The organism is Pseudomonas oryzihabitans (assembly GCF_032027545.1).
In the GTDB taxonomy this organism is placed as follows: domain Bacteria; phylum Pseudomonadota; class Gammaproteobacteria; order Pseudomonadales; family Pseudomonadaceae; genus Chryseomonas; species Chryseomonas oryzihabitans_F.
Genome location: NZ_JAVSJB010000003.1, coordinates 284,599 through 341,237, shown reverse-complemented (window position 1 = coordinate 341,237; position 56,639 = coordinate 284,599). Strand labels below are relative to the sequence as shown.

The 56,639-nt window shown below is 66.7% G+C and carries 52 protein-coding genes (1 of these 52 running past the window's edge); 27 read left to right on the top strand and 25 right to left on the bottom strand.

Annotated elements, in window-relative coordinates; all coding sequences use genetic code 11:
• Nucleotides 1-61: 61 nt before the first annotated feature.
• Nucleotides 62-763, bottom strand: coding sequence for a monofunctional biosynthetic peptidoglycan transglycosylase (mtgA, locus tag RND78_RS06505; RefSeq protein WP_312726951.1), 702 nt, complete (start codon nt 761-763; stop codon nt 62-64).
• Nucleotides 764-831: 68 nt separating this feature from the next.
• On the opposite strand from mtgA, the gene RND78_RS06500 reads away from it, so the two are divergent.
• The 5 genes from RND78_RS06500 (at nt 832) to RND78_RS06480 (ending at nt 4,959) form a co-directional block, all read left to right on the top strand.
• Entirely contained in the window at nt 832-1,209 is a 378-nt protein-coding gene (locus RND78_RS06500; protein ID WP_312726949.1) for a DUF423 domain-containing protein, read from the top strand.
• Between the two features lie 84 nt (nt 1,210-1,293).
• On the top strand, nt 1,294-1,494 hold the full coding sequence (thiS, locus tag RND78_RS06495) for a sulfur carrier protein ThiS (protein WP_312726948.1): 201 nt from the start codon (nt 1,294-1,296) through the stop codon (nt 1,492-1,494).
• 19 nt (nt 1,495-1,513) lie between these two features.
• On the top strand, nt 1,514-2,296 hold the full coding sequence (locus tag RND78_RS06490; protein ID WP_312726946.1) for a thiazole synthase: 783 nt from the start codon (nt 1,514-1,516) through the stop codon (nt 2,294-2,296).
• 107 nt (nt 2,297-2,403) lie between these two features.
• Nucleotides 2,404-3,075, top strand: a complete 672-nt coding sequence (gene trmB, locus RND78_RS06485; RefSeq protein ID WP_312727283.1) for a tRNA (guanosine(46)-N7)-methyltransferase TrmB — start codon at nt 2,404-2,406, stop codon at nt 3,073-3,075.
• A 159-nt stretch (nt 3,076-3,234) separates the two neighbouring features.
• Complete coding sequence (locus RND78_RS06480; RefSeq protein ID WP_312726945.1) at nt 3,235-4,959, top strand: EAL domain-containing protein; 1,725 nt, start codon at nt 3,235-3,237, stop codon at nt 4,957-4,959.
• Nucleotides 4,960-5,108: 149 nt separating this feature from the next.
• Here the strand turns inward: RND78_RS06480 and RND78_RS06475 are convergent, their stop codons facing one another.
• The 9 genes from RND78_RS06475 to RND78_RS06435 all read right to left on the bottom strand — a co-directional run bounded on the left by RND78_RS06475 (nt 5,109) and on the right by RND78_RS06435 (nt 13,367).
• Nucleotides 5,109-5,435, bottom strand: coding sequence for a DUF3392 family protein (locus tag RND78_RS06475; RefSeq protein ID WP_059229783.1), 327 nt, complete (start codon nt 5,433-5,435; stop codon nt 5,109-5,111).
• A 14-nt stretch (nt 5,436-5,449) separates the two neighbouring features.
• Entirely contained in the window at nt 5,450-6,601 is a 1,152-nt protein-coding gene (gene hemW / locus RND78_RS06470) for a radical SAM family heme chaperone HemW (protein ID WP_312726944.1), read from the bottom strand.
• A complete protein-coding gene (gene rdgB, locus RND78_RS06465; protein ID WP_312726943.1) occupies nt 6,598-7,191 on the bottom strand; it encodes an RdgB/HAM1 family non-canonical purine NTP pyrophosphatase in 594 nt (197 codons plus the stop codon). The genes hemW and rdgB overlap by 4 nt, the downstream gene beginning before the upstream one ends.
• Before the next feature lie 82 nt (nt 7,192-7,273).
• Nucleotides 7,274-7,894: a methionine biosynthesis protein MetW gene (metW, locus tag RND78_RS06460; RefSeq protein WP_312726942.1), complete on the bottom strand. Its 621-nt coding sequence runs from the start codon at nt 7,892-7,894 to the stop codon at nt 7,274-7,276.
• Nucleotides 7,895-7,898: 4 nt separating this feature from the next.
• Nucleotides 7,899-9,038 carry a homoserine O-acetyltransferase gene (locus tag RND78_RS06455; RefSeq protein ID WP_312726941.1) on the bottom strand — a complete coding sequence of 380 codons (1,140 nt, stop codon included), beginning with the start codon at nt 9,036-9,038 and terminating at the stop codon, nt 7,899-7,901.
• Between the two features lie 111 nt (nt 9,039-9,149).
• Complete coding sequence (locus tag RND78_RS06450) at nt 9,150-11,108, bottom strand: dynamin family protein (protein WP_312726940.1); 1,959 nt, start codon at nt 11,106-11,108, stop codon at nt 9,150-9,152.
• A 129-nt stretch (nt 11,109-11,237) separates the two neighbouring features.
• Nucleotides 11,238-11,831, bottom strand: a complete 594-nt coding sequence (locus RND78_RS06445; protein ID WP_059229789.1) for a YggT family protein — start codon at nt 11,829-11,831, stop codon at nt 11,238-11,240.
• Between the two features lie 9 nt (nt 11,832-11,840).
• Nucleotides 11,841-12,659: a pyrroline-5-carboxylate reductase gene (proC, locus tag RND78_RS06440; RefSeq protein WP_312726938.1), complete on the bottom strand. Its 819-nt coding sequence runs from the start codon at nt 12,657-12,659 to the stop codon at nt 11,841-11,843.
• 9 nt (nt 12,660-12,668) lie between these two features.
• Nucleotides 12,669-13,367, bottom strand: coding sequence for a YggS family pyridoxal phosphate-dependent enzyme (locus RND78_RS06435; protein ID WP_312726937.1), 699 nt, complete (start codon nt 13,365-13,367; stop codon nt 12,669-12,671).
• A 126-nt stretch (nt 13,368-13,493) separates the two neighbouring features.
• Between RND78_RS06435 and RND78_RS06430 the strand changes: the two genes are divergently transcribed.
• Together RND78_RS06430 and RND78_RS06425 are read left to right on the top strand one after the other, a co-directional pair.
• On the top strand, nt 13,494-14,528 hold the full coding sequence (locus RND78_RS06430) for a type IV pilus twitching motility protein PilT (protein WP_312726936.1): 1,035 nt from the start codon (nt 13,494-13,496) through the stop codon (nt 14,526-14,528).
• A complete protein-coding gene (locus RND78_RS06425) occupies nt 14,528-15,670 on the top strand; it encodes a PilT/PilU family type 4a pilus ATPase (protein ID WP_312726935.1) in 1,143 nt (380 codons plus the stop codon). Before RND78_RS06430 ends, RND78_RS06425 begins: the two co-directional genes overlap by 1 nt.
• Here the strand turns inward: RND78_RS06425 and RND78_RS06420 are convergent.
• From RND78_RS06420 to RND78_RS06410, 3 genes are all read right to left on the bottom strand, one after another.
• Nucleotides 15,667-17,106, bottom strand: a complete 1,440-nt coding sequence (locus RND78_RS06420) for a UdgX family uracil-DNA binding protein (RefSeq protein WP_312726934.1) — start codon at nt 17,104-17,106, stop codon at nt 15,667-15,669. The two genes, RND78_RS06425 and RND78_RS06420, sit on opposite strands and share 4 nt — an antisense overlap.
• On the bottom strand, nt 17,107-18,318 hold the full coding sequence (locus RND78_RS06415) for a putative DNA modification/repair radical SAM protein (RefSeq protein WP_312726932.1): 1,212 nt from the start codon (nt 18,316-18,318) through the stop codon (nt 17,107-17,109).
• Nucleotides 18,319-18,450: 132 nt separating this feature from the next.
• Entirely contained in the window at nt 18,451-19,179 is a 729-nt protein-coding gene (locus RND78_RS06410; protein ID WP_312726931.1) for a C40 family peptidase, read from the bottom strand.
• A 227-nt stretch (nt 19,180-19,406) separates the two neighbouring features.
• Here RND78_RS06410 and RND78_RS06405 point away from each other — a divergent pair, with 227 nt between their 5' ends.
• Nucleotides 19,407-19,811: a TM2 domain-containing protein gene (locus RND78_RS06405; protein ID WP_312726930.1), complete on the top strand. Its 405-nt coding sequence runs from the start codon at nt 19,407-19,409 to the stop codon at nt 19,809-19,811.
• A gap of 49 nt (nt 19,812-19,860) precedes the next feature.
• Here RND78_RS06405 and RND78_RS06400 read toward each other — a convergent pair whose 3' ends face one another.
• The 7 genes from RND78_RS06400 to gshB all read right to left on the bottom strand — a co-directional run bounded on the left by RND78_RS06400 (nt 19,861) and on the right by gshB (nt 25,667).
• On the bottom strand, nt 19,861-21,138 hold the full coding sequence (locus tag RND78_RS06400; RefSeq protein ID WP_312726929.1) for a dihydroorotase: 1,278 nt from the start codon (nt 21,136-21,138) through the stop codon (nt 19,861-19,863).
• The gene (locus tag RND78_RS06395) at nt 21,135-22,133 is read right to left on the bottom strand and encodes an aspartate carbamoyltransferase catalytic subunit (RefSeq protein WP_312726928.1); all 999 of its coding nucleotides are present in this window, start codon (nt 22,131-22,133) and stop codon (nt 21,135-21,137) included. The genes RND78_RS06400 and RND78_RS06395 overlap by 4 nt, the downstream gene beginning before the upstream one ends.
• A gap of 15 nt (nt 22,134-22,148) precedes the next feature.
• A complete protein-coding gene (pyrR, locus tag RND78_RS06390) occupies nt 22,149-22,658 on the bottom strand; it encodes a bifunctional pyr operon transcriptional regulator/uracil phosphoribosyltransferase PyrR (RefSeq protein ID WP_312726927.1) in 510 nt (169 codons plus the stop codon).
• Between the two features lie 2 nt (nt 22,659-22,660).
• Nucleotides 22,661-23,113: a Holliday junction resolvase RuvX gene (ruvX, locus tag RND78_RS06385; RefSeq protein WP_312726925.1), complete on the bottom strand. Its 453-nt coding sequence runs from the start codon at nt 23,111-23,113 to the stop codon at nt 22,661-22,663.
• Complete coding sequence (locus tag RND78_RS06380) at nt 23,110-23,679, bottom strand: YqgE/AlgH family protein (RefSeq protein WP_312726924.1); 570 nt, start codon at nt 23,677-23,679, stop codon at nt 23,110-23,112. Before RND78_RS06380 ends, ruvX begins: the two co-directional genes overlap by 4 nt.
• A 55-nt stretch (nt 23,680-23,734) precedes the next feature.
• A complete protein-coding gene (locus tag RND78_RS06375) occupies nt 23,735-24,613 on the bottom strand; it encodes a TonB family protein (protein WP_312726923.1) in 879 nt (292 codons plus the stop codon).
• A gap of 103 nt (nt 24,614-24,716) precedes the next feature.
• Nucleotides 24,717-25,667, bottom strand: a complete 951-nt coding sequence (gshB, locus tag RND78_RS06370; RefSeq protein ID WP_312726922.1) for a glutathione synthase — start codon at nt 25,665-25,667, stop codon at nt 24,717-24,719.
• Nucleotides 25,668-25,887: 220 nt separating this feature from the next.
• On the opposite strand from gshB, the gene pilG reads away from it, so the two are divergent.
• The 8 genes from pilG (at nt 25,888) to RND78_RS06330 (ending at nt 39,237) form a co-directional block, all read left to right on the top strand.
• Nucleotides 25,888-26,295, top strand: coding sequence for a twitching motility response regulator PilG (gene pilG / locus RND78_RS06365; protein WP_007161679.1), 408 nt, complete (start codon nt 25,888-25,890; stop codon nt 26,293-26,295).
• A 40-nt stretch (nt 26,296-26,335) separates the two neighbouring features.
• Entirely contained in the window at nt 26,336-26,701 is a 366-nt protein-coding gene (gene pilH / locus RND78_RS06360; protein ID WP_007161680.1) for a twitching motility response regulator PilH, read from the top strand.
• 49 nt (nt 26,702-26,750) lie between these two features.
• Entirely contained in the window at nt 26,751-27,287 is a 537-nt protein-coding gene (locus RND78_RS06355) for a chemotaxis protein CheW (RefSeq protein WP_295467553.1), read from the top strand.
• A 154-nt stretch (nt 27,288-27,441) separates the two neighbouring features.
• Nucleotides 27,442-29,472: a methyl-accepting chemotaxis protein gene (locus RND78_RS06350; protein ID WP_312726921.1), complete on the top strand. Its 2,031-nt coding sequence runs from the start codon at nt 27,442-27,444 to the stop codon at nt 29,470-29,472.
• Between the two features lie 61 nt (nt 29,473-29,533).
• On the top strand, nt 29,534-30,382 hold the full coding sequence (locus RND78_RS06345; protein ID WP_312726920.1) for a protein-glutamate O-methyltransferase CheR: 849 nt from the start codon (nt 29,534-29,536) through the stop codon (nt 30,380-30,382).
• Nucleotides 30,383-30,393: 11 nt separating this feature from the next.
• The gene (locus RND78_RS06340) at nt 30,394-37,740 is read left to right on the top strand and encodes an Hpt domain-containing protein (protein ID WP_312726919.1); all 7,347 of its coding nucleotides are present in this window, start codon (nt 30,394-30,396) and stop codon (nt 37,738-37,740) included.
• Entirely contained in the window at nt 37,733-38,752 is a 1,020-nt protein-coding gene (locus tag RND78_RS06335) for a chemotaxis protein CheB (protein ID WP_312726917.1), read from the top strand. Before RND78_RS06340 ends, RND78_RS06335 begins: the two co-directional genes overlap by 8 nt.
• Nucleotides 38,753-38,766: 14 nt before the next feature.
• A complete protein-coding gene (locus tag RND78_RS06330; RefSeq protein ID WP_312726916.1) occupies nt 38,767-39,237 on the top strand; it encodes a chemotaxis protein CheW in 471 nt (156 codons plus the stop codon).
• Here the strand turns inward: RND78_RS06330 and RND78_RS06325 are convergent.
• The 3 genes from RND78_RS06325 to RND78_RS06315 form a co-directional block, all read right to left on the bottom strand.
• Nucleotides 39,234-39,887: an HAD-IA family hydrolase gene (locus RND78_RS06325; RefSeq protein ID WP_312726915.1), complete on the bottom strand. Its 654-nt coding sequence runs from the start codon at nt 39,885-39,887 to the stop codon at nt 39,234-39,236. The two genes, RND78_RS06330 and RND78_RS06325, sit on opposite strands and share 4 nt — an antisense overlap.
• Nucleotides 39,888-39,954: 67 nt before the next feature.
• Nucleotides 39,955-40,683 carry a 16S rRNA (uracil(1498)-N(3))-methyltransferase gene (locus RND78_RS06320; RefSeq protein ID WP_312726914.1) on the bottom strand — a complete coding sequence of 243 codons (729 nt, stop codon included), beginning with the start codon at nt 40,681-40,683 and terminating at the stop codon, nt 39,955-39,957.
• 13 nt (nt 40,684-40,696) lie between these two features.
• Entirely contained in the window at nt 40,697-42,097 is a 1,401-nt protein-coding gene (locus tag RND78_RS06315; RefSeq protein ID WP_312726913.1) for an adenosylmethionine--8-amino-7-oxononanoate transaminase, read from the bottom strand.
• Nucleotides 42,098-42,268: 171 nt separating this feature from the next.
• Between RND78_RS06315 and RND78_RS06310 the strand changes: the two genes are divergently transcribed.
• The 7 genes from RND78_RS06310 (at nt 42,269) to RND78_RS06280 (ending at nt 52,101) form a co-directional block, all read left to right on the top strand.
• A complete protein-coding gene (locus RND78_RS06310; RefSeq protein WP_312726912.1) occupies nt 42,269-43,858 on the top strand; it encodes a flavin monoamine oxidase family protein in 1,590 nt (529 codons plus the stop codon).
• 173 nt (nt 43,859-44,031) lie between these two features.
• The gene (locus RND78_RS06305; RefSeq protein WP_312726911.1) at nt 44,032-44,586 is read left to right on the top strand and encodes a cytochrome b; all 555 of its coding nucleotides are present in this window, start codon (nt 44,032-44,034) and stop codon (nt 44,584-44,586) included.
• Nucleotides 44,587-44,622: 36 nt separating this feature from the next.
• Entirely contained in the window at nt 44,623-45,201 is a 579-nt protein-coding gene (locus tag RND78_RS06300) for a YceI family protein (RefSeq protein ID WP_059229815.1), read from the top strand.
• Nucleotides 45,202-45,550: 349 nt separating this feature from the next.
• Nucleotides 45,551-46,744 (top strand): efflux RND transporter periplasmic adaptor subunit, encoded by a 1,194-nt coding sequence (locus RND78_RS06295; RefSeq protein ID WP_312726910.1) that lies wholly within the window; start codon nt 45,551-45,553, stop codon nt 46,742-46,744.
• Nucleotides 46,745-46,756: 12 nt separating this feature from the next.
• The gene (locus RND78_RS06290) at nt 46,757-49,894 is read left to right on the top strand and encodes an efflux RND transporter permease subunit (RefSeq protein WP_312726909.1); all 3,138 of its coding nucleotides are present in this window, start codon (nt 46,757-46,759) and stop codon (nt 49,892-49,894) included.
• Nucleotide 49,895: 1 nt separating this feature from the next.
• Nucleotides 49,896-51,395 carry an AdeC/AdeK/OprM family multidrug efflux complex outer membrane factor gene (gene adeC, locus RND78_RS06285; protein ID WP_312726908.1) on the top strand — a complete coding sequence of 500 codons (1,500 nt, stop codon included), beginning with the start codon at nt 49,896-49,898 and terminating at the stop codon, nt 51,393-51,395.
• A gap of 118 nt (nt 51,396-51,513) precedes the next feature.
• Nucleotides 51,514-52,101 carry a YajG family lipoprotein gene (locus RND78_RS06280; RefSeq protein WP_312726907.1) on the top strand — a complete coding sequence of 196 codons (588 nt, stop codon included), beginning with the start codon at nt 51,514-51,516 and terminating at the stop codon, nt 52,099-52,101.
• Nucleotides 52,102-52,160: 59 nt separating this feature from the next.
• Here the strand turns inward: RND78_RS06280 and RND78_RS06275 are convergent, their stop codons facing one another.
• Entirely contained in the window at nt 52,161-53,321 is a 1,161-nt protein-coding gene (locus RND78_RS06275; RefSeq protein WP_312726906.1) for a 1-acyl-sn-glycerol-3-phosphate acyltransferase, read from the bottom strand.
• 107 nt (nt 53,322-53,428) lie between these two features.
• Here RND78_RS06275 and RND78_RS06270 point away from each other — a divergent pair, with 107 nt between their 5' ends.
• The 4 genes from RND78_RS06270 to RND78_RS06255 all read left to right on the top strand — a co-directional run bounded on the left by RND78_RS06270 (nt 53,429) and on the right by RND78_RS06255 (nt 55,559).
• On the top strand, nt 53,429-53,611 hold the full coding sequence (locus RND78_RS06270; protein WP_312726905.1) for a CPXCG motif-containing cysteine-rich protein: 183 nt from the start codon (nt 53,429-53,431) through the stop codon (nt 53,609-53,611).
• Nucleotides 53,611-53,871 carry a putative signal transducing protein gene (locus RND78_RS06265; RefSeq protein ID WP_312726904.1) on the top strand — a complete coding sequence of 87 codons (261 nt, stop codon included), beginning with the start codon at nt 53,611-53,613 and terminating at the stop codon, nt 53,869-53,871. The genes RND78_RS06270 and RND78_RS06265 overlap by 1 nt, the downstream gene beginning before the upstream one ends.
• A gap of 170 nt (nt 53,872-54,041) precedes the next feature.
• Nucleotides 54,042-54,659, top strand: a complete 618-nt coding sequence (locus tag RND78_RS06260; protein WP_312726903.1) for an SOS response-associated peptidase — start codon at nt 54,042-54,044, stop codon at nt 54,657-54,659.
• A 78-nt stretch (nt 54,660-54,737) separates the two neighbouring features.
• Nucleotides 54,738-55,559, top strand: a complete 822-nt coding sequence (locus tag RND78_RS06255) for a M48 family metallopeptidase (protein WP_312726902.1) — start codon at nt 54,738-54,740, stop codon at nt 55,557-55,559.
• A gap of 80 nt (nt 55,560-55,639) precedes the next feature.
• On the opposite strand, the gene ureC is transcribed toward RND78_RS06255, so the two are convergent.
• On the bottom strand, nt 55,640-56,639 hold the 3' portion of the coding sequence (ureC, locus tag RND78_RS06250; protein ID WP_312726901.1) for an urease subunit alpha. The gene runs 701 nt beyond the window's last position; 1,000 of the gene's 1,701 nt are visible here — the last part of the coding sequence; its start codon lies off the right edge, out of view; the stop codon is at nt 55,640-55,642.

Sequence of the window (56,639 nt, the reverse complement as noted above, 5' to 3'; positions counted from 1 at the left end):
CGCATTGATCGGTAGGGTGGAAAACCGCGCAGCGTTTTCCACGCGAAGTTGCCTGGCTACTCTACTGCCCGGTCATCCGCCGCAGATAGTCGCTACCGCCCAGTTGGCGTTCCTGCTGGCGGATCCAGGCGGCGCGTTCGGCGACGTAGGCGCTGGGACGGCTCGGGCTCCACTCGCGGGGGTTGGGCAGTACGGCGGCCAGCAGGCTGGCCTGGCGGTCGGACAGGTAGGGGGCGCCTATGCCGAAATGATGACGGGCCGCGGCTTCGGCGCCGAATACCCCGTCGTCCCATTCCACGCTGTTGAGATAGACCTCGAGGATGCGCTGCTTGGACCAGAAGGTCTCGAGCAACAGGGTGAACCAGGTTTCGAAGCCCTTGCGCACCCAGCTACGGCTGCTCCAAAGAAAGAGATTCTTGGCGGTCTGCTGGCTGATGGTACTGGCGCCGCGCAGGGAGCCGCCGGCTTCGTTGTGGTTGAAAGCCTGGCGGATCGCCGTCATGTCGAAGCCCCAATGCTCGGCGAAGTGCTGGTCCTCGCCGGCGATCACCGCCATCTTGAGATCGTCCGGCAGTTCCTTCCAGGGGCGCCAGTCGCGCTGCAGGTCGATGGGCTTGCCATCGATCCAGGATTCGATCTTGCGTTCCACCATCAGCATGCTGCCCGGCGGCGGCACCCAGCGCAGGACCAGCACCACGGCGGCGCTGAGGGCGGCGAACCAGAGGGCTGCACGCAGGAGACGACGGAGGAGGGTACGCAGCATCGGCTTGGTCTTTGGCGGTTAGCGGGCCATTATAACCAACGCTCACCTTTCATCGCCCGGGAAAACCCATGTTGCGTCTCTTCCTGCTGTTCGCGGCCCTGGCCGGTTTCACCGGCGTCGGCCTGGGCGCCTTCGCCGCCCATGGTCTCAAGGGTCGCCTGTCCGCCGACTACCTGGCCGTGTTCCAGACCGGGGTGCTCTATCAGCTCATCCATGCCCTGGCGCTGTTCGGCGTGGCGCTGCTGTCGCTGCATTTCCAGGGCCGCCTGGTGGCCTGGGCCGGCGGTTTCTTCATCGCCGGTATCCTGCTGTTTTCCGGCAGTCTCTATCTGCTGACGCTGACCGGCATCTCGCGGCTGGGCATCATCACCCCCTTCGGCGGCTTGTGCTTTCTCGCCGGCTGGGTCTGCCTGGCCGTGTTGGCCTGGCGCCTGAGCAGCCTTTGAGCGCGCGGTTCCGGATCGGGCGTCGCTGCAATGAGCGCCCGACCGGCGTAGAATGCCAACTCACCCCGCGACGATGCTTTTTCCATGCAGATCCTGTTGAACGGCGAAGCCCTTGAGTTGCCGGACGGTACCACCGTCGCCGACCTGCTCGTGCGTCTCGAATTGACCGGACGACGGGTTGCGGTGGAACGCAACCTCGACATCGTGCCGCGCAGCCAGCATGCCACCACCGCCCTGGTGGAGGGTGACCAGCTGGAAGTGGTCCACGCCATCGGCGGCGGCTAGCCGCGAAAGAGGAATCCAGATGAAAGACACTCCCTTGACCCTGGCCGGGCGCACCTATGCCTCGCGCCTGTTGGTCGGTACCGGCAAGTACCGCGATCTCGAAGAGACCCGCCTGGCCATCGAGGCCTCCGGCGCCGAGATCGTCACCGTAGCGGTGCGTCGCACCAACATCGGCCAGAATCCCGGCGAGCCCAATCTGCTCGACGTGATCTCGCCCGAGCGCTACACCATCCTGCCCAACACCGCCGGCTGCTACGACGCGGTGGAAGCGGTACGCACCTGCCGCCTGGCCCGTGAGCTGCTCGATGGCCACAACCTGGTCAAGCTGGAAGTGCTGGCCGACCAGAAGACCCTGTTCCCCAACGTCATCGAGACCCTCAAGGCCGCCGAGACGCTGGTAGCGGATGGCTTCGACGTCATGGTCTACACCAGCGACGACCCCATCGTCGCCCGCCAGTTGGAGGCCATTGGCTGCATCGCCGTCATGCCCCTGGCCGGCCTGATCGGCTCGGGTCTGGGCATCTGCAATCCCTACAACCTGCGCATCATCCTCGAAGAGGCCAAGGTGCCGGTGCTGGTCGACGCCGGGGTGGGCACCGCCTCCGACGCCACCATCGCCATGGAGCTGGGCTGCGAGGCAGTGCTGATGAACAGCGCCATTGCCCATGCCCGCGAGCCGGTGCTGATGGCCGAGGCCATGAAGCACGCTATCGTCGCCGGTCGCCTGGCCTACCTGGCCGGGCGTATGCCGCGCAAGCTCTACGCCACGGCGTCTTCGCCGCTGGACGGTCTGGTCGGCTGATCCGCGAGCGAACCTTCATGCGCCCGGCTCCGTGCCGGGCGTCTCTTTTTCCCACTATCGATAACGCCATGACCGATCATCAAGACGAGCAGACCCCCGACCGTCCCCTGCGTACCATCAAGAGCTTCGTGATGCGTGCCGGCCGCATGACCGAAGGCCAGCAGCGTGGTCTCGACCAGGGCTGGCCGCGCTTCGGCCTGGAGCTGGCCGACGGCCCGCAGGATTTCGACCGGGTGTTCGGCCGCCAGGCACCACGCACCTTCGAGATCGGCTTCGGCATGGGCCATTCCACCCTGGAAATGGCCGCCGCGGCCCCGGAACAGGACTTCATCGGCGTCGAGGTGCATCGTCCCGGCGTTGGCGCCCTGCTCAATGGTGCCATGACCCAGGGGCTGACCAACCTGCGGGTCTACAGTTGCGATGCCCTGGAGGTGCTGCGCCAATGCGTGGCCGATGCCAGCCTGGACCGGGTCCTGCTGTTCTTTCCCGACCCCTGGCACAAGAGTCGCCATCACAAGCGCCGTATCGTCCAGCCGGCCTTCGCCGAACTGGTGCGGCAGAAGCTCAAGGTCGGCGGCGTACTGCACATGGCCACCGATTGGCAGGCCTACGCTGAGCACATGCTCGAGGTCATGAACGCCGCTCCCGGCTACCGCAACCTGGGCGATGACTCGGGTTACGTGCCGCGGCCCGAGGAGCGCCCCATCACCAAGTTCGAACGTCGTGGCGAGCGCCTGGGCCATGGGGTCTGGGATCTGAAGTTCGTACGACTGGACTGACCGTACGTCGCGGATGAGGAGGGGTTGAGCCAGCTGCCGCCTGTTTGGCATGATGGCGTTTTGCCGCGATGGGGCCTAACCATCGGGAAACCTTGGAATCTGCGAGATGCCTGCCGACCAAAACCGTGAGCCGGGGCGCTGTTTGCCCGGGATGCAACGGTGATCCTGGGACCTGACGGCGCGCTCGATGCCTTGCGGCAGCTGGAGGTCGAGCGTAGTGCCCGCCAACGCACCGAGCGTTCGCTGCATCTGATGGCCTCGGCCTTCGCCCTCTGCCGGGACGCCATGGCCGTGCTCAGCGAGAGCGGCCAGATCATCGAAGCCAACGAGGCGCTGTGCAAGCTGATGCTCAGCGCCGGCAAGAGCGTGGCTGGCCAGTACCTGTCCCATTACATCAAGTTGCCCGAGGCGGCCATCCAGGCCTTCGAGCGGCATGGCTATGCCCTGTCCGAGGCGAGCTTCCACGTCTCGGCCAAGCGCGTGACCCCGATGGAGATCAGTCTCAGCCGCTTCGCCGGCGAAGGCGGCGCCGAGGGCTACGTCATCGCCAGCCTGCGCGACATCACCGACCGCAAGCGTGCCGAGCAGGCGCTGGAGCGCCTGGCGTTGAGCGATGGCCTGACCCAACTGCCCAATCGCGGCGGCTTCTATCGCCGCTTCGATGACTGCCTGCGCGCCCTTGCGCCAGGACGCAGCCTGGCCGTGCTGTTCATCGACGTGGATGGGTTCAAGGAGGTCAACGACTCCTTGGGCCATGAGGCGGGCGACGAATTGCTGCGTGTCCTCGCCGCCGGTCTGCAGGACAGCCTCGGCCACGACGAGTTGCTGGCCCGCTGGGGGGGCGATGAATTCGTCGCCGCCATCGCGGTGGACGGCCGCAGCCAGGCGCGCCAGATCGCCGAGCGCCTGCTGCAGGTGGTCGGTCGGCCACAGCGCATCGCCGAGCACGACATCCGGGTGTCCGCCAGCATCGGCCTGAGTATGACCCCCGACGACGGCCAGAGCGCCGAGGCACTGCTCAGCAATGCCGACGCCGCCATGTACGCGGCCAAGAGCGCCGGCAAGAGCCGGGCGCGCTTCTACGATCCGGAATTCACCGCCGAGGCGCTGCGCAAGGTCACCCTGCTGGCCCATCTACACGCCGCCATCGAGGCGGAAGAGATCAGCTTCGTCCTGCAACCCAAGTTCGATGCCCAGCGTCGGCTGGTCAGCGCCGAGCTGTTGGCGCGCTGGGATTGCCCCGGGGTGGGCTCGGTACTGCCCTGTGTCTTCGTCGCCCTGGCCGAGCAGAATGGCATGGCCTCGTCCTTGGGGCGGCTGGCGATCCGGCGGGCGGCGGCCTATGCCCGCGACTTGCAGCAGGCCGGCGTCTGTATTCCGGTGGCGGTGAACATCTCGGCCCGCCAGGTGGCGGACGATGAACTGGGCCTGGTCTTGGAACGTGCCTGCGCCGAGTTCGGCGTGCGGCCATGGGCCCTGGAGCTGGAGGTGACCGAGTCGGTGTTCCTGCAGCGCGGTGCCCCGGAGCGGCGACTCGGTCTGCTGCGTGACCAGGGCTTCCGGGTGGCCATGGACGACTTCGGCACGGGCTATTCGTCCCTGAGCTATCTGCATCGGCTGTCCTTCGACACCATCAAGATCGACCGTAGCTTCCTGCTGTCGGTGGATCGCGACGCTCGCTCGCGGCAATTGCTGGCGGGCATCGTCAGCCTGTGCCGGGCGCTGAACATGCAGATCGTTGCCGAGGGGGTGGAGACCCAGGCGCAATTCGACCTGCTCAAGAGCCTGGGCGTGGACTGCTTCCAGGGCTTCCTGCTCGGCCGGCCGCAGTCGCTGGATAGCCTGCTGCTGCTGGCCGGCGTCCCGGACTGCACCTCGCTCTAGCAGGGCAATTCAGGCGTTCGCACGAGTGGGCGAGTGACTTCCGTGCGGTTCGGCGTTCCGCTTGGGCCAGGCGCCATGGCGAGTCAGGGCAACGCCGTCCAGGAGCGAGAAGCGCCGCCAGGATGGTAGATCAGGTCTGAACCACCACCCTAGCTGCGGCGTTCGGCCAGCACGCCCAGCAGGCAGACGCCGATCAGCAGCACCGGGGCCAGGGCGTAGTTGTTGAACTGTGCCAGGCCCTTGACCACCCAGGGTGTAAGGAAGGTCATGGCGGCGCCGTAGATGGCCAGGCAGGCCAGGGCGAAGGCCGGTACGCGGATGGCGGTCGGCAAACTGCCCAGGCGCGCCTGGATGAAGGCGTTGACCTGGCTACCGAACAGCACCAGCAGGGTGGCGGTGACCGCCAGGGCCACCTCGTCCAGATGGCTGCGGCTCCAGCGGGAGAGGTCGGCGATGTGGTTGAGCACGAAGTCCAAGGCAAAGCTCCTCGTCAGTCAGGCAGAAAGGATTGCAAGAGGTCGTTCAGGAACAGCTGGCCGCGCGTGGTCGGTTGCAACCGCTCCAGGTCGTCTACCAGCAGGCCGTCGCGGCGCGCCGCGGCCAGCGCGGGGGCCAGGCTGTCCAGGGCCTGGCCGGTGCGCTGCGGATACCAGGAAGCCGGTACGCCGTCCACCAGGCGCAGGGCGTTCATCATGAATTCGAAGGGCAGGTCGGCCGGCTCCAGGCGCTTCTCGCCGGCCTGGAAGGGCTTGGCCGGATCGAGATAATCCTTGGGCAGGCGGGTCTTCCAGCTGCGCAACAGGGTGCCGTCCGGCGCGCTCAGCTTGGCGTGGGCGCCAGCGCCGATGCCGAGGAAGTCGCCGAAGCCCCAATAGTTGAGATTATGCCGCGCCTGGCGCCCGGGCTGGGCATAGGCGGAGGTCTCGTACTGCCGGTAGCCGGCGACGGCCAGGCGGGCCTGGCCGGCTTCCTGGATATCCCAAAGGGTATCGTCCTCGGGCAGCTCCGGCGGCTGGCTCCAGAACACCGTATTGGGCTCCATGGTCAGCTGGTACCAGGACAGGTGCGTGGGCGCCAGAGCGATGGCCTGCTCCAGGTCACCGAGGGCGTCGGCCAGGCTCTGGCCGGGCAGGCCGTGCATGAGGTCCAGGTTGAAGTTGTCGAAGCCGGCGGCGCGGGCTCGGTCGGCGGCGCGGATGGCTTCGTCGCGCCCGTGGATGCGACCCAGGGCTTTGAGCTTTTCGTCCTGGAAACTCTGGATGCCGATGGACAGCCGGTTGATGCCCAGCCCGCGATAGGCGACGAACTTGGCCTGCTCGAAGGTGCCGGGGTTGGCTTCCAGGGTGATCTCGATGTCCGGCGCGAAGTCCAGGCGCTGGGCCACACCTACCAGCAGCCGGCCCAGGGCCGCGGCCGAGAACAGGCTCGGCGTGCCGCCGCCGAAGAAGATGGAGGTCAGTGGCCGGCCATGGACATGGCTCAGGTCGTTATCCAGATCCGCCAGCAGGGCGTCGACGTACTCCGCTTCCGGCAGCGTCGGGCCGGCGGCATGGGAGTTGAAGTCACAATAGGGGCACTTGCGTACGCACCAGGGGATATGGACGTAGAGCGCCAGCGGCGGCAGGGTGAAGGTCGGAGTCACAGGCCGAGCCGTTGCTTGAGCAGGACCATGGCGCGGGCGCGATGGCTGCGCTGGTTCTTTTCCACCGGGGCCAGTTCGGCGGCGGAAACGCTTTCGCCATCGGGCTGGAACAGCGGATCGTAGCCGAAGCCGTGCTCGCCCTGGGCGGCATGGAGGATGCGACCGGGCCAGAGGCCTTCGCAAAGGATCGGCAGCGGATCGTCGGCGTGACGTACCAGGGCCAGCACGCAGACGAACTGGCCGGTACGCGCGGCGTCGGGGACGTCTCTCAGGGCTTCGAGCAGCTTGGCGTTGTTGGCCGCATCGCCCTTGCCATCGGCGTAGCGGGCGGAATAGATGCCGGGGGCGCCGCCGAGGGCGTCCACCGCCAGGCCCGAGTCGTCGGCCAGGGCCGGCAGGCCGGACAGGCGCGCGGCGTTGCGGGCCTTGAGGATGGCGTTCTCGACGAAGGACAGACCGGTCTCTTCGGGCTCGATCTGGCTGAATTCGCCCACCGAGCGTATCCGTACCTGGCCGCCGAGCATGGCCTGGAGTTCCTTGAGCTTGCCGGCATTGTGGCTGGCGAGGACCAGTTCGGTTAGGTCGGACATGAGGACACCGCGTCTCGTGAAGGATGGCGGCGTATTGTACGCGAAGCCAGGCCCAGGCTGGCCGCGCTGCCCCTGCCTTACGTCATATCGCGACGCGATGTTCCTGTAGGCGCGGCGCGCTGACCCGGTAGATGCCGATCTCGCCGAGCAGGTTGGGCCACAGCCGACTGGCCCAGCCATGGCGGTGCTGGCGGTCCACGGCGAGGCGATCCAGCACCTGGGCGCGTTGCTCGCGGCAGAGGCGTTCGAAGTCCTCGAAGGTGCAGAAGTGGATGTTCGGCGTGTTGTACCAAGTGTAGGGCAGGAAGTCGGAGACCGGCATGCGGCCCTTGGTGCCCAGGTACAGGCGGCAGCGCCAGTGACCGAAGTTTGGGAAGGTGATGATGCACTGGCGACCGACCCTGAGCATCTCCTGGAGGATGCGGTCGGGGTATTGCAGGGCCTGCAGCGACTGGGTCATGACCACCACGTCGAAGCTGTCGCTGGCGAAGTTGGCCAGGCCGCCGTCGAGGTCCTGCTCGATGACGTTGACGTCCTTGAGCAGGCATTCGGCGATCTTGTCCGGATCGATCTCCAGGCCGTAGCCGGTGACCTGCTTGTGGTCGCGCAGCCAGGCGAGGAGCTCGCCGGTGCCACAACCGAGGTCGAGCACCCGGCTGCCGGCAGGGATCCATTCCTGAATGATGTCCAGATCGGCGCGCACGCAGCTATACCTCGATACGGGTCATGTAGTGGGAGAAGGCCTGCAGGTAGCGCGGGATGGGGATGAGGAAGGCGTCATGGCCCTGGGGGGCGTCCACCTCCAGGTAGCTGACATCCTTGCGCGCGGCCATCAGGGCGTTGACGATCTCCTTGGAGCGCGCCGGCGAGAAGCGCCAGTCGGTGGTGAAGGAGACGATCAGGAAGCGCGCCTGCACGCCGGCGAGGGTCTTGGCCAGGTCGCCGCCCTGGGCGTGGGCCGGATCGAAGTAGTCCAGCGCCTTGGTCATCAGCAGGTAGGTGTTGGCGTCGAAGCGGCCGGAGAATTCCTCGCCCTGGTAGCGCAGGTAGCTCTCCACCTGGAATTCGACGCTGTGGAAGTCGTAGTTGAGCTGGTCGGTCTTGAGTTCGCGGCCGAATTTCTCGCCCATGGCCTCGTCGGACAGGTAGGTGATGTGGCCGACCATGCGCGCCAGCATCAAGCCTCGCTTGGGGATCACGCCCTTTTCCTGGAAGTGGCCGGCGTGGAAATCCGGGTCCGAGAGAATGGCCTGGCGCGCCACCTCGTTGAAGGCGATGTTCTCCGCCGACAGCTTGGGCGCCGAGGCGATGGCCAGGCAGTGGCGGATGCGCTCCGGATAGCTGATGGTCCATTGCAGCGCCTGCATGCCGCCGAGGCTGCCGCCGATCACCGCCGCCCACTGCTGGATACCCAGGCGATCGGCCAGCCGCGCCTGGCTGTGGACCCAGTCTTCCACGGTCAGCACCGGGAAATCCGCGCCGTAGGGACGGCCGGTGTCCGGATTCGGGCTGCTCGGCCCGGTGGAGCCGTTGCAGCCGCCCAGGTTGTTCAGGGCGACGACGAAGAACTTGCGGGTGTCGATGGGCTTGCCGGGGCCGATGCAACTGTCCCACCAGCCAGGCTTGCGGTCGTCCAGGCTGTGGTAGCCGGCGGCGTGGTGATGGCCGGAGAGCGCGTGGCAGATCAGCACGGCATTGCTGGCCGTGGCGTTGAGCTCGCCGTAGGTCTCGACCATCAGGTCGTAGGCCGGCAGGGTGCGACCACCGGCGAGGGCCAGGGGCTCGCTGAAATGCAGCAGCTCGGGGGTGACCAGGCCGACGGAATCTTCGGGGATGACGCTGGGCATTGACGGCTCGTCCGGGGCGGGGCTCGCCAGTCTAAAGAGCACCGCGGGGAGCGGCAAGGGCAGGCGTGGCACCCTGACCGAACCCGCGTGAGGACGGCGCGGCCAGGGGCCCTAGACCACGCGGGCCAAGGGCAGCACGACCACGTTGTCGTGACGCTGGGAGGGCGCCGGGCGGGCGATCTGCTTGAGCATGTCGCTGACCTCGGTGAGCTGCTTGTGGAGCACGTCCTCGTGCACCTGCAGTCGGCGTACCTGCTCCTGGCCGTTGAGATTCTGCTGGGTGAGCTGCTTGAGGGCCAGCATGCTGGTCTCCAGCAGCTGCTTCTGCTCGCGGGTGTGCTGCACCAGCGGTGTCAGGGCGCCGTCGTTCCAACGCAGCACCTGGGCATGGGCGCCTTCCTGCAGGGCCTGGACTTCCTGGGCCACGGTGGCGAAGAAGCGGCGGGCCAGGGCGCTCTGTTCGGTGAGCAGGGTCTTCACCTGGCGCTGGATTTCCTCGGTCTTGAGCTGCAGCTGGCGCAGCTCGCGGACGTAGGGTCGGATGCGCAACCGCGGCGCTTCCAGGGGATGCAGGGGATTCTCCAGGTTGTGCCGCTGGTAGACCGCGCCGAGCACCTTGTTGGCGCGATCGGCTTCGTTGTCCAGCGCCAGCAGGTCGTGCTCGACCATGCGGAAGAACCGTTCGATGGATTGGTTGATCCCCACGGTGGTCAGGCTGCTGCGGAATTCCCGGCGAGCGGTCTCCAGGTGGGCGTCCAGGCGCTCAGGGACGACCAGGTCGAGGAGTAGCTTGCGCTGGCCAGCCAGCATGTTCTGGGTGGTGCGCAGGTCCAGCAGGCGGCGGTGGTACTGGTCGTACTCCTGGCGCGTGCGGGCGGTCTGCAATTCGAGCCCGGCACCTGGCAATTCTTCGTCGGCCAGCTGCGCGTACTGCGCCCGGATGGCCTCCAGGCGCTGTTCGATGAGCGTGCGACTGGCACCCAGCAGGCCACTGGCCTGGTGCACGATGCGTTGCTGCAGCAGCCGCTCGCGGGCACCGACGATGCGATCGGCGAGCAGTTGCTCGAGGCCGTCCAGTTGGCTGCGTGCGAGCAGTTCCAGGTCGCCGCGCACCTTGCCCAGCAGAGCCTGCTTGGCCGACAGCGGCAGGATGTGCTCGGCGGGCAGGGCCAGTTGCCGGGCGCTGGCCTGGCGGACGTTCTCCAGCGAATGGGCGACGTGGGCAGCACCGCCAAGGTCGTCCCAGAGACTGTCGATCTTGTTCATCACTGCGAACAGTCGCTCGGGACTGTCACCCAGCGCCGGCTTGACGCACTGTTCCCAGAGCGCCAGGTCCGAAGCGGTGACGCCGGTGTCGGCGCCGATCAGAAAGAGCACGGCCTGGGCGTGGGGCAGCAGCGAGAGGGTCAGCTCGGGCTCGGCACCCAGGGCGTTGAGGCCGGGGGTATCGAGAATGCGCAGGCCCTGGCGCAGCAGCGGATGATCGATGCTGATGAGCGCATGGCGCCAGGCCGGCACGCTGACCAGGCCGGCGTCACCGAGCTGTTCCAGCTGTTCGGGATCGAAGCCCAGCTGCGCTGCCGTTTCCGCCGTCACTTCGCGGGTCTCGGTGACCTTGGCCAACAGGGTGGCCATGGCATCCGGATGGCGATCATCCAGCGGGAAGCGCTGCCAGGCCTCGGGCGCCTTGCGCCAGGCGACCAGGCTGCGGTCGTCCAGCCGGCTGTCGATGGGCAGCAACTGCAGGTAGGGCCCGTCGGCGCCGGCATCGAAGAAGATCTCGGTGGGGCACATGGTGGTGCGCCCGGCTTGGGACGGCAGCATGCGCTGGCCGTAGTCGGCGAAGAAGAGGGCGTTGATCAGCTCGGTCTTGCCGCGGGAGAACTCGCCGGCGAAGGCCAGGGTGATGCCATCGGCCTGGAGTTCGCTCTGGCAACTGGCCAGGGCAGCGTCCAGGGCGGGGGAGGCGAGGCGATTACGCTGCAACCAGTCGCGGTAGCGCCCCAATTGGGTATCGAGTTCGGCTTTCCACGTGGCATAGGCATCGACGTGGCGGAACAGACGTTCCATGGGGACTTCCTTGGCCTGGACAGCTAAAGCCTGGACGGTGCCCCAGCCTCCAGGCCGCGTCAATGCCGGCTCCGTCACGACGCGGCGGGCGGTCGTGACGGAGGGGCGAGCGGTGGCGGACGTCGTACGTTAGAGGAAGGGCGCGAGGATCTGCGGCATGCCGGTGGCGGCGGCCAGTTGGCCGATGACGAAGCGATCCAGCAGGTTGATCACGATGAAGGCGAAGATCGGCGACAGATCCAGGCCGCCCAGGCTGGGCAGGATGCGGCGGAAGGGCGCCAGCAGCGGTTCGCAGATCTGGTTGACCAGTTCGGCGGCGGGGTTGTGGGTCTGGGGCGCGACCCAGGAGAGGATGACGCTGACGATCAGGGCGAAGAAGAACACCTTGAGGAACAGCGAAGCCACGCCGAGCAGGGCCCAGATCAGCAGCGCCGGGAACAGACCGCCGATGCTGGCGCCGAGCAGTACCACCACGACCATCATCAGGGCCAGCTGGACCAGGATCGCCAGCACCAGGGCCGCCAGATCGACGCCGCCGAAGCCGGGAATGACCCGGCGCAGGGGTTTGAGCAGCGGCTGGGTGGCGCGCACGGTGAATTGCGACAGCGGGTTGTAGAAGTCGGCCCGGACCAGCTGCAGGATGAAGCGCAGCAGGATGATCAGCAGGTAGAGACTGCCGAGGGTCTGGATGACGTAGACGAGAGCTTGCGCGAAAGCGGACATGGATACTCCTTATCGATCCGGCAACTGGGCCAGTTCCGCAGCCCGGTCGGCCGCGGCGGTGAGGGCTTCTTCCACCAGGTCCGCGAAGGCCCCGGCTTGGAAGGTTTCGATGGCGCGTTCGGTGGTGCCCTTGGGGGACATCACCGAGCGGCGCAGTTGTTCAGGGGTGCGGTCGCCCTGGCAGGCCATGGCTGCAGCGCCACGGGCGGTGTGCAGGGTCAGTTGCTCGGCCACCGCGGCTGGCAGGCCGAGCTTGGCGCCGGCCTCGGTCATGGCCTCCATCAGCAGGAAGAAGTAGGCCGGACCGCTACCGGACACCGCGGTGACCGCATCCAGCTGCTGCTCTTCCTCGACCCAGAGGGCCAGGCCGACCGCGGCGAGGATTTCCTGGGCGCGGGCGCGCTGGTCTGGGCTGACCTGCTCGTTGGCGAACAGGCCGCTGGCGCCGAGGCGCAGCTGCGCCGGCACGTTGGGCATGCAGCGCACCAGCGGCCGCTCGCCCAGCCAGCGCGTCAGACTGGCGCAGGTGATGCCGGCGGCGACCGAGACGATCAGTTGCTCCGGACGCAGGTGCGGTGCCAGTTCGGCGCAGACCTCGCCCATCACCTGGGGCTTCACGCCCAGCACCACCACGTCGGCGTCAGCCAGGACCGCGGTGTTGCTGGCTTCGACGCGGATGCCGTACGTCTGGGCCAGTGCCTCGCGCTTGGCCGGATTGCGATTGCTGGCACTGAGCTGGCGGGCCGGCACGCCCTGGGCGAGCAGCCCGCCGATGATGGCGCCTGCCATGTTGCCGGCGCCGATGAAGGCGATGCGGGTGTCGTTCATCGAGACTTCCTAGGTTGAAGAGGCGGTGGCGCCGTAGTCGCGGGCGCCGAACAGGGCGGTACCGATGCGGACCCAGGTGGCGCCCTCGGCGATGGCGGCTTCCAGGTCCTGGCTCATGCCCATGGACAGGGTGTCCAGGTCCAGGTTCAGCGCTTCGCTCAAGGCGCGCAGCCGGGCGAAGGCCGCGCGCTGGCTGGCCGGGTCCTCGGTAGGTTCGGGGATGGCCATCAGGCCGCGCAGGCACAGGTTGGGCAGTTGGCTCACGGCGGCCGCCAGGGCGGGCAGTTCGTCGGGGTGGCAGCCGGACTTGCTGGCTTCGCCGCTGACGTTGACCTGCAGACAGATGTTCAGCGGCCCTCGCTCGGGCGGTCGCTGCTCGGCCAGGCGCTGGGCGATCTTCAGTCGATCCACCGAGTGCACCCAGTCGAAATGGCTGGCGATGGCGCGGGTCTTGTTGGACTGGATGGGGCCGATGAAATGCCACGTCAGTGGCAGATCGGCGAGTGCGGCCTGCTTGTCCAGCGCCTCCTGCAGATAGTTCTCGCCGAAGTCGCGCAGGCCGGCGGCGCAGGCTTCGCGCAGGGCGGCGGCGGGTTTGGTCTTGCTCACCGCCAGCAGGCCGACGGTCGCGGGATCGCGGCCTGCCGTCTGGCTGGCCGCGGCGATGCGTTCGAGTACGGTTGCGCTATTCTCGGCTATCGTGGACATTCAGCCCCTGCTTGCGTCGGCGCATCCGGCAGGCCTCGGCGTACCGGATGAATGAGTGGCGGTGACCAGGTCAGACCGCCAGTGCTGCGCGGCATTCTACCTGCTTGCTCGACATCTGGGAGTCCCATGGATATCACCGAATTGCTGGCCTTTTCCGCGCGGCAAGGCGCCTCCGACCTGCACCTGTCCGCCGGCCTGCCGCCGATGATCCGCGTCGACGGCGACGTGCGCCGCATCAATCTGCCGGCTTTCGAGCACAAGCAGGTGCACGGGCTGATCTACGACATCATGAACGACAAGCAGCGCAAGGACTTCGAGGAGTTCCTGGAGACCGACTTCTCCTTCGAGGTGCCGGGCGTGGCGCGCTTCCGGGTCAACGCCTTCAACCAGAATCGCGGCGCCGGTGCGGTGTTCCGGACCATCCCCTCCAAGGTGCTGAGCATGGAGGAGTTGGGCATGGGCGAGGTGTTCAAGAAGATCACCGACGTACCACGTGGCCTGGTGCTGGTGACCGGGCCGACCGGTTCGGGTAAGTCCACCACCCTGGCGGCCATGCTCGACTACCTCAACAACCACAAGTACCACCACATCCTCACCATCGAGGACCCCATCGAGTTCGTCCACGAATCCAAGAAGTGCCTGGTCAACCAGCGCGAGGTGCACCGCGACACCCTGGGCTTCTCCGAGGCCCTTCGCTCGGCCCTGCGCGAGGACCCGGACGTCATCCTGGTGGGCGAGCTGCGCGACCTGGAGACCATCCGCCTGGCGCTGACCGCCGCCGAGACCGGCCACTTGGTGTTCGGTACCCTCCACACCACCTCGGCGGCCAAGACCATCGATCGGGTAGTGGATGTCTTTCCGGCGGAAGAGAAATCCATGGTGCGTTCGATGTTGTCCGAATCCCTGCAGGCGGTGGTCTCCCAGACCTTGCTCAAGAAGGTCGGTGGCGGCCGGGTGGCGGCCCACGAGATCATGATCGGCACCCCGGCCATTCGTAACCTGATCCGCGAGGACAAGGTGGCGCAGATGTATTCGGCGATCCAGACCGGTGGCGGGCTGGGCATGCAGACCCTGGACATGTGCCTCAAGGCATTGCTGTCCAAGGGCTTGATCAGCCGCGATGCGGCGCGCGAGAAGGCCAAGACGCCGGAGAATTTCTGATGGAATTCGACAGATTCCTGCAACTGATGGTGGACAAGGGCGCCTCCGACCTCTTCATCACCACCGGCGTCCCCCCGTCGATGAAGATCAACGGCCGCATGACGCCCATCACCAAGGACTCGCTCTCGCCGGATCAGTGCCGAGCCATCGTGCTGGGCGTGATGAACGAGGAGCAGCGCCAGGAATTCCAGCAAAAGCGCGAATCCAATTTCGCCATCAGTGCCCGGGGCATCGGCCGCTTCCGGGTCAGTGCCTTCTACCAGCGCAACCTGGTGGGCATGGTGCTGCGCCGCATCGAGGTGAATATCCCCACGGTGGAGCAACTGCGCCTGCCGGAGATCATCAAGAAGCTGGCCATGACCAAGCGTGGCCTGGTGATCTTCGTCGGCGCCACCGGCACCGGCAAGTCCACCTCGCTGGCGGCCATGATCGGCCACCGCAACAGGAACTCGGCGGGGCACATCATCTCCATCGAGGATCCCATCGAATACATCCACCAGCACCAGGGCTGCATCGTCACCCAGCGTGAGGTGGGCATCGACACCGAGTCCTTCGAGGTGGCGCTGAAGAACACCCTGCGCCAGGCGCCGGACGTCATCATGATCGGCGAGATCCGCAGCCGGGACACCATGGAACACGCCCTGGCCTTCGCCGAGACCGGCCACCTGTGCCTGGCCACGCTGCACGCCAACAACGCCAACCAGGCATTGGACCGTATCATCCACTTCTTCCCGGCCGACCGGCACAGTCAGACCTGGATGGACCTGTCGCTCAACCTCAAGGGCATCGTCGCCCAGCAACTGGTGCCCACCACCGACGGCCAGGGGCGCCGTGCGGTGATCGAGGTGCTGCTCAACACGCCCTTGGCTGCCGACCTGATCCGCAAGGGCGAGGTGCACGAACTCAAGGCATTGATGAAGAAGTCCGGTGAACTGGGCATGCAGACCTTCGACCAGTCGCTCTATGCCCTTTATCGCGATGGCGAGATCAGCTACGAGGCGGCCCTGGCCCATGCCGATTCCGCCAACGACCTGCGCTTGATGATCAAACTGGGGTCGGAGACCGATGCCGACCACCTCAATCAGGTGACCCGCAACCTCTCGGTGGACATGGGCGACGATCCGCCCAAGCGTTTTCGCTAGTCGCTGTCGGTCGCCAAGGTCCTGGCTTCGTGCAGTGCGGCTACCAGGGCCTGATGCGCCTGCTCCTGCTGTGTGGCGTCGGGTGCGCGCAGGATGTAGGACGGGTGATAGGTAGCGATGATCCAACGCTCGTCCAGCCGCAGCGGCCGGCCCATGAACTGGGCCAGGCCACGTGGCTTGCGCCTTAGCAGGGCTTCCAGTGCGGTCGAGCCGAGCGCCACCACCACTACCGGCTGGATGTCGCGCAGTTCCTGCTCAAGCCAGTAGCGGCAGGGCGCTATCTCCGGTCCCGGGGTCACGTGCTTGCGTCGCCGGCCCTGGGGAATCCATTTGAAGTGCTTGACCGCATTGGTCAGGAACACCTCGTCGCGGTCGAGTCCTGCCTCGGCCAGCGCCGCCATCAGCACCTGCCCGGCCGGACCGACGAAGGGACGGCCGGCCAGGTCCTCCTGGTCGCCGGGTTGCTCGCCGAGCAAGAGGATACGGGCCGTGCGCGGGCCTTCGCCGGCCACTGGCTGGGTGGCCTTTTCCCAGAGCTCGCAGCGGCGGCATTCGTCCAGAGTAGTGGGCAGCGGGCGTTCGGGCTGGGCACGCGAGGCCGCGATCAGCACCTCGCGCCCGCTCTGGCGGCCGACCGCCTCGACTTGGGCCAGGCGCTGGGCACCGGCGCGCGCTTCGCTGAGCAGTGCCGGGATCAGCGGGCCTTCCGGCAGGTCCTTCCAGAAGCGCGCCGGCATGTTGCCGCGCAACGTACGCGGATTGGCTCGCGCCGGATTGAAGGTGCTGCGGTAGTAGGCGCGCCAGAGTTCGTCGCCAGCGTTGCGGTCATCGTCTTCCGGGGTCTGGCGGGCCAACTGCTGCAGCTCGGCGGGGCAGGGCTCCAGCAATTGCAGTGCCTGGCCATCCCAGAGCGCCGCGGCCTCCGGGGTGGCGATCAGCCAGCTGCTGTTGCCCATTCGATCGCAGAAGTGCGGTGCCGCCAGCGCCAGGACGTCGTGGGCCGGCTGGTGCCAGGCCACCCAGGCCGGCGGACCGGCGCTTTCGGCGCGGGGCCGGAATCTGAGAAAGGCATGCACATGGTGGATCTCGCGGCGAATCGCCTTGACCCGGCGCTGTAACTCGCTGCCGTCCTCGTCGCCGGCCAGCATCGCCGCCCGGTCTCCCCGGGCGACCCGCCAGAGCACCTGGTAGAGCAGCGCCCAGCGATCTTCGCTGCGAAAGCAGGCGGCATAGGTGAGGGCCTCGGCCAGTTGCGGCGGAATGCGCACGGCGCCACTGGGCGGGGTTGCCACGGCCTCGACCGGTTCATCGAACAGATCGCCCAAGCCGCGGCTTTCCTGCCAGCTCACCTGGGCCGGCGCGATGCCGGCCTGCAGCAGGCGGCGCGCTTCCTGGCGCCAGCCGGCGAAGGTGCCATCGAAATCGACCTTGGGCATCTACAGCAAGGCGAGTTGCGCGGGCGGCTCGGCGAGTTGGCGGCGCAGATCGAGGGATTCGGCCAGGCGTGGTTGCGGGCGATAGTCCTGGGTGACGATGAAAGGCCGGGCCTTCTCCACGCTGCACCTGAGCCGGATCAGGTCGGCGTAGCGGATGCGCCGCTCGCGCCTGAGTTCCACCAGCCGCTTGGCCGAGAGCACGCCGATGCCGGGGACCCGGGCGATCAGGACCTGGTCGGCGCGATTGAGGTCCAGCGGGAAGATGGCGCGATTATGCAGTGCCCAGGCCAGCTTGGGGTCCACGTCCAGCGGCAGCTGGCCGTCTTCGGTGGGCAGCTCCGCCGCCTGGAAGCCATAGCCGCGCATGAGGAAGTCGGCCTGGTACAGCCGGTGTTCGCGCAGCAGCGGCGGCGGCTGCAGCGGCACCGTGCCCGGGCTTTCCGGGATGGGGCTGAAGGCCGAATAGTAGACGCGCTTGAGGCGATAGGCGCCATAGAGCGTCTGGGCGGTGTCGAGAATGGTGCGGTCGTCGGTGGCGTCGGCGCCGACGATCATCTGGGTGCTCTGGCCCGCCGGCGCGAAGCGCGGTGCCTTGGCTTCGGCCTCGGCCTCTTCCAGCCCCAGGCGGATGTTGCCCATGGTCTTGCGGATGCTGCTGCCATTCTTTTCCGGCGCCAGCTTGATCAGCCCGCTCTCGGTGGGCAGCTCGATGTTCACCGACAGGCGATCGGCATAGAGGCCGGCCTGGGCGATGAGCTCGGGATCGGCGTCGGGAATGGTCTTGAGGTGGATGTAGCCGCGGAACTGGTGCTCTTCGCGCAGCAACTGGGCCACCCGGGTCAGTTGCTCCATGGTGTAGTTGGAGGAGCGAATGATGCCGGAACTGAGGAACAGCCCGCTGATGACATTGCGCCGGTAGAAGTCGAGGGTCAGCTGCACCACTTCCTCGGGCGTGAAACGTGCCCGCGGTACATTGCTACTGCGGCGGTTGACGCAGTACTGGCAGTCGTACAGGCAGAAGTTGGTCAGCAGCACCTTGAGCAGCGCCACGCAGCGCCCATCGGGGGTGAAGCTGTGGCAGATGCCCATGCCATCGGTCGAGCCCAGGCCGTCCTTGCCCTTGGAGCTGCGCTTGGGCGCGCCGCTGCTGGCGCAGGACACGTCGTACTTGGCGGCGTCGGCGAGAATGATCAGCTTGTCGGCGAGCTCCATCGAGATCTCCTGGACTGTGATTGCATACAGTATCCAGGAAGCGGAGCGTCGTTCAATGGCTTTGCGCCGGGCGGTGCCGAGTGGAGCGACACTCCGCCGGGCGGTAGCGGCCCGACGGAGGGAGGGGAGGAATCAGGACTTGCGGGTACGCTTGGCGCGCGGCTTGTCGACGACAGGGTCGGCTTCGGCGGCCAGGGTAGTGGGCTGCGGCAGGACGCGCTTGGCCGAGGCAAAACGCTTGGTCCAGTACGGCTTGCTCAGGTGATCGACCCGGACGCTCTCGCCACTGCGTGGGGCATGGACGAAACGGTCGTTGCCCAGGTAGATGGCCACATGGTCGATGCCGCTGCGCTGACCGGTCTTGAAGAACACCAGGTCACCGGCCTTGAGATCGCTACGGGCGACCTTGGGACCCTTGAGCTGGGCCAGTTCGCGGGAGGTCCGCGGCAGCTTGACGTTGTGCACGTCACGATAGACGTAGTTCACCAGGCCGCTGCAGTCCAGGCCGTTCTTCGGGCTGGTACCACCGAAGCGGTAGGGCGTACCGACCAGATCCATGGCGCGGGTAGCGACCTGGGCGCCGACGTTGCGCGTCGCGGCCTGGGCAGTGGCCTGCTTACGGTGCAGCGCACTGCTCGCCCGCGCTGCACGCTTGGCGCGGGCCGCGGATGCCGCCTGGGTGTGATTGTCGGCAGCGGTGACGTGACGGGCTGCGGGCTTGGAGGTTGGTGCGGCGGTGACATGCCGGGCTGCGACCTTGTGGACCGGAGCGGCAGTGCGCGCTGCAGAGTTCTCTTTCGCTTGCGCCGCCACTGGCAGCACAAGACAGGCGGAGAGCCATGTCAGGAGGAATAGACGCATTGTCGTAGGGGTGTCTGAAGATCGAAGCGAGGGATTCTATACCAACCCTGTGGATATTTTGTGCACCTCTCATCAAGAAATTATGTAATTTTTAGCGGAAAGTGAGGTCCTTAGAGCGCCAACCAGTGAGACTCCCTGGGCATTCATCCAGTTTTCGACATAAAGTCACGGTGAAGGTAAGGGTGTAGGTAAGGCGCGTCTTCCCCAGTATTCGCGAGGTCGTAGGCATGCAGTATCAGGACACCCACAGCAAGGTCATGGGCTATCTGCTGTGGATCTTCGGTTTTCTCGGCGCTCACCGCTTCTACTATGGCAAGCCGGTCACCGGCACGATCTGGTTCTGCACCCTGGGTCTGCTGGGCGTCGGTTGGCTGATCGACCTGTTCCTGATCCCATCCATGGATCGCGAGGCTGACCTGCGCTTCCAGTCCGGCTCCCTCAACTACAGCCTGGCCTGGATTCTGCTGACCTTCCTCGGCCTCTTCGGCGTGCATCGTCTCTATCTGGGGAAATGGGTTACCGCCATTCTTTATTTCTTCACGGCGGGTTTCTTCCTGCTGGGCGTGCTTTACGACTTCTGGACACTCAATTCGCAGATTTCCGAAGAGAATCGTCGGCGTCTGGTGCGCTAGGCCAGGTCGGTCAGACAAAAAGAAGGGGGCTCCAAGGAGCCCCCTTCTTTCATTCCCCGCGACGGTAGGTCGCGCGGCCTCCCACCAGGGTGCGCTCGACCCGTCCGGGCAACGTCATGCCGTGGAAGGGGCAATTGCGCCCGCGCGACAGCCAGGGCGTGTCCGCCTGCCTGGTGGTCTGCTGGGAGAACAGCACCAGATCCGCCGGCTGGCCCTTGGCCAGGCGACCTGCCGGCAGGCGCAGGGCGTCGGCCGGGCCGGTGGTGAGGCGTGCCAGCAGCCTGGGCAGGTCCAGCAAGCCATCTTCCACCAGGGTCAGGGCCAGTGGCAGCAGCAGTTCGACGCTGCTGATGCCTGGTTCGGTGGCGGCGAAGGGTGCCAGCTTGGCATCCGCCTCATGGGGCTGGTGATGACTGGAGATGGCGCCGATCACGCCATCCCGTACCCCGGCGCGCAGGGCATCGCGGTCGCGCGCGGTGCGCAGTGGCGGCTTGACGTGATAGAGGCTGGAGAAGCCCTGCAGCGCCTCGTCGGTGAGCAGCAACTGATAGAGGGCCACGTCGGCGGTCACCGGCAGGCCGCGGGCCTGGGCGGCGGCGATCATCTCCACCGCGCGGGCGCTGGTGAGCAGGCCGAAGTGGGCGCGCACGCCGCTCTGTTCTACCAGCAGCAGGTCGCGGGCCAGGGCGATGGTTTCGGCGGTCTCGGGGATGCCGGTCAAGCCGAGGAAGCTGGCGGTGGGGCCTTCGTGGGCCAGGCCGCCGTCGGCCAGGTCGGCGTCCAGGGCATTGAAGACCACGGTGAGGTCGAAGGTGGCCGCATATTCCAGCGCGCGGCGCTGTACCCGCAGATTTTCGAAGCGCTGCAGGCCGTTGGTGAAGGCCACGCAGCCGGCATCGCGCAGGGCCATCAGCTCGGACAGCTGCTCGCCGGCCATCCCTCTGGTCAGGGCGCCGATGGGGTTGACGCGGACATGGTCCGCGGTGCGGGCGCGGTCGAGGATTAGTTCAGCTACCGCCGTGGTGTCCAGCACCGGGCGAGTGGTCGGCGGGCAGCACAGGCTGGTCACGCCACCCGCAGCCGCCGCGCGGGTTTCGCTGGCGACGTTGCCCTTGCGGGTCAGACCCGGTTCGCACAGGGCGACGTCCAGGTCGACCAGGCCCGGCGCCAGGATCAGGCCGCTGGCGTCCAGCTGCTCGGCGGCCGTGAAGCCCCTGGGGGCCTCGCCGATGGCGAGAATGCGACCCTCGTCGATATGGACGTCGCCGACCTGGTCGAGGTCGGTGGCCGGGTCGATCACCCGGGCATTGCGGATGCTCAGGCTCACTGGGCATTCTCCTGTAGCTGACGCTGGGCCGTCTGCCCGCTCATGGCCATCGACAGCACCGCCATGCGGACCGCGATGCCGTAGGTGACCTGGTTGAGGATGACCGATTGCTCGCCATCGGCGACCGCGGATTCGATCTCCACCCCGCGGTTGATCGGGCCCGGGTGCATGACGATCGCGTCGGGCTTGGCGCGGGCCAGGCGCTGGCGGGTCAGGCCGAACAGCCGGTAGTACTCGCCTTCGCTGGGCAGCAGGCCGCCCTGCATGCGCTCGCGTTGCAGGCGCAGCATGATCACCACGTCCACCCCGTCCAGGCCCTCGGCCAGGTCGGTGAAGGTGCGCACGCCATAGAGGTCTTCGAGACCGACCGGCAGCAGGGTGCGCGGAGCGATCACGCGGATGTCGCGGCAGCCCAGGGTGCGCAGCGCCAGCATGTCGGAGCGGGCGACCCGCGAGTGCAGGATGTCGCCGACGATGGCCACCGAGAGGTTGGCGAAGTCGCCCTTGTGCCGGCGGATGGTCAGCATGTCGAGCATGCCCTGGGTGGGGTGGGCATGGCGGCCGTCGCCCCCGTTGATGATGGCGACGTCGGGGCAGACGTGCTCGGCGATGAAATGGGCGGCGCCGGAGTCGGCATGGCGCACCACGAACATGTCGGCGGCCATGGCCTCCAGGTTGCGCAGGGTGTCGAACAGCGTCTCGCCCTTGCTGGTGGAGGAGGTGGAGACGTTGAGGGTGATGACGTCCGCCGACAGCCGCTTGGCCGCCAGTTCGAAGGTGGTGCGGGTGCGGGTGGAGTTCTCGAAGAAGACGTTGCACACCGTCTTGCCACGCAGCAGCGGCACCTTCTTGACCGCCCGGGCGCCGACCTCGAGGAAGGAGTCGGCGGTATCGAGCAGCTCGGTCAAAAGTTCGGCGGGTAGGTCATCGAGTGACAGGAAATGGCGCAATTGGCCCTGGGCGTTGAGTTGCAGCGAGCGCGTAGCGTCGGTCATGGCAGCGAATCCAGGTCAGGCGGCGGGGACGTTGCGGTATTCGAGGGCGAGCGGCGTGGGGCCGGTCAGCTTGACGCGCTGTGTGGGAGCGAGGCTCAGGGTGGCGCCCACCACGTCGGGCTGGATCGGCAATTCGCGGGCATTGACGTCGAGCAGGCAGACCAGGGTCACACTGGCCGGACGGCCATAGTCGAAGAGTTCGTTGAGCGCCGCGCGTACGGTGCGGCCACTCATCAGTACATCGTCCACCAGCACCAGGTGGCGCCCGTCGATCTCGAAGGGCAGGGCCGAGGGGCGCACCTGGGGATGCAGGCCCTTCTGGGTGAAGTCGTCGCGGTAGAAGGACACGTCCAGGCTGCCCAGCGGGGTGTCCAGGCCGAGTTCGGCCAGCAGGGCCTCGGCGACCCAGAGGCCGCCGGTATGGATGCCGACGAAACCGGGATCGGTGATGCCACGACGATCCAGCGACAGACGCAGGTCGGCGGCCAGCCGCGGCAGGAGCTCGGCGGGAGAGGGCAGGTGCATGGCTACTCCGATTGCGGGCGCGCGGCCCGTTCCAGTTGTTGGGTCAGCCAGCCTTCCAGGAGGAGGGCGGCGGCGAGGGCGTCCACCGGGCGCTCGCGATAGCCGTCGCGCTGGCCACCCTGCAGGCGTTCGCCCTTGGCGGCGTAGGTGGTGAGGCGTTCGTCGTGGGTATGCACCGGCAGGCCATAGCGGCCGTGCAGGCGGCGGGCGAAGCGTTCGGCGCGCTCGCTCATCTCGCTGGGCGTACCGTCCATGTTCAGCGGCAGGCCGACCACCAGGGCGGTAGGGCGCCACTCGTCCAGCAGCCGCTGGATCTGCTGCCAGTCCGGCACGCCGTTCTGCGCCTTGAGGGTCAGCAGTTCGCGGGCCTGGCCGGTGACGGCCTGGCCGACGGCGACGCCGATCTGCCGGGTGCCGTAGTCGAAGCCCAGGTAGAGTCCCGTGGACGCACTCATGCGTGGCCCGCTTGGCGCGACAGCAGGCGCAGGTCGACCCCGAGCAGGGCGGCGGCGGCGCCGAGGCGTTGCTCGGTAGGGGTGTCGAACAGCAGCGCGGAGGGCGCCGGGGTAGTGAGCCAGAGGTTCGCCGCGAGCTCTTCTTCCAGTTGGCCGGGACCCCAGCCGCTGTAGCCCAGGGTGATCAGGTACCGGTCCGGGCCACTGCCGTCGGAGAGGGCGAACAGCACGTCCGGCGAGGTGGTCAGGCTCAGGTCATCGAGTTCCAGGGTGTTCTGGAAGACGGGGCCTGCGTCGTGCAGGACGAAGCCGCGGTCGGTCTGCACCGGACCGCCGGCATAGAGGGCGATCTGGGTATCTTCCAGGGTGGCGGGCACCTCGGGGCGCAGCTGTTCGAGCAGGTCGTCCAGGTGCAGGCCGTTGGGGCGGTTGATCACCAGGCCCATGGCGCCGTCGGGACCGTGGTCGACCAGGTAGATCACCGTCTCGGCGAAATGGGGATCGTCCATCTGCGGCATGGCGATCAGGAGCTGGTGCTGTAGGGTGGTGCTGGAGGTCGGCTTCATGACCGGCAAGTTTCCCGGTTGCGCGGTCCGGCTTCAAGTCCAACGACGCGCGCGGCTATTGACTGGACAGGCGGTCGCCGCGCTCGAAACGCCAGGTGCGGATGATCTCCAGCCGGTCGATGTCGGCCAGATCGCCGCTGAAGGGAGCGAAGGGCGCCGCCAGCCGGACGATGCGCAGGGCGGCCTGGTCCAGCACCGGACGGCCCGAGGATTCCAGCACCTGCACCTCGTAGAGCGAACCGTCCTTGTTGATGGCCACCAGCAGGCGCAGGCTGCCATAGAGGCGGTCGCGCTTGGCCTGCTCGGGATAGTTGAGGTTGCCGATGCGCTCGATCTTGCGTCGCCACTCTTCCTTGTAGCGGGCGCCCTTGTCCTTCTGCGTCGAGGCGGCGTTGATCCGCCAGATCTTCGGTCGCTTGGCGTATTGCTGGCGCTCCTCGGCGAGCTGGGCTTCCAGGCTGGCGAGTTCGGCGGCCTGGCTGTCGGCTTCCGGGGCCGGGGCATCGCGCTGTTCCTGCTGGGGCGTCTCGCGGCTGGGCTCGGCCTTGGTCGGGCGACTGGCACGGGTGGTCAGCGCCGCCTTGGGCGCCTGGGCGCGATCCGCCGCGGGCTTGCGGGCCGGCGGGGCGGCCTCGCGGATCTCGCTGTCGTGGAAGGGCGCCTGCACCGGCGTGCTCGGCGCCGCCGCCTTGTCCAGGGTGCCGCTGCCCTGCTGGTTCTCCTGGGCGAGGAAGTCCGCCTGCTTGGGCGCCTCGTCGCTCTTGAAGCTCGCCAGCGTCACCTCCAAGGTACGGCTGATCTGGCTCGGTTCGGGCAGGGAGAAGCCGACGCCCAGGATCAGCACCACGTGCAGCAGGGTCGCGATGAGCAACGTGAAGCCCAGGCGGTCGGCAGCGCGAACCTGGGCGGCGGGGTGCGGAGCGGTGCTGGACATGGACGGGGTCGGCAAGGGCGGAAGAGGCGCGTTTAGGCTGGCGCCAGTCTGCGGATTGTGTTCGCGCTTGTCCATGCCGCGCGCGGCGGCATGGACGCGCGCCTCAGCTCGCGCGTTGCTGCGCGATCACCTCCATCAGCCGCTCGGCGATCCGGGTGTCGTAGGCCGCATCGATCTCGCGGATGCAGGTCGGGCTGGTCACGTTGATCTCGGTGAGATGCTCGCCGATCACGTCCAGGCCCACGAACAGCAGGCCCCGCTTGCGCAGCTCCGGGCCGACCGCGGTGGCGATCTCGCGATCCCGCGCCGACAGCGGCTGGGCGACGCCACGGCCGCCGGCGGCCAGGTTGCCGCGGGTCTCGCCCTGGGCGGGAATGCGCGCCAGGCAGTATTCCACCGGCTCGCCATCGATCATCAGGATGCGCTTGTCGCCGTCCTTGATGCCCGGCAGGTAGCGCTGGGCGATGATCTGCTGGGTGCCATGGGCCGTGAGGGTCTCCAGGATCACCGACAGGTTGGGATCGCCTTCGCGGTGACGGAACACCGAGCTGCCGCCCATGCCGTCCAGCGGCTTGAGGATGACGTCGCCATGGCTGCGGGCGAATTCGCGGATGATGTCGGCGCGGCGGCTGACCAGGGTCGGCGGCGCCAGTTCGGGGAAGAGGGTGGCGAAGAACTTCTCGTTGCAGTCGCGCAGGCTCGCCGGGCGATTGACCACCAGGGTGCCGCCCCGCTCGGCCTGCTCCAGCAGGTAGGTGGCGTAGACGAACTCGTTGTCGAAGGGCGGGTCCTTGCGCATCAGGATGACGTCCAGCTCGCGCAGGGGCAGATCGACGTTCTCGCCGAAGGCGAACCAGCGTTCCGGGTCTTGGAAGACCTCCAGCTGGCGACCCCGACCACGAGCTTCGCCATCGACCTGGTACAGGTCCTGCATCTCGAAATAATGCAGTGTCCAGCCGCGGGCCTTGGCCGCCCACAGCATGGCCAGGGAGCTATCCTTCTTATAGGAGATGCGTTCGATGGGATCCATGACGATCCCCAGGCGGATACTCATTGACGCTAGACCTCGGTTCTACGTGGGCAAGGCGTCAGAATAGCCCTTCGATCGCCCCGAGTGCCATGCTTGCGCGATCGTCGTGGTGGGCGGGCCGGTGGTCCGCCGCCAGGGGATCTGCGTGGTACGTCACGGTATTGTGTGCTACAAAGAGGCGCCGCCAAGGGGCCCGGATCGACATCATTCACGTTTCATCAGACGATGAGCTGGTAGCTTGAACATGGAACAGTATTCGGAAGGGCTCAAGGTCATGGTGATCGACGATTCGAAGACGATTCGCCGTACCGCCGAGACCCTGCTCAAGAAAGTTGGCTGCGAGGTCATCACCGCCATCGATGGATTCGATGCGCTCGCCAAGATCGCCGATAGTCATCCCCACATCATCTTCGTGGATATCATGATGCCGCGACTGGATGGGTATCAGACCTGCGCGCTGATCAAGAACAACAGCGCCTTCCGCGCGACCCCGGTCATCATGCTGTCTTCGCGTGATGGCCTCTTCGACAAGGCCAAGGGCCGCATCGTCGGTTCCGACCAGTACCTCACCAAACCCTTCAGCAAAGAAGAGCTGATCGGTGCGATCAAGACCCACGTCCCCAGCTTCACGCCGCTCGAACAGGCGTCCTGATCGTTCCGGGACGGGTGATTCAATCTAGTAGGAAATTTTCATGGCTCGAATTCTGATCGTCGACGACTCTCCCACCGAGATGTACAAGCTCACCGCCATGCTCGAGAAGCATGGGCATCAGGTGCTCAAGGCCGAAAACGGCGCGGACGGCGTAGCCCTGGCCCGCCAGGAGAAGCCGGATGCGGTCCTGATGGATATCGTCATGCCGGGCCTCAACGGCTTCCAGGCCACACGCCAGCTGACCAAGGACGCCGAAACCAGCCATATCCCGGTCGTCATCGTCACCACCAAGGATCAGGAGACCGACAAGGTCTGGGGCAAGCGCCAGGGCGCCAAGGATTACCTGACCAAGCCCATCGACGAAGACACCCTGCTGCGCACCCTGGCAGGTGTTTTGCAAGGCTGACGCGATTCGTCCGTCTTTTGCGGCAGCGCCCTAGTGGGCAGGGAATCTCATGAGCGACGCCACCACGCCCTACGAACTCTTGCGCCTGATCGACCTGCGCTGCCGCGAGCGAGCAGCCGGTCTGCCCGCGCAACAGGAAAATCAGCAGACCTGGAGTGGCATCGGCTTTCGGCTGGGTGAACTGCGTTTCGTCATCCCTATGGGCGAGGTCAGTGAGATTTTGCCGGAGCCGCGCTTCACCGCGCTGCCCGGGGTCAAGCCCTGGCTCAAGGGCGTAGCCAACGTGCGCGGTCGCTTGCTGCCGATCGCCGACCTCGGGCAATTCCTCGGCGTGAAGATCCAGGCGCTGCGCAAACAGCGACGCATCCTGATCGTCGACCATGGCGACCTTTTCGTCGGATTGGCGGTTGACGAAGTCCTGGGCATGCAGCATTTCGACATCGAGGCCTACCGCGAGCACGACGACAGCGTGCCGCCGGGGCTGCAATTCTTTCTGGAAGGCGTCTTCCAACGCGACGTTCCGTGGCTGGTCTGCAGCCCGCGTGCCTTGGTCGAGCATCCCGAATTCATGGACGTCGCGGCCTGAGCCAAGGCTCCGCTGCACGTGTTGCGGGAGCGGGATGGCAGTAGCCGTAACCGACGGATGGGGGTAGGCCGATACGCACCGCTTTCAAGCGAAAGGGTACGGCGGCCGACAAGGAATCGAATCAAAGGAACCAAGGTCCAGGCGGGGGCCGCTGATGAACAAACTTAATACAGGGAAACTCAACGCGTGGGTCGCGGGCATGTTCGTGGTACTGATCGTCGCGATCGTGCTGCTGTTCGCCAACTTCGCGTACTTGAGCACGCAAGCCGGCTACGACAGCCAGTACCAGGGGCAGGCCACCGAACTGCGTATCCTCTCGCAGCAGCTCGCCAAGAGCGCCAGTGAGGCCGCCACCGGCAAACCGGAAGCCTTCCAGGACCTACGCGTGGCCCGGAGCGAGTTCGAGCGCCGCTGGAACATCCTGAACAATGGCGATCCGAGCACCGGGCTGCCGCCTTCGCCCGCGCTGCTGAAGCCCCGCATGGACACCGTGGAGGGCCAGTGGTCGGCCCTGCGTAGCCAGGTCGACACCATGCTGGGCAGCGAGCAGACGGTACTGTCGCTGCACCAGTTGGCCGGTGCCCTGGCAGAAACCATCCCGCAGCTGCAGGTCGAGAACGAAGAGATCGTCGACATCCTGATCGAGCGGAACGCCCCGGCGAGCCAGGTGGTGGTAGCCCAGCGCCAGGCCCTGCTGGCCGAACGGATCCTCGGTTCCATCAACAAGATCCTCACCGGCGACGAAGCCGCCGTGCAGGCCGCCGACAGTTTCGGTCGCGATGCCAGCCTGTTCGGCCGCGTGCTCAAGGCCATGCGCGAAGGCAACGCCTCCATGGGCGTCGCCAAGGTCACCGACCCGGAAGCGGTGGGACGCCTGAACGAAGCCAACAAGCTGTTCGAATTCGTCTCCGGCAACGTCGACGAGATCTTGGCCACCTCACCTGAGCTGTTGCAGGTCCGCGCCGCGGTTGGCCAGATCTACACGGGCTCTCAGGCCCTGCTCGGCTCCGTTTCCGAGTTGAGCACCGGCTACGCCTCCCTGACCCAGAGTCGCAAGATCAACACTGTCGGTAGCTATCTGCTGGTGTTCATCGCCCTGGCCGCCATTCTCTGCATCGGCTTCATCCTGGTGCGCGACACCCGTCGCCGCCTGGCCGAGACCGATGAGAAGAACCAGCGCAACCAGGCCGCCATTCTGCGACTGCTGGATGAAATCGCCGACCTCGCCGACGGTGACCTGACCGTCCAGGCCACGGTGACCGAGGATTTCACCGGCGCCATCGCCGACTCCATCAACTACTCCATCGACCAACTGCGCGAACTGGTGGAAACCATCAACCAGACCGCGCTGCAGGTGGCCGCCGCGGCCCAGGAATCCCAGCACACCGCGACCGTGCTGGCCGAGGCCTCGGAGCACCAGGCCCAGGAAATCGCCGGAGCCTCCGCGGCGATCAACGAGATGGCCGTGTCCATCGACCAGGTATCCACCAACGCCTCCGAATCCACCGCGGTAGCGGAGCGCTCCGTGGCCATCGCCAACAAGGGCAACCAGGTGGTGCACAACACCATCATCGGCATGGACAGCATTCGCGAGCAGATCCAGGACACCTCCAAGCGGATCAAGCGCCTGGGCGAATCGTCCCAGGAGATCGGCGACATCGTCGGCCTGATCAACGACATCGCCGACCAGACCAACATCCTGGCACTCAATGCCGCCATCCAGGCCTCCATGGCCGGTGATGCCGGTCGTGGCTTCGCCGTGGTCGCCGACGAGGTCCAGCGCCTCGCCGAACGTTCCTCCGGCGCCACCAAGCAGATCGAGGCACTGGTCAAGGCGATCCAGACCGACACCAACGAGGCGGTCATCTCCATGGAGCAGACCACCTCCGAAGTGGTCCGCGGCGCCGCCCTGGCCCAGGACGCCGGGGTGGCCCTGGAGGAGATCGAGAAGGTATCCCAGAGTCTCGCCGGGCTGATCCAGAACATTTCCAATGCCGCACGGCAGCAGTCTTCGTCCGCCAGCCACATCTCCAGCACCATGAACGTCATCCAGGAGATCACCTCGCAGACCTCGGCCGGCACCACCGCTACTGCCCGCAGCATCGGCGAGCTGGCCAAGCTGGCCAGCGAGATGCGTCGTTCGGTATCGGGCTTCAATCTGCCGAACGAGCAGCCGCAGGGCTGAGCGCATCGGCCACGCCGAGGCGTGGCGAGGGGGAAACGTGGGTGGGGAGTCGAGTTGGGCGTTGTGCCGCGCTCCCGAGCTACCGGATGCGGATTTCGAGCGCTGGCGACAGTTGCTCGAAACGCGCGCGGGGATGGTGCTGGACGACCGGCAGCGCAGCTTTCTGCAGGTCCAGCTGGCCGCCCGCATGCGCGAGCTGGCCATCGCGGACTACGAAAGCTACTACCGGATCGTCTGCGAAGGGGTCAGCGGGCGAGTCGAATGGGTTCGCCTGCTCGACCGCCTGACCATCCAGGCGACGCGTTTCTTCCGTCACCCGCCATCGTTCGCCCTGCTGGAAGCCTATGTGAGTAAGTTCGTCCAGACCGCCGAAGGCCAGTCTCTGGCCCTGTGGAGTCTGGGCTGTTCCAGTGGAGAGGAAGCCTTTTCGATGGCCATCAGCACCGCCGAAGTCTTATCCCGGCAGGGGCAGCCCATGACGTTCTCGCTGACCGGAACGGACATCAGCAGCGAAGCCCTGCGCCAGGCGCGCCAGGGCATCTTCAGCCGGCAGCGGTTGGATGGCGTGTCGACGACCCTGCGGGAACGTTACTTCCGTTCCCGCGAGGACGGCAGCTATCAGATCTGTCCCCGCCTGGCGGAGCGCCTCTGCTTCGCCAGACTCAATGTGCTGGAACTGAGCCAGGCCCCCTTGCAGGGGCTCAATGTCATTTTTTGTCAGAACCTGCTGATTTACTTCCGCCGCTGGCTGCGTCGAGACCTGCTCAATCAACTGGTCCAGCGGCTCGCACCCGGCGGGTTGTTGGTCTTGGGCGTTGGTGAGGTGAGCAACTGGAGCCACCCGCAATTGGTGCCCGCCGAGCATCCCGAGGTCCTGGCGTTCGTCCGCCAGGCGGACTGCCCGGCATGACAGGAGCCGAGATGATCGATCGACACGACTACGTAGCCCTCGAGTGGGTCAAGGGAGAGATCGCCGAAACCTTGCAGCAGGCCCGCAAGGCGCTCGAGGCCTTCGTCGACAACCCACAGGACCGTAGCCGCCTGGGTTTTTGCCGGACCTACGTGCACCAGGTCTATGGCACCCTGCAGATGGTGGAGTTCTATGGCGCCGCCCTGCTGGCCGAGGAAATGGAGCTGCTGCTGCAGGAACTCCACGAAGGTCGGGTGAGCAGCCCGGACGAGGCGCTGGAAGTACTGATGCAGGCCATCCTGCAGGTGCCACCCTACCTCGACCGGGTACTGGAAGCACGCCGCGACCTACCCCTGGCCATCCTGCCGCTGCTCAATGACCTGCGTTCGGCGCGTGGCGAGAAGTTGCTGTCGGAAACCAGCCTGTTCTCGCCGGATTTCTCCGCCGCCCCGCTCTCCCTGAGCGACGCGGAGCTGGCTGATCGCGCTTCGCCGGACTGGCTGCCGCGCCTGCGCAAGCTGCGCCAGGCCCTGCAGGGTGCCCAGGTCGGGCTGTTCCGCGACCGCGATGTCCATTTGCACCTGGACTACCTGCTGCGGGTGTTCGAACGCCTGGACCAGCTCTGCGCCGGGTCGCCCTTCGGCGCCCTCTGGCCGGTGGCGGCGGGTCTCACCGAGTTGCTCAAGGCTGGCGAGCTGGACAACAGCAGCTCCATCCGTGGCCTGTTGCGCCAGCTCGACCGTGAGCTCAAGCGCTTGATCAGCGATGGCGTGGTGACGCTCAACCAGCCGGCGCCGGCGGATTTGCTCAAGAACCTGCTGTTCTATCTGGCCAAGGCGCCGGTGCAGAGTCCGCGCATTGCCGCGCTCAAGGCCCACTATCGTCTCGACGAAGCCCTGCCGGATGCCGAGCTGGTGGGTTTCGAGCGCTCGCGCATCGTCGGTCCCGACCGCGAGGCCATGCGCTCGGTGGTCACCGCGCTGTGCGAAGAGCTGGTGCAGATCAAGGACAGCCTCGATCTTTTCGTGCGCAGCGATCGCCAGCAGGTCGGCAGCCTGCGTGGCCTGCTGGCACCGCTCAAGCAGATCGCCGATACCCTGGCGGTACTGGGCTTCGGCCAGCCGCGCAAGGTGGTGCTGGAGCAGCACGAGGCCGTCGGTGAACTGGCCGAGGGCGGGCGCGAAGCCAACGACGCGGCCCTGATGGATATCGCCGGCGCGCTGCTCTACGTGGAGGCGACCCTGGCCGGCATGGTCAGCGGCAACGACTCGGGGGATTCCGAGGAAAACCGGCTGCCCACCACCGACATCGACCAGTTGCACCGGGTGGTGGTACGGGAGGCGCGCAACGGCCTGGAGCAATCCAAGGACGCCATCATCGAATTCATCGCCTCCCAGTGGAACCACGTCCACCTGGAGCCGGTGCCCCTGCTGTTGACCCAGGTCCGTGGCGGCCTGGCGATGATTCCCCTGGAGCGGGCCGCCGCCCAGGTCCAGGCCGCGAACGACTACATCTGCGAGCAGCTCCTTGGCAAGCAGGCGGTGCCGGACTGGCAGAGCCTGGATACCCTGGCCGACGCCATCACCAGCGTCGAGTACTACCTGGAGCGCCTGGCCGAGGATCCGTCCACACCCCACGAGATGATCCTCGACATTGCCGACGAGAGCCTCATCGCCCTTGGTTATCCCGCCCGTGCGGCGCATGAGGAGGTATCGCCACCGACGCCTCCCTTCGACGCGCCGGCACTGGACGCCGCTGCCGTCGACGAAGCCCTGCCCCAGGCCGCCAACGCAGCCATGCTGGAGCTTGACGCGCTGCCGGACGAAAGGCTGCTGGAAAACCTCCCCGTCAGCGAAGAGCCGAACGTCGACGAACACCCCGAAGCTTCGTTCGAGCTGGCGCCGATCTTCGAGGAGCCGATGTTCGAGGAACCAGGCTTCGAGGAGGAGTCGCTGACCCTCGAGCCTGCGGACGAACTCGCTGCGAGCCCGGAGGATACCGAGGCGGCGCGGCCGGACGAGTCTTTGCCCACTCCGGATGTCGACGAAGACAGCGAAGAGCCCGAGGAGCTGCTGGCCGGCGTCGAGCTGGACCAGCTCGAACCCCTGGGCGTGGACATCGATTCGGTGGCCGAAGTCCTGGCGGCACCGGTCAACCCCATCAATCCCCCGGCGGCCCAGGTGCCTCATGCCTTGCTGCCGCCGCCTGCCGACGCCGAGCCGATCGAGGAAGAGCTGCGCGAGGTCTTCATCGAAGAGGCGGGCGAAGTCCAGGCGGAGTTGGAACGCTGGTTGCCGACCTGGCATGGCGACCCCGAGGGGCGCCCGGCGCTGGCCGAATTGCGGCGCAATTTCCACACCCTCAAGGGCAGTGGGCGGATGGTCCAGGCCCTGGTCATCGGTGAACTGGCCTGGGCAGTGGAGAATCTGCTCAATCGCCGCCTGGACCACAGCGTCGGCCACAGCGCCGCGCTGCAGACGGTGGTGGACGACGTCTGTGCCCTGTTGCCGGAATTGGTGACGGAGTACGCCGAGGATCGTCAGCGGCAGCGCGACGACGTCGACTGGCTGGCCCATGCCGCCCATGCCCTGGCCCGCAACGAGGTGCTGCCCGAGCGGGACGCCGTCCAGGGGACGGAGCCGGTCGAGGTCGCGGCGCTACCCCTGGTCGAGGTGACGGACGTCGGTACTGCCGCGCTGGACGAAGCCTCCAGCGAGGCCGACAACCAGTTGCTGGAGATATTCCGTACCGAAGCCCAGGCGCATCTGGAAACGGTGCGCCGCTACCTGGAGCAGGCCGAATCCGGCAGTGGCCAGGCGGTGTCCGATGCCCTGCTGCGTGCCCTGCATACGCTCAAGGGCAGTGCCCACATGGCGGGCAGCTCGCCGGTGGCCGAACTGGCTTCGGCGCTGGAGCGTCTGGCCAAGGAATACAAGCTCGCCCACATCCCCTTCGCCGCGCCGGAGCGCGAACTGCTCGCCCGTGGCGCGGATCTGCTGGAGGCACGGCTCGCCATCCTCGAGGACGGCTTCCTGATGGAGCCCCTGACCGGGGCGCCGGCGGTGATCGCCGAGTGCGAAGCGCTGCTGGAGCAGTTGGGCGAGGAGTTGCCGGTGCCTGAGGTACCGGTGCCGGAGCGGCGCGACGTCCTGCGCCTGTCCGATTTCCTGATGCCGGCGATGGATCTGCTACTGGACGCCGACGAGCGCCTGGTGGCCTGGCACACCGGTGGTGCGGCCGAGGCTTGTCCGGATCTGCTGGCCGAACGGCTGAACACCTTTGCCGATCAAGCCGCGCGGGTCGGCCTGGTCGATGTGGAGCAACTCGCCGAAGCCCTGCAGGCGGTCTATGCCGCGGTCGCCAGCGGTTCGCTGCCGGCCGACGAGGCCTTCTTCCGGGAGGCGGAAGATGCCCAGGAAGCCCTGATCAGCATGCTCAACCAGCTGGCCAGCGGTACCCGCGCGGCCCCCTGCGACGAGCGTATCGACGGGCTGCGCGCCTTGCTGGTCGGCATCTTCGCCGGGCTGCCCGAAACGGCGACGGCACTGCTGGGTGAGCCCGAACCCGAAGCCTTCCTGGCTGCCGACGTCGCCACGCCGGTCGAACCGGCAGCGGCACTCGACCTCGAACTGCCCGCCGAAGCCGAAGCCGAAGCCGAAGCCGAAGCCGAAGCCGAAGCCGAAGCCGAAGCCGAAGCCGAAGCCGAAGCCGAAGCCGAAGCCGAAGCCGAAGCCGAACCGGAGCCCGAGGCCGAGCCAGACGTTGTGGCCGAAGCCGAACCGGAGCCCGAGGCCGAGCCAGACGTTGTGGCCGAAGCCGAACCGGAGCCCGATGCTGAGCCAGGCGTTGTGGCCGAAGCGGAGCCGGAGCCCGAGGCTGAACCAGAAATCGAAGCCGAAGCGGAAAAGCTGCTCGAACAGACCGAGCCGCCGCTGGAGTCGACTCCGGAAGCGACCGACGACGTCGATCGCGAAATGCAGCTGATCTTCCTCGAAGAAGCCCTGGACCTGCTGGACAGCGCCGACCGAGCGCTGGAGCGCTGGTTGATCGAGCCGCAGCAACGTTTCCATCTCGGCACCCTACAGCGTGACCTGCACACCCTCAAGGGGGGGGCCAACCTGGCCGAGATCGCCCCGGTCGCCGCCCTGGCCACCGAGCTGGATGCCATCTACGAAGGACTGCTCGACGGCCGTCTCGCGGGCGGCGCCGAACTCGGCGTCCCGCTGCGCGATGCCCATGCCTGTCTCGCCACCCAGCTGGAAGAGCTGGAAAACGGTGCGCCGATCAGCGAATACGCGGACGAGATCGAGCGTCTGCAGCGCATCCGCGCCGGGCATCTCGACGAGTTGGCGAACGAGACGCCGAGCGCTGACCTGGCCGAGCCGTCGGCGGAAGAGGCTCTCGACGCCGCCCCGGCCACGCCGTCGATGCCGCCCCTGCCCACCGCGGACGGCCCCGACGCCGAGTTGCTGGCCATCTATGTCGAGGAAAGCCGCGACCTGCTGGACAGCATGGCCAGCTCGCTGCGCGCCTGGGAAAAGGATCCGCGCAACGGCATCGAGCTGGAATCCCTGCTGCGCGACCTGCATACCCTCAAGGGCGGTGCGCGCCTGGCCGAGGTGGACGCCATCGGCGATCTCGCCCACGCCCTGGAAGCCTTCTACGAGGGGCTGGCACGAGGCCGGATCAAGCCGGGCCCGAGTCTCGGTGGGTTGCTGCATCGCTGCCATGACCGTCTGCACGAGCAGCTCGAAGCCCTCGCTCTGGGGCAGGCATCCCCTGCGGCCGACGAGCTGATCGAGGCCCTGCGCGACTATCGCGAGCAACCGGTCATGGCCGCCGAATCGCTTGCATCGCCGCCGGTCGCGGCACCGATCTTCGACGAGGAAACGGATGCGGAAATCCTCGAGATCTTCATCGAGGAAGCCCAGGACCTGCTGGCCAGCATGGATACCGCGCTGGCCCGCTGGCCCGCGGCGCCCGACGTGGCGGTGGACGAGCTGCTGCGCTGCCTGCACACCTTGAAGGGCGGGGCGCGACTGGCCGGTCTCCATGGCCTGGGCGAACAGGCCCACGACCTGGAACAACAACTCGCCGAGCTGCGTTCGCTGGCAGTGGGACTGAACGAGGGCGAAGGCGCTCGCGTACGGGATCTGGCGGTGAAGGGCGTCGACCAGTTGCAGTTGGGCGTCGTCCGGCTGTCGGCGCCGAGCGCGGCGCCCACTGCGGCCCCGACCTCGGTTGCCGAGAGCGAGCCATCGGACCACCCCGAATGGCCGGACGAGGCACCCTCGGAGCTGGCCGAGGCAGCGCCCGCCGAAGAAGAGCCGATTGCGGAAGCGCCGGACGAGCCCGTCGTGGATGAACCTTCGATCCTGGCCAATGAGGCGCCCGAGCCCGAGCCTGAGGTCGCGGTGGCGCCCGTCATGGTGGCTCCCGAGCAGCCCAGCGCACCGGTCGCCGTGCTGCCCTTCGTGCAGCGCCTGCAGCAGGTCCGCCAACAGGCGGCACAGCGCCGGTCCTCCCAGGAACTGGTCCGGGTCCCGGCGGCGTTGCTGGAACAGCTGGTCAACCTGGCGGGCGAGACCTCGATCTTCCGTGGTCGCGTCGAGCAGCAGGTGAACGACATCGGTACCACCCTGGGTGAGATGGAAGCCACCATCGAGCGGGTCCGCGATCAGTTGCGACGCCTGGACACCGAGACCCAGGCGCAGATCATCAGCCGCCACCACGAAGACGTCGACCGCGTCGGCTACGAGGATTTCGATCCGCTGGAGCTGGATCGCTATTCCCAGCTGCAGCAGCTGTCCCGTGCGTTGTTCGAATCGGCGTCCGACCTGCTGGACCTGAAGAACACCCTGGGGCAGCGCAACCGCGACGCCGAGACGCTGCTGCTGCAACAGGCCCGGGTCAACACCGAGCTGCAGGAAAGCCTCATGCAGACGCGCATGGTGCCTTTCGAGCGCATGGTGCCGCGGCTGCATCGGGTGGTGCGCCAGGTCAGCGGCGAACTGGACAAGCCGGTGGAGCTGAGGGTCGGCAACGCCGAGGGCGAGCTGGACCGCACGGTGCTCGAACGGATCATTCCGCCGTTGGAACACATGCTGCGCAACGCCATCGACCACGGCATCGAAGACCCCGCCGGGCGCCAGCGCGCCGGCAAGCCGGCCGAAGGCGTCATCAGCCTGGATCTGCGCCGTGAGGGCGGCGACATCATCCTCACCCTGGCCGACGATGGTCGCGGTATCGACCTAGGCGCGGTGCGCCGCAAGGCGATCGAGCGCGGACTGATGGCCGAGGGCGTCGAGCTGCCCGACGCCGACGTGCTGCAGTTCATCCTCGAATCGGGCTTCTCCACGGCCGCCACCATTACCCAGATTTCCGGGCGCGGCGTGGGCATGGACGTGGTTCACCAGGAGGTGAAGCAGCTCGGCGGCAGCATGGACATCCACAGCGAGTCGGGTGAGGGTACGCGCTTTACCATCCGCCTGCCGTTCACCGTGTCGGTGAACCGGGCGCTGATGGTGCATGCCGGCGACGACCTTTACGCCGTACCGCTGAACACCATCGAAGGCATCGTGCGGGTGACCGCGGCCGATCTCGAGCGTTTCTATCGCCCCGGGGCGGAAGCCTTCGAATACGGCGGCCAGCGCTACGATCTGCGCTACCTGGGACACCTGCTCGGCAACGGCCAGCATCCCAAGCTGACCGGCCAGAGTCTGCCGCTGCCGGTGGTCCTGGTGCGCTCGGCCGAGCACGCCGTGGCCGTGCAGGTAGATGCGGTGGCCGGTTCGCGGGAAATCGTGGTGAAAGGCCTGGGGCCGCAATTCGCCGGGGTGCCGGGCCTCTCCGGCGCTACCCTGCTCGGCGACGGACGCGTGGTGGTGATCCTCGACCTGCTGGCGATGATCCGTAGCCAGCGCAGCGCGGCCGACGACGCGGCACACCTGGCCCAGAACCTGCAGGCATCCGTGGAAGCCAGCCGCCCGGTCCTGGTCATGGTGGTGGACGATTCGGTAACGGTACGCAAGGTGACCAGCCGGTTGCTGGAGCGCCATGGCATGGAGGTCTTCACCGCCAAGGACGGGGTGGACGCCATCGCCCAGCTCCAGGAACGCCAGCCGGACATCCTGTTGCTGGATATCGAGATGCCGCGCATGGATGGCTTCGAGGTGGCCACGCTGGTCCGCCACGATGCCCGACTCAAGGACCTGCCGATCGTGATGATCACCTCCCGTACTGGGGAAAAGCACCGCGAGCGCGCGCTGAGCCTGGGCGTGAACGAGTACCTGGGCAAGCCCTATCAGGAGAGTGAACTCCTGGCCCACATTCATCGACTGGTCAGGGAACATGACTGAGATGCATACCGCCCGCGTCGCCATCCTGGCCGATAGCCCCCTGCAGCGCCACGTGCTGCAGCAGGTGCTGGCCGACAATGGCTATCACGTAGTCCTCAACAGCGATCCCGAGCGTTTCGACGAGGCCGAATGGCCGTCGGTGACGACCGACCTGTGGCTGATCGACCTGAGCCAGACCGAAGAGTCGCCGCTGGTGGACGTCCTGCTGGAAGAGGCCGAGGTACCCATCCTGTTCGGCGAGGGCCAGGCGCCGGAGCGCTTCACCGATCCCTTCAGCCACTGGGAGAAGCGGCTGATCGGCAAGCTCAAGCGGCTGATCGGCGATCCGGTCGCGGCGGTCGGTCCGGCGCTGGAGACCCTGCTGCAGGATCAGCCGCGCCCGCCGCGCCTGGCGCTGCCCGAGCCATTGGCCAACCTGCCGTTGCCGGCAGGCGATCCGGCCCCCGAGGTCTGGTTGCTGGCCGCCTCCATTGGCGGTCCGGCGGCGGTGAAGGCCTTCCTCGACGCCCTGCCGGGTGGCCTGCCGGTCGGCTTCCTCTATGCCCAGCACATCGGCGACGGCTTCGCCGCCAATCTGCTGCGCGCGGTCGGCCGCCACAGCCAGTGGCACATCCAGGGCGTGCGTCCGGGTGAGCCGATCCGCTGTGGCGAAGTGGTGGTAGTGCCGACCCAGCAGGAACTCAACTTCACTGCCAATGGTGCGCTGGACATCGTCGAGCGGGCTTGGCCCGAACCCTATACCCCGTCGATCAGCCAGATGATGCTCAATCTGGCCCAGCATTTTGGCGCGCGTTGCGGGGTCATCGTCTTCAGCGGCATGGGCAACGACGGTACCGCCTCGGCGCCTTACGTTCGTCGCCGCGGTGGCACCCTGTGGACCCAGTCGGCGAGCACTTGTGTGGCCTCCAGCATGCCGGAAAGCCTGCGTGAATCGGGCCTGGCGACCTTCACCGCCGATCCTCGCGGCCTGGCCGAAGCGCTGGTGGCGCGACTGGCCGAGCAGCACAGCTAGAGAAGAATTCATCCATGTCGACCGCTGCTTCCGCCAACGAACACCTGACTGGCCTGCTGCTGACCCTGGCCGATCGCACCCTGCTGCTGCCCAACGCGGCGGTGGCCGAGCTGGTGCCCTGTCGCGAGATCCGGCCACTGCCGGTGCAGCCGGACTGGTGCCTGGGCCAGGTCGCCTGGCGCGATCTGCGCCTGCCGCTGATCAGCTTCGAGGCGCTGTCCAGCGGTAGCGCCGCCCAGTTCGATGGTGACCGCCATGCGCGGGTGGCCATCCTCAACGCCCTGGGTGGCCGCGACCGAGTGCGCTTTCTCGCCTTGCTGATCCGCAGCATTCCGCGTTCGCTGCGCATCACCCCGGCGCTGGCCGCCGCCGAGGTGCCCCTGGCCGCCCTGGAGCTGGGCGCCGTGGCCTACGAAGGCGGCATGGCGCGTATTCCCGATCTGATCGGGGTGGAAGAACGCCTGGCCGACGCCGGGGTGTTCTAGCGGGTCAGGCGCATCCTGCCGGCTTCATCGCGGACGACGCTCACTCCACGATAGTCGGCCAGGGTCGGCAGACCCAGATCCAACGGCTCGCGATGGGTCGCCGTGATGGCGACGGCATCGGCGCCTGCAGCCTTGGCCGCGGCGAAGCCGGCATGGGCATCCTCGAATACCAGGCAATCGCCGATCTCCACACCCAGCTTGCGTGCTCCGGCCAGGAAGCAGTCCGGCGCCGGCTTGCCCTGGGTGACGTCTTCGGCGCAGACCATCACCGGCGGCAGGCTCATGCCCGCGGCCGCGAGACGGACCTCGGCCAGGCGCCGCGAGGCGGAGGTGACCAGCGCCCAGCTACCTGCCGGCAGGCTGGCGAGAAAAGCCGCCGCGCCGGGGATTTCCTGGATGTCGTGGACGTCGGCGATCTCCAGTTCGGTGATGGCGCGGGTCTCGGCTTCGATGTCGGCGCCGGGCGGGGCGAAGCGCTTGACCGTCTCCACCGCCCGCACCCCGTGCATCACCGCCAGCACGTCCGCCGGGTCGAGGCCATGGCCGAGGGCCCAGGTGCTCCAGGCGCGTTCGGCGGAGGCCACGCTGGTGAGCAGGGTGCCGTCCATGTCGAAGAGGAAGGCGGCGTAGGGGCGAGAGGGTAGGGTCATCCAGGGCTCCGAAACTATCCGTTGGGAAAGGGTTGGACCGCCGCGCGGCAGTGGTCGCTCGTACAGATCAAGAGGTCTGGAAATCGCCCCAGAGTTGCTGGGCGACGCTCAGCGCCACCACGGGCGCGGTCTCGGTGCGTAGCACCCGCGGGCCCAGGCGCGCCGGCTGGAAATCGGCGGCCCGCGCTACGGCCACCTCGGCCTCGCTCAGCCCACCTTCCGGACCGATCAACAGTGCCAGACGGCCAGGGCGGGCGTGGCTTTCCAGGGGCTCGGCCACCGGATGCAGCACCAGCTTGAGATCGGCGGCCACGCTGGCCTGCCAGTCGGCCAGCAGCTGCGGCGGATGGATCACCGGCACGCTGGACCGCCCGCATTGCTCGCAGGCGCTGATGGCCACCTGGCGCCAGTGCTGCAGGCGCTTGTCGGCACGTTCGTCCTTGAGGCGGACCTCGCAGCGTTCGCTGACCAGCGGGGTGATCTCGGCCACGCCCAGTTCGGTGGCCTTCTGGATCGCCCAGTCCATGCGTTCGCCGCGGGACAGGCCCTGGCCAAGGTGGATGTGCAGGGGGGAATCGGGCTGGCCGGCCAGCGCCTCGGTGAGCTCCACGCTGAGGCTCTTCTTGCCCACTTCCGTCACCTGGCCCAGGTATTCCCGGCCGCTACCGTCGAACAGCTGCACGGCATCGCCCGGCGCCAGGCGCAGCACCCGACCCAGGTAGTGGGCCTGGGCCTCGGGCAGGTCCAGGCGGCCGAGGGCCAGGGGCAGGTCGAGATGGCAGCGGGTGAGACGCATGGCAGGCTCCAGATCAGCCGGGATCGCGGTGGTTGGGGTGCAGGTCGCTCAGGGCGACGCTGACCGAGGTGCGGGTGGCGAGGTCGATGCCTTCGCTCGCCACCTCGGCGAGGAAATCGATTTGCTCGGGGGTGATGATATAGGGCGGCAGGAAGTAGACCACGTTGCCCAGCGGGCGCAACAGGGCACCGCGGGAAAGGGCGTGCTGGTAGACGGCGAGACCGCGTCGTTCCTGCCAGGGGTAGGGGGTGCGCTGGGCCTTGTCGGCGCTCATCTCAATGGCCAGCGCCATGCCGGTCTGACGCACTTCGCCGACGTGAGGGTGCTCGGCCAGGTGGGCGGTGGCTTCGGCCATGCGCCGGGCCAGCGGCTTGTTGGCTTCGATGACGTCGTCCTGTTCGAAGATGTCCAGGGTCGCCAGGGCGGCAGCGCAGGCCAGCGGGTTGCCGGTGTAGCTGTGGGAATGCAGGAAGGCGCGCAGGGTGTGGTAGTCGTCGTAGAAGGCCTGGTAGACCGCATCGGTGGTCAGGCAGGCGGCCAGCGGCAGGTAGCCGCCGGTGAGCGCCTTGGACAGGCAGAGGAAATCCGGGCGGATACCGGCCTGTTCGCAGGCGAACAGCGTGCCGGTGCGGCCGAAGCCCACGGCGATCTCGTCATGGATCAGGTGCACGCCATAGCGGTCGCAGGCCTCGCGCAACAGGCGCAGATAGACCGGATGGTACATGCGCATGCCGGTGGCGCCCTGGATCAGCGGCTCGACGATGACTGCGGCGACACTGGCATGGTGCTCGGCCAGGGTACGTTCCATGTGGGCGAACATCTGCCGGGAGTGTTCTTCCCAACCCGTCCCCTCGGGGCGCAGGTAGCAGTCGGGGCTCGGTACCTTGAGGGTGTCCAGCAACAGGCCCTGGTAGGTCTCGGTGAACAGCGCCACGTCACCCACCGACATGGCCGCCACCGTTTCACCGTGATAGCTGTTGGTCAGGGTGACGAAACGGCGCTTCTGCGGCTGCCCCATGTTGCGCCAGTAGTGGTAGCTCATCTTCAGTGCCACCTCGATGCACGAGGAGCCGTTGTCGGCGTAGAACACTCGGTCGAGGCCAGCCGGGGTGAGGGCGACCAGGCGCTCCGACAGCTCGATCACCGGCTGGTGGCTGAAGCCGGCGAGGATGACGTGCTCCAGCTGGTCGACCTGGGCCTTGATGCGCTCGTTGATGCGCGGATTGGCGTGGCCGAAGACGTTGACCCACCAGGAGCTGACGGCGTCCAGGTAGCGATTGCCGTCGAAGTCCTCCAGCCAGACGCCCTCGCCACGGCGGATCGGGATCACCGGCAGCTGTTCGTGATCCTTCATCTGGGTGCAGGGGTGCCAGAGCACCTCCAGGTCGCGGCGCATCCAGTCGTGATTGGTCATGGCGGTCTCCCGGCACTGGCCCGGCGGCAAAAGGGGGCGCAAGCCTAAGTCAGGCCGCACGACAGGAGCAAGGCGCGGGCCGATTGCCGGTCGTGGCGGCGGCTAGTTGCCCCGTTGCCGCTCGCGTATGCTGCGCCACCGCCGTTTCCCGGTCCCAGGAGTCTAGAGAAGATGTCGTCGCGTTGGACAGGTTTTACCGTCTGCTTGGCAGCCGGCGTATTCGCCACCAGCCTGAGCGCAGGTGCTGCCGAGAAGGCGCACAAGGACGCCCATAAAGAAGTGCACAAGGCACCGGAAAAGGCCGCCGCTGCCCCCGCCGCGCCCAGTGGCCCCTCGGCGATCGTAGTCGGCGCCGGCCTGGCTGGCCTGGCCTCGGCCTATGAACTGCAGCAGGCCGGCTGGAACGTGACCCTGCTGGAAGCCGGCCCCCGCGTTGGCGGTCGCTCGGGCCTGGCCTCCAGCGAATGGATCGGCGACACCAAGGCCCAGCCGGTACTCAATCACTACCTGGATACCTTCAAGCTCAAGACCGTCGACGCGCCGTCCTTCGTGCGCACCCCGGGCTACCTGATCGAAGGCCAGTATTATTCCCAGGACGACCTGGCGCAGAAGATGCCGGCCGTGGCCGATGCCCTCAAGCGTGTCGACAAGTCCCTGGACGACCTGGCCGCCGCCATCAGCGATCCGCTGCAGCCGACCGCCACCCCAACCCTGCATGCCCTCGACCAGATCAACGCCGCCACCTGGCTGGACAAGCAGAACCTGCCGCCGGTGGCCCGCCAGCTGATCAACCAGCGCATCCGCACCCGCTACGACGAGCCTTCGCGGCTGTCGCTGCTCTATCTGGCCCAGCAGACCCGCGTCTATCGCGGTGTCGACGACAAGGACCTGCGCGCCGCCCGCCTGCCCGGTGGCAGCGACGTCCTGGCCCAGGCCTTCGTCAAGCAGATCAGGACGATCAAGACCGACAGCAAGGTGTCGAGCATCGTCCAGGCGCCGGACGGCGTCACGGTCAAGGCCGGCGCCACCGGCTACAAGGCCGACTACGTGGTGATGGCGGTGCCGTTGCGCGCCCTCGGCCAAGTGCAGATGACCCCGGCGCTGGACGCCACCCAGCAGGCGGCCATCAAGGGCACCACCTACGGCTGGCGCGACCAGATCCTGCTCAAGTTCAGGACCCCGGTGTGGGACAGCAAGTCGCGCATGAGCGGCGAGATCTACAGCGACCAGGGCCTGGGCATGCTGTGGGTGGAGCCGGACGTCAAGGGCGGTGCCAACGTGCTGGTCAACCTGGCCGGTGACAGCGCGCGGTTGGTGCAGGCCTTCGGCGACAAACAGATGGTCGACCAGGTGCTGATCCGCTTCCATGCCATCTATCCCAAGGCACGGGGTGCCTTCTCCGGCTACGAAGTGCGCCGCTACAGCCGCGATCCGGGCGTGGGTGGTGCCTACCTGGCCTACGGTCCGGGGCAGATCACCCGTTACTGGCGACTGTGGGAAAAGCCCACGGGCCGGGTGATCTTCGCCGGCGAGCATACCGATCCGCTGCATCCGGGCACCCTGGAAGGCGCCCTGGCCAGTGGGCAGCGCGCGGCGGGGCAGGTCCGCGACCTCAAGGCCGGCAAGGCCGTGGTCCCGGTGGTTGCCAGCGCCAAGGCACAGGCCACCCCGGCTGCCGCACCCAAGCCCGCCGACGCCGCGCTGGCCAAGGACAGCAGCGAGCACGGCTTCTTCTGGAAGCTGTTCCACTGGTCGTTCTGATCCCGGCCAGGGCACAGGCGCTGCACCCCTGCAGCGCCTGTGCTGGATCGGCAGGCACGCTGGCGCATCCGTCGATCCATCGATTCCTTCGATATTGATTAGATACTTTTTCCGCTTTCCATCGATACGTTTGCAGCTAGGCTTAGGCAAGGCTTTTTCAGGAGAGAAAAGCGATGCACTGGCGCAACGACGGCCTTCGTTACGGTCTGGTCAGTCTGGTTCTGCATTGGGTCATGGCCCTGGCGATCATCGCCATGTTCGCCTCCGGCCTGTGGATGCGTACCCTGGACTACTACGACACCTGGTATCACACCGCCCCCGAACTGCATAAGAGCGCCGGCATACTGCTGTTGATCGCCCTGGTGCTGCGCCTGCTCTGGCGCCTGGTCAGTCCGCCGCCGCCGGTGGAGGGCAGCCCCCTGGTGCGCCGTGCCGCGGGCATCGGCCACTTCCTGCTCTATGGGCTGATGCTCACCGTCATGGTGGCCGGCTACCTGATCTCCACCGCCGATGGCGTGGCCATCGATGTCTTCGGCTGGTTCAAGGTCCCGGCGACCCTGAGCGGGTTGCCGGATCAGGCCGACACCGCCGGCAATATCCACCTTTGGTTCGCCTGGACGTTGATCGTCCTCGCCGGTCTGCACGTGCTGGCCGCCCTCAAGCATCACTTCGTCGACCGCGATGGCACCCTGGTGCGTATGCTCGGGCGCGTGCACAACCCTTCCTGATCCTCCGCTTCCAACAACCACATGGAGCTTCATCCAATGCTGAAGAAAACCTTCGCCGCCCTGGCCCTGGGCACCGCTCTGCTGGGCGCCGGCCAAGCCATGGCCGCCGACTACAAGATCGACAAGCAAGGCCAGCACGCCTTCATCCAGTTCCGTATCCAGCACCTGGGCTACAGCTGGCTGTACGGCACCTTCAAGGACTTCGACGGCAACTTCAGCTTCGATGCCAAGGACCCGTCCGCCGACAAGGTCAAGGTGACCATCAACACCGACAGCGTCGACACCAACCACGCCGAGCGTGACAAGCACCTGCGCAGCGCTGACTTCCTCAACGTCGCCGCCCATCCCCAGGCCAGCTTCGAGTCGACCAAGGTCACCCCCACGGGCGACGGCACTGCCGACGTCACCGGCAACCTGACCCTGAACGGCGTGACCAAGCCGATCACCATCAAGGCCCACTTCATGGGCGAGGGCAAGGACCCGTGGGGCGGCTACCGCGCCGGCTTCGAGGGCACCACCACCCTCAAGCTCAAGGACTTCAACATCCAGAAGGACCTCGGTCCGAAGTCCCAGGAAGTGGAGTTCATGCTCTCCTTCGAAGGCGTGCGCCAGTAACGGGACGCCCTCAAGTTGTAACCAAAAATGCCGGATTCGTCCGGCATTTTTGTAGGTGGTCGTTTTCCCCGGCGCCGCTATGGTCGGGCCGTTCGCGCCTCAGAACTCGGCCCGGGCGCCATGGTCTGCTAGCCAGATCGGTCGCAGGGGGCCATCCTTGCGGGATTCAATCGTCCTCACAAGCAGTCGGACCGCCCTGGCGGGATACCCGAGCAGAGCGCTTGGGTTATTTACAAACACTCGTGAATGTATTTATATTGGTCTGATAATTATTCCTATGCTCGAGCCGGTGCGGATCCACAAGGCGCGCTGCGCATGCTCATTTCCCCCGCTTTCAAGGACTTTAGATATGCAGATCAAGCCGGTGCATGCCTTCTTCGCTCCCGCCCTGCTGGCCCTCGCCTTGGCTCTGGGTGCCTGCGGCAAGCAGGAGAACAAGGATCAGCAGCAACAGCAACAGAAACCCCCGGAAGTCGGCGTGGTGACCATCGAGCCACGCACCGTGACCCTGACCGACGAACTCCCCGGTCGTACCTCCGCCTTCCGTATCGCCGAGGTTCGCCCGCAGGTCAGCGGCATCCTGCTCAAGCGCAGTTTCACCGAAGGGGCCGACGTCAAGGCCGGCCAACAGCTCTATCAGATCGATCCGCGCACCTACGAAGCCAACGTCAATTCCGCCAAGGCCTCCCTGGCCCAGGCCCAGGCGACCCTGGCTTCCAACCGGCTCAAGGCCCAGCGCTATGGCGCCCTGGTCAAGGAGCAGGCGATCAGCAAGCAGGAAGCCGATGACGCCCTGTCCATGCAGCGGCAGAACGAAGCCCAGGTGGAATCGGCCAAGGCCGCCCTGCGCAACGCCGAGATCAACCTGGCCTACACCAAGGTCGCCGCGCCCATTTCCGGCCGTATCGGTCGCTCGATGATGACCGAAGGCGCCCTGGTCACTGCCGACCAGACCACCGCCCTGACCAGCATCACCCAGCTCGATCCCATCTATGTCGACGTGACCCAGTCCGCCACCGACCTGCTACGCCTGCGCCGCGAACTGGACAGCGGCCAGCTGCAGCGCGTCCAGGGCGAGAACGCGGCCGAGGTCAAGCTGATGCTGGAAGACGGCAGCGCCTACAGCCGTGCCGGCAAGCTCAAGTTCGCCGAGGTCTCGGTGGATCAGGGCACCGGCTCGGTGACTATCCGCGCCGAATTCCCCAACCCCGACAAGCTGCTGCTGCCCGGCATGTTCGTGCGTGCCCAGCTGCAGTCCGGCGTGCGCCAGAATGCGCTGCTGGTGCCGCAACAGGGCGTGACCCGCGACCTCAAGGGCCAGCCCACCGCCATGGTGGTCAACGGCGAAGGCAAGGTCGAGCAGCGGGTACTCAAGACCGAGCGCACCGTCGGTGCCGACTGGCTGGTCACCGATGGCCTGAAGGCTGGTGACAAGGTCATCACCGAAGGCCTGCAGAAGATCAAGCCCGGTGCCGCCGTCACCGCCAAGCCGGCGAGCAACATCGCCTCCGCCGAGCAGCAGCCGGCGGGTCAGGGTCAGTAAGGGGAGCGCCCGATGTCCAAGTTCTTCATCGACCGGCCCATCTTCGCCTGGGTGATCGCCCTGGTGATCATGCTCGCCGGCATCCTGTCGATCCTCAATCTGCCGATCAACCAGTACCCGAACATCGCGGCCCCGGCGGTCTCGATCCAGGTGAGCTACCCGGGCGCCTCGGCGCAGACGGTGCAGGACACCGTGGTCCAGGTCATCGAGCAGCAGATGAACGGGATCGACAACCTCAGGTACATCTCCTCGGAGTCCAACTCCGATGGCAGCATGACCATCATCGTGACCTTCAACCAGGGCACCAACTCCGACATCGCCCAGGTCCAGGTGCAGAACAAGCTGCAGCTGGCCACGCCGCTGCTGCCGCAGGAAGTCCAGCAGCAGGGCATGCGCGTCGCCAAGTACCAGCGCAACTTCATGATGGTGGTGGGCCTGGTGTCGAACGACCCCAGCCTGACCCGTGAAGACCTGTCCAACTACATCGTCTCCAACATGCGCGATCCCATCGCGCGGACCAGCGGTGTGGGTGACTTCCAGGTGTTCGGTGCCCAGTACGCCATGCGCATCTGGCTGGACCCGGCCAAGCTGGTGAAGTACCAGCTCACCCCGGTCGATGTCAGCAGCGCCATCCAGAGCCAGAACGTGCAGATCGCCTCCGGTCAGCTCGGCGGCCTGCCGGCGGTGCCGGGGCAGCAGCTCAACGCCACCATCATCGGCAAGACCCGCCTGACCAGTGTGGAGGAATTCGGCAAGATCTTCCTCAAGGTGGACCAGAGCGGGGCCCAGGTGCGCCTGCGCGACGTGGCGCGGATCGAACTGGGCGGCGAGAGCTACACCATCGACGCCCAGTTCGACGGCAAGCCGGCCTCCGGCATGGCCCTGCGCCTGGCCACGGGCGCCAACGCCCTGGACACCGCCAAGGCGGTCCGAGCGACCATCGAGCGGCTCAAGCCGTTCATGCCCCAGGGCATGGAAGTGGTCTATCCCTACGACACCACCCCGGTGGTGACCGCTTCCATCCATGAGGTGGTCAAGACCCTGGGCGAGGCGATTCTGCTGGTGTTCCTGGTGATGTTCCTGTTCCTGCAGAACTTCCGGGCCACCCTGATTCCCACCATCGCCGTACCCGTGGTGCTCCTGGGTACCTTCGCGGTGCTCCTGGCCGCCGGCTTCACCATCAACATCCTGACCATGTTCGGCATGGTGCTGGCCATCGGCTTGCTGGTGGACGACGCCATCGTGGTGGTGGAAAACGTCGAGCGGGTGATGGCCGAGGAGGGACTTTCGCCCAAGGAGGCCACCCGCAAGTCCATGGGCCAGATCCAGGGCGCCCTGGTGGGTATCGCCCTGGTGCTGTCGGCGGTATTCGTGCCCATGGCCTTCTTCGGCGGCTCCACCGGGGTGATCTATCGCCAGTTCTCCATCACCATCGTCTCCTCGATGGTGCTCTCGGTACTGGTGGCCCTGATCCTGACCCCGGCGCTGTGCGCCACCCTGCTCAAGCCGGTCAAGCAGGGTCATCACGAGAAGCGCGGTTTCTTCGGCTGGTTCAACCGCAAGTTCGAGAACGGCCAGCACCGCTACGAGCGCAGTGTGGCCGCGGTGATCCGCCACAAGGTGCCCTTCCTGCTGCTGTACGTGCTGATCGTCGGCGTCATGGTGTTCCTCTTCACCCGCATCCAGTCGTCCTTCCTGCCGGAAGAGGACCAGGGCGTGATCTTCGCCCAGGTCACCACGCCGCCGGGCTCCAGTGCCGAGCGGACGCAGAAGGTGCTCGACACCATGCGCGAGATGATGATGAAGAACGACTCGAGTGCGATCAGCTCGATGTTCACGGTCAACGGCTTCAACTTCGCCGGTCGTGGCCAGAGTTCGGGCTTGGCCTTCATCCAGCTCAAGCCCTGGGAAGATCGCCCGGACGCCAGGGACGGGGCTAGCGCCGTGGCCGGTCGCGCCATGGGCTACCTGTCGGGCATCAAGGACGCCATCGTCTATGCCATCGTCCCGCCGGCGGTACTGGAGCTGGGCAACGCCACCGGCTTCGACTTCTACCTGCAGGACCAGGGCGGCATCGGCCACGAGGCGCTGATGGCCGCGCGCAACCAGCTGCTCGGCATGGCCGCGCAGAATCCCAAGCTGATGCAGACCCGCCCCAACGGCCTCAACGACGAGCCGCAATACAAGCTCATCGTCGACGACGAGAAGGTGCGCGCCCTGGGCCTGTCGCAGAGCGACGTCAACCAGACGCTGTCTATCGGCTGGGCGTCCAGCTACGTCAACGACTTCATCGACCGTGGTCGGGTGAAGAAGGTGTACCTGCAGGGCGACGCCAGCGCGCGGATGAATCCCGAGGACTTCAGCAAATGGTACGTGCGCAACAGCGCCGGCGAGATGGTGCCGGTATCGGCCTTCGCCCGCGGCGAGTGGGTCTATGGCTCGCCCAAGCTGGAACGCTACAACGGCATCTCCTCGGTGGAGATCCTGGGTTCCGCGGCGCCCGGCTACAGTACCGGTGACGCCATGGCCGAGATCGAGCGCATGGCCAAGGACCTGCCACAGGGCGTGGGTGTCGCCTGGACCGGCCTGTCCTACGAGGAGCGCCTGTCGGGCTCCCAGGCACCGGCGCTCTATGCCCTGTCGCTGCTGGTGGTGTTCCTCTGCCTGGCGGCGCTGTACGAGAGCTGGTCGATCCCGATCGCGGTCATCCTGGTGGTGCCGCTGGGGGTGGTAGGGGCCTTGCTGGCCACCTATTTCCGCGGGCTGGCCAACGACGTCTTCTTCCAGGTCGGTCTGTTGACGACCATCGGCCTGGCAGCGAAGAACGCCATCCTGATCGTGGAATTCGCCAAGGAGCTGCACGAGGGCGGCAAGAACATCGTCGATGCGGCGGTGGAGGCCTCGCGCATGCGCTTGCGGCCGATCATCATGACTTCCATGGCCTTCATCCTGGGCGTGGTGCCCCTGGCGATCTCCTCGGGCGCGAGCTCCGGTAGCCAGCACGCCGTGGGTACCGGTGTGATCGGCGGCATGCTCACCGCCACGGTGCTGGCGATCTTCTGGATTCCCATGTTCTACGTGGTGGTCAGCGGCCTGTTCAAGGACAAGGCCACCAAGGAGCAGGAAGCCCATGGCAACGAAGGACACTGATATGAAGAAGTCTGTCTTGGCGGTGGTCGTGGGCATGCTGGCCGTTTCCGGCTGCAGCCTGATCCCCGATTACCAGCGGCCCAATGCGCCGGTGGAGAATGCCTGGCCCCACGGCCAGGCCTACGATGCCCTGACGGTCAACCGCGACCAGCAGGCGGCCGACATCGGCTGGCGCGATTTCTATCGCGATCCGGCGCTGCAGCGGCTGATCCAACTGTCGCTGGACAACAACCGCGACCTGCGCCAGGCCGCGCTGAACGTGCGGCTCTACCAGGCGCAGTACCGGGTGCAGCGCGCCGAGCTGTTTCCCGACATCGGGGTGACGGGTACTGGTACCCGAACCCGGACGCCGGAAGACCTGAGCCAGACCGCTGCCATCCAGCAACTGCTGGCGGGCAATGGCGGCAACGCCGGGGGTGGCGGTGGTGGCAGCATCAGCAGCCAGTACAGCGTTACCCTGGGCTTCACCTCCTATGAACTGGACCTGTTCGGTCGCCTGCGCAGCCTCAGCGAGCAGGCGCTGCTGAACTACTTCGCCACCAGCGAAGGACGTCGCAGTACCCAGATCTCGCTGGTCTCGGAAGTGGCCAACGCCTATTACGCCTGGCTCACCGACCAGCGCATGCTGCAGCTGACCCGGGATACCCTGGACGCCTACCAGCGCTCCTACGACCTGACCCGCCAGACCGTGGAGAACGGCGTGGCCAGCGGTCTGGACCTGCGCCAGTCGCGTACCGCGCTGGAAGGGGCGCGGGCGAACCTGGCCCAGTACACCCGCCAGGTGGCCCAGGATCGCAATGCCCTGGCCCTGTTGCTGGGCACCTCGATCCCGGCGGACCTGCCGCAGGGCAAGGGCCTGGATGGGACCGATCTGCTCGCCGACCTGCCGGCCAATTTGCCGTCGGACCTGCTGCAGAAACGTCCGGACATCCTCCAGTCCGAACTGCAACTGCGCGCGGCCAACGCCAACATCGGCGCAGCGCGGGCGGCCTTCTTTCCGAGCATCAGCCTGACTGCCCAAGGCGGCACGGCCAGTCGTGACCTGAACGGCTTGTTCGACGCCGGCTCCGGCTACTGGACCTTCTCGCCGAGCATCAACATCCCGATCTTCAACGCGGGTAGCCTCAAGGCCAGCCTGGATGCGGCCAAGATCCAGAAGGACATCAACGTCGCCACCTACGAGAAGTCGATCCAGACCGCCTTCCGTGAAGTGGCCGATGCCCTGGCGGCAAAAGGCACCTACGACGACCAGCTACAGGCCCAGCAGGACCTGGTGCAGGCCAGCCAGGAGTACTACGACCTGGCCAACCTGCGCTATCGCCAGGGGATCGACAACTACCTCACGGTGCTCGACGCCCAGCGCTCGCTATACAGCGCCCAGCAGCAGCTGATCACCGACCGGCTCAACCAGCTCAACAGCGGGGTCACCCTGTACAAGGCCCTCGGCGGTGGCTGGCTGGAACGCAGCCAGACGCGGCCGCCCTTGGCGGCCAAGCCGTAGCGCCTGGTTTGCGAAACGCCGGCCTCGTGCCGGCGTTTCTTTGTCCACCCCCCTCTCTATCGACGCCGCCGGGGCGCTGGGTATACTGCCCGCTGTCCCTTTCTTCCGGAGTCTCTGCATGCGCTATCGCCTGTTGCTCGGCCTGCTCGCCGCCACTGGTCTGACCCTGGTCGGTTGTGCCAGCAGCCCCCAGCAATTGAGTCCGCAACCCCAGATCACCGCGCCCATCGCCCCGGTCGGCCAGGGCCAGCCGGTCTCGGTCCGGGTGGTCGACGGGCGTTCCTCCTTCACCCTGGGTACCCGTGGCGGTCTCTATCCCGACACCAGCGTGGTGGTGGTGCAGAGCCAGGACGTGATTCCCAAGCTGCAGGCCGAGGCCGAGAAGGCGATCCGCCAGATGGGCTTCACCCCGTCGCCCAATGCCGGTCCTGGCGCGCCCCAGCTGACCCTGACCCTGGCCGAGCTGAACTACCAGTCGCCCAAGGAGCTTTACGTCACCGCCTCCGACGTCGCCGCCACCTTCCAGGTCGAGGTGCGCAACAGCCAGCGCGGCTACAAGGGCCGCTACGGCGCCAGCTTGAACCAGCGTTTCGGCATGGCGCCCAATGCCGAGGCCAACACCAAGCTGGTCAGCGATGTGCTGAGCGATGCCTTGACCCGGGTGTTCAAGGACCCGACCGTGGTCCAGGTGCTCAGCGGCCACTGAGGCCTGTCACCCATGAAAAAGCCCGGCATTGGCCGGGCTTTTTCATGGGCGGATGACCCCTATTCCAGGCCGGCCTGGACGCGGTATTTGTTCAGCACCGGCTGGGCGTACTGGCGTACCAGCTGCGCGCGGTACTCCGCCGGGCACTCGGCCAGGCGGCGCTCCCATTCGGCGCGGGCGGCTTCGATTTCCTCGGCCGCGAACAGCGTCTCGATGGCGGGCACGGCGAGCGTCGGATCCTGGCCGTCCCACGCGGCATAGGCCAGGTAGCTGGCCGGGAACAGCCGGTAGTTGCCGAGGATCTGCCGATCCATCTCCTGGGCCAGGGCCTTGGCATCCTCGAAGGCGCCGCTGACCGGCTCGCCGAAGGCCACGTGCACCCGGCCCTTGTAGCCGGTGATGCCCCGGGCGATGCTGACGTCGTCCTCGCCCGGCGCCTTGGTGTAGCTGCCAGTGGTGGCGCGGATGTGCAGCTCGCGGGCCTTGGCCTGGTCGCAGGGATCGAACTCGTAGCTGATGGATACCGGCACGATGTTCAGCGCCTTGACCAGCTCGGCGAAGGGCTCGTCCTTGCAGCTCATGTGGAACATCTTGAGGATGGCCGAATCGGTGCGGTCGTCGCCGTCCTTGGCCCGGCCTTCGGCCTGGGCGATCCAGATGGACTGGCCGTCCTGGCGGATCGAATGATTGATGTAGGCGGACAGCTGCTGGTACGCCGCCAGCTTCTCGCGCCGCCCGCTGATGGAGCGGTGTACGATGAAGCTCTTGTTCAGCCGCATCAGGTCGCTGACGAACGGCTTCTGCAGCAGGTTGTCGCCGATGGCGATGCGCGGCGTCGGCAGACCGGCGTGGTAGACGGCATAGTTGACGAAGGCCGGGTCCATCACGATGTCACGATGGTTGGCCAGGAACAGATAGGCGCGACCGCTGCGCAACTGGTCGATGCCGGAATAGGTGACGCCGTCCGAGGCCTTCTCGATGGCGCGATCCACATAGGGTTCGAGCTTGTCCTGCAGCGCGGCTACGCTTCGGATGTCGCCCAGCTCCTGGCGTAGGCGGGTGCGCAGCAGCGGGCGCACCACCCAGCCGAGTCCCTTGGACAGGCGCGGGAAGCGATAACCGGCCAGGATGGAGATGAAGTGGTCGTCGTCGATCAGGCGGGCCAGAACCCCGGGGACTTCCGCGTCGTTATAGGGTCGAATGGCTTCGAACTCGCCCATGGTGTTCTCTTGTAGAAATTCCGGCGGCCATAGTAGAGCGCGTGACGCCAGATGCAAGCGCCAGGGGCCGGATGGGCGCCAGTGGCGGCGAAGGGAGAGCGGAATAGATGCTGGAAAGCCAGGAATACGATTGCCCCTACTGCGGCGAGCCGGGCGAGGTGGTGCTGGACCTCAGCGGTGGCGACCAGGACTACTACGAGGACTGCGCCGTCTGCTGTCGACCGATCCGCTTCGGCCTGCATACCGATGGCGCCGACTGGACCCTCGAGGTCCGGCGGGAGGATGACTGATGCGGCGCATCTACGAGCCGGCCTCGCTGCACGAGGCCGAGTTGCTGCTGGCGGTGCTGGCCAGCGAAGGCATCGACGGCTTTCTCGCCGGTCGCCACCTGCTGGGTGCCATCGGCGACCTGCCCGCGGTGGGATTGCTCGGCCTGCTGGTCGAGGATGAGCAGGCCTCGCGCGCGCAAGCGCTGATCGCCGCGTACAATGCCGCCACGCCCCTGCCGGGAGAAGATACGTCGCCGGAGCAGGGCATCCTCCTCTGTTAGGTTCTGCACGAAAAGTGCCTGCGCATCGGTGATGCTTCGTTGAAAAACGCCTGGAACGCCAGCCCGGTCGTAATGCTCATTTACTACTTGTAAACTCCGCTTCCTCAGCCTTTTTCGCCTCGCCTGACCTTCGCTCGGCGACTTTTCGCATAGAACCTTGAAAGGTTTTCATGTCCGGACGCTACGCCCTGTTCCGTTGGCCCGCCGAATTCGCCGCCCTGCCAGGGTTTCCTGACCGGCATCCGCCGCGCTGGAACATCTCGCCCCACCAGCAGGTGCTGCTGCAGCGCCGCACGGCGGAGGGCGAGCGGGTCGACAGCGGTCGCTGGGGACTGACGCCGCCCTGGCTCACCGATTTCTCCCGCACCCCTACCCATGCCCGCGCCGAGAGTCTGGCCACCCAGCCGATGTTCCGCGAGGCCTTTCGCCTGCGCCGCTGCCTGCTGCCGGCCAATGGCTTCTACGAATGGCGCGGCAATCATCGCAAGCGGCCCTACTGGATGCTCAACGGCGAACCCCTGGCCTGGTTCGCTGCCCTCTGGGAAGCCTATCCGGCCGGTGATCAGGTCTGGCTGTCGACGGCCATGGTCACCCAGCCGGCCGGACCGCTGCGCCGGCCGATCCTGCTGGACGAGGCGGGGCGCGCCCTCTGGCTCGATCCGGAGAGTCCGCCCGAGGCCCTGCAGGCGTTGCTGGCGGCGGGCGGCATGCCGTTGCGCGAGCGGGTGCTGGCCGACATCGTCAACCGACCCGAGGTGGACGGGCCGGAGTGCCTAACACCGCTGTAACAAGGGTTGCCGCTTTCCTCGTTGCCCCTTCGCCAGGCTGCACCTACCATGTATCCGCCTCGATACCTGGAGATTCCCATGCGCCGTATCCTTCCCCTCGCGGGCCTGTCCTTGAGCCTGCTGCTGGTCGCCTGCCAGTCCGTCAACACCACTTCGAGTGGCACGGTGGGGGTGCAGCGCAAGCAGTACATGTTCAGCATGCTGTCCGAGCAACAAGTCAATCAGATGTACGCCCAGTCCTATGCCAAGACGGTCAACGAAGCCAAGGTGGCGGGCAAGCTGGCCAACGACACGGCGGATGGCAAGCGCGTCGCCGCCATTGCCAAGCGACTCATCCCGCAGACCGCGGCCTTCCGCCCGGACGCGGTGAACTGGGACTGGCAGGTCAACCTGGTGCAGAGCGACGAACTCAACGCCAACTGCGGTCCGGGCGGCAAGATCTTCGTCTACAGCGGCCTCATCGACCAGCTCAAGCTCACCGACGACGAACTGGCGGCGGTGATGGGCCACGAGATCGCCCACGCCCTGCGCGAACACAGCCGCGAGCAGATGTCGCGGGCCTATGCCATCCAGATGGGCGAGAACCTCGGCGGCGCCCTGCTGGGAGTCGGCCAGGGCGGCATGCAGCTGGCCGACCAGGTCTCCCAGGTAGCCCTGACCCTGCCGTTCAGCCGTGGCAACGAGAACGAGGCCGACCTCATCGGCCTGGAACTGGCCGCCCGTGCGGGCTACAACCCCAATGCGGCTCTCACCCTTTGGCAGAAGATGGCCCAGGCCAGCCAGGGCAACCAGCCGGCTGAATTCCTCAGCACCCACCCCTCCGACGCCAGCCGCACCAAGGCGCTGCAGGCGGCGATTCCCAAGGTGATGCCGCTCTACGAGGCAGCGAAGAAGGGCTGATTCGGGCCAGGTCTCGACGGCTGTCGCTTTCTCACCCCAACCCTCTCCCAGGGGAGAGGGTGCTGGTTGGGTGCCTGTTCCTAGAACAGGAAGTATCGCTGCGCCATGGGCAGCACCTCGGCCGGTTCGCACCAGAGCAACTGGCCGTCGGCCTTGACCTGGTAGTTCTGCGGATCGACCTCGATGGTCGGTAGGTAGTCGTTGTGGATGAGGTCGCTCTTCTGCGCGGTGCGGCAGCCTTTCACCACCCCGATGCGCTTCTTCAGCCCCAGTTGCTCGGGCACCCCGGCCTCGAAGGCCGCCTGGCTGATGAAGGTCAGGCTGGTGTCGTGGAGCATGCCGGCGTAGCTGCCGAACATGGGGCGGTAGTGCACCGGCTGAGGGGTGGGGATAGAGGCGTTGGCGTCGCCCATCAGGCTCGCGGCGATGGCGCCACCCTTGAGGATCAGCGTCGGCTTGACGCCGAAGAAGGCCGGGCGCCAGAGCACCAGGTCGGCGAACTTGCCCACCTCGATGGAGCCCACCTCGTGGCTGATGCCGTGGGTGATGGCCGGGTTGATGGTGTACTTGGCGATGTAGCGCTTGACCCGGAAGTTGTCGTTGCCGGCGCCATCCTCAGGCAGCGGGCCGCGCTGCTTCTTCATCTTGTCGGCGGTCTGCCAGGTGCGGGTGATGACCTCGCCGACGCGGCCCATGGCCTGGCTGTCGGAGCTGATCATGGCGAAGGCGCCGAGGTCGTGGAGGATGTCCTCGGCGGCGATGGTCTCGCGGCGGATGCGACTCTCGGCGAAGGCCACGTCCTCGGCGATGCTCGGGTCCAGGTGGTGGCAGACCATGAGCATGTCCAGGTGCTCGTCGATGGTGTTCTTGGTGAAGGGCCGCGTCGGGTTGGTGGAGCTGGGCAGCACGTTGGGGAAGCCGCAGGCCTTGATGATGTCCGGCGCGTGGCCGCCACCGGCACCCTCGGTGTGGTAGGTGTGGATGGTGCGGCCCTTGAAGGCACCCAGGGTGGTCTCGACGAAGCCGGATTCGTTGAGGGTGTCGGTGTGGATGGCCACCTGGATGTCGAAGCGATCGGCC

Coding starts and splice junctions, on each gene's coding strand:
- RND78_RS06490 (WP_312726946.1), top strand. CDS start 1,514: ATGAAAGACACTCCCTTGACCCTGGCCGGGCGCACCTATGCCTCGCGC.
- RND78_RS06270 (WP_312726905.1), top strand. CDS start 53,429: ATGCTGGAAAGCCAGGAATACGATTGCCCCTACTGCGGCGAGCCGGGC.
- RND78_RS06340 (WP_312726919.1), top strand. CDS start 30,394: ATGATCGATCGACACGACTACGTAGCCCTCGAGTGGGTCAAGGGAGAG.
- RND78_RS06455 (WP_312726941.1), bottom strand. CDS start 9,038: ATGCCCAGCGTCATCCCCGAAGATTCCGTCGGCCTGGTCACCCCCGAG.
- RND78_RS06295 (WP_312726910.1), top strand. CDS start 45,551: ATGCAGATCAAGCCGGTGCATGCCTTCTTCGCTCCCGCCCTGCTGGCC.
- ruvX (WP_312726925.1), bottom strand. CDS start 23,113: ATGAGTGCGTCCACGGGACTCTACCTGGGCTTCGACTACGGCACCCGG.
- RND78_RS06375 (WP_312726923.1), bottom strand. CDS start 24,613: ATGTCCAGCACCGCTCCGCACCCCGCCGCCCAGGTTCGCGCTGCCGAC.
- rdgB (WP_312726943.1), bottom strand. CDS start 7,191: ATGTCCGACCTAACCGAACTGGTCCTCGCCAGCCACAATGCCGGCAAG.
- RND78_RS06265 (WP_312726904.1), top strand. CDS start 53,611: ATGCGGCGCATCTACGAGCCGGCCTCGCTGCACGAGGCCGAGTTGCTG.
- RND78_RS06330 (WP_312726916.1), top strand. CDS start 38,767: ATGTCGACCGCTGCTTCCGCCAACGAACACCTGACTGGCCTGCTGCTG.
- RND78_RS06255 (WP_312726902.1), top strand. CDS start 54,738: ATGCGCCGTATCCTTCCCCTCGCGGGCCTGTCCTTGAGCCTGCTGCTG.
- RND78_RS06335 (WP_312726917.1), top strand. CDS start 37,733: ATGACTGAGATGCATACCGCCCGCGTCGCCATCCTGGCCGATAGCCCC.
- pyrR (WP_312726927.1), bottom strand. CDS start 22,658: ATGCACCTGCCCTCTCCCGCCGAGCTCCTGCCGCGGCTGGCCGCCGAC.
- pilG (WP_007161679.1), top strand. CDS start 25,888: ATGGAACAGTATTCGGAAGGGCTCAAGGTCATGGTGATCGACGATTCG.
- RND78_RS06320 (WP_312726914.1), bottom strand. CDS start 40,683: ATGCGTCTCACCCGCTGCCATCTCGACCTGCCCCTGGCCCTCGGCCGC.
- RND78_RS06425 (WP_312726935.1), top strand. CDS start 14,528: ATGGAATTCGACAGATTCCTGCAACTGATGGTGGACAAGGGCGCCTCC.
- RND78_RS06445 (WP_059229789.1), bottom strand. CDS start 11,831: ATGTCCGCTTTCGCGCAAGCTCTCGTCTACGTCATCCAGACCCTCGGC.
- thiS (WP_312726948.1), top strand. CDS start 1,294: ATGCAGATCCTGTTGAACGGCGAAGCCCTTGAGTTGCCGGACGGTACC.
- RND78_RS06410 (WP_312726931.1), bottom strand. CDS start 19,179: ATGCGTCTATTCCTCCTGACATGGCTCTCCGCCTGTCTTGTGCTGCCA.
- RND78_RS06380 (WP_312726924.1), bottom strand. CDS start 23,679: ATGAAGCCGACCTCCAGCACCACCCTACAGCACCAGCTCCTGATCGCC.
- RND78_RS06260 (WP_312726903.1), top strand. CDS start 54,042: ATGTCCGGACGCTACGCCCTGTTCCGTTGGCCCGCCGAATTCGCCGCC.
- proC (WP_312726938.1), bottom strand. CDS start 12,659: ATGAACGACACCCGCATCGCCTTCATCGGCGCCGGCAACATGGCAGGC.
- adeC (WP_312726908.1), top strand. CDS start 49,896: ATGAAGAAGTCTGTCTTGGCGGTGGTCGTGGGCATGCTGGCCGTTTCC.
- RND78_RS06355 (WP_295467553.1), top strand. CDS start 26,751: ATGAGCGACGCCACCACGCCCTACGAACTCTTGCGCCTGATCGACCTG.
- RND78_RS06305 (WP_312726911.1), top strand. CDS start 44,032: ATGCACTGGCGCAACGACGGCCTTCGTTACGGTCTGGTCAGTCTGGTT.
- RND78_RS06325 (WP_312726915.1), bottom strand. CDS start 39,887: ATGACCCTACCCTCTCGCCCCTACGCCGCCTTCCTCTTCGACATGGAC.
- RND78_RS06500 (WP_312726949.1), top strand. CDS start 832: ATGTTGCGTCTCTTCCTGCTGTTCGCGGCCCTGGCCGGTTTCACCGGC.
- RND78_RS06435 (WP_312726937.1), bottom strand. CDS start 13,367: ATGTCCACGATAGCCGAGAATAGCGCAACCGTACTCGAACGCATCGCC.
- RND78_RS06275 (WP_312726906.1), bottom strand. CDS start 53,321: ATGGGCGAGTTCGAAGCCATTCGACCCTATAACGACGCGGAAGTCCCC.
- RND78_RS06300 (WP_059229815.1), top strand. CDS start 44,623: ATGCTGAAGAAAACCTTCGCCGCCCTGGCCCTGGGCACCGCTCTGCTG.
- RND78_RS06290 (WP_312726909.1), top strand. CDS start 46,757: ATGTCCAAGTTCTTCATCGACCGGCCCATCTTCGCCTGGGTGATCGCC.
- RND78_RS06315 (WP_312726913.1), bottom strand. CDS start 42,097: ATGACCAATCACGACTGGATGCGCCGCGACCTGGAGGTGCTCTGGCAC.
- RND78_RS06420 (WP_312726934.1), bottom strand. CDS start 17,106: ATGCCCAAGGTCGATTTCGATGGCACCTTCGCCGGCTGGCGCCAGGAA.
- RND78_RS06415 (WP_312726932.1), bottom strand. CDS start 18,318: ATGGAGCTCGCCGACAAGCTGATCATTCTCGCCGACGCCGCCAAGTAC.
- RND78_RS06395 (WP_312726928.1), bottom strand. CDS start 22,133: ATGACCGACGCTACGCGCTCGCTGCAACTCAACGCCCAGGGCCAATTG.
- gshB (WP_312726922.1), bottom strand. CDS start 25,667: ATGAGTATCCGCCTGGGGATCGTCATGGATCCCATCGAACGCATCTCC.
- RND78_RS06405 (WP_312726930.1), top strand. CDS start 19,407: ATGCAGTATCAGGACACCCACAGCAAGGTCATGGGCTATCTGCTGTGG.
- pilH (WP_007161680.1), top strand. CDS start 26,336: ATGGCTCGAATTCTGATCGTCGACGACTCTCCCACCGAGATGTACAAG.
- RND78_RS06430 (WP_312726936.1), top strand. CDS start 13,494: ATGGATATCACCGAATTGCTGGCCTTTTCCGCGCGGCAAGGCGCCTCC.
- RND78_RS06350 (WP_312726921.1), top strand. CDS start 27,442: ATGAACAAACTTAATACAGGGAAACTCAACGCGTGGGTCGCGGGCATG.
- RND78_RS06310 (WP_312726912.1), top strand. CDS start 42,269: ATGTCGTCGCGTTGGACAGGTTTTACCGTCTGCTTGGCAGCCGGCGTA.
- mtgA (WP_312726951.1), bottom strand. CDS start 763: ATGCTGCGTACCCTCCTCCGTCGTCTCCTGCGTGCAGCCCTCTGGTTC.
- RND78_RS06280 (WP_312726907.1), top strand. CDS start 51,514: ATGCGCTATCGCCTGTTGCTCGGCCTGCTCGCCGCCACTGGTCTGACC.
- RND78_RS06450 (WP_312726940.1), bottom strand. CDS start 11,108: ATGGAACGTCTGTTCCGCCACGTCGATGCCTATGCCACGTGGAAAGCC.